Source organism: Olsenella sp. KH1P3, from assembly GCF_900167315.1.
Classification (GTDB): Bacteria; Actinomycetota; Coriobacteriia; order Coriobacteriales; family Atopobiaceae; genus Olsenella_J; species Olsenella_J umbonata_A.
On record NZ_FUWQ01000001.1, the window covers coordinates 112443 to 170113 of the forward strand.

Sequence of the window (57671 nt, forward strand, 5' to 3'; positions counted from 1 at the left end):
GGAGCTCCTGCGTCGCGTGGGTGTCGCCGAGCAGGCCAACAAGGTCCCCGCCCAGCTCTCCGGTGGCCAGCAGCAGCGTGTGGCCATCGCCCGCTCGCTCGCCATGCACCCCAAGGCGATGCTCTTCGACGAGCCGACCTCGGCCCTCGATCCCGAGATGATCAACGAGGTCCTGGATGTCATGGTCGAGCTCGCGCAGGAGGGCATGACCATGGTCGTCGTCACGCACGAGATGAGGTTTGCCCGCAGCGTCGCCAACCGCGTGGTCTTCATGGCGGACGGCACCATCATCGAGCAGGGAGACCCAGACGAGTTCTTCGACAACCCCCAATCCAATCGAGCCAAGGAGTTCCTCAACTCCATCAAGGGGCACTAGCACCTTCCGGCGGAGGTCCGCCGTCTTTGGCGAATCGCGTTCGTCTGACTGGCGCGGACTCGTTGCGCCGGCACAAGGTCGGGGAGAAGGACATAGGTCCTTCTCCCCGTTTCTTATCTACAGAGAGCGCTTCTTCGAGGGATGCGTCGCAAGGAGATGGCGTTTGTTTGTCCCTAGAGCCGAGCGCAGAGCGAAATAGTGCTTTTGTCTTGCCGCGCGACGGGTACAAGAGTGATGTGTACGTTTTCGCGCACATTCCGAAGGGGGGAGCCTTGATCACCCTTGCAGGATTTCTGCAGATGCTCTCAGTGAACCCGTTTCTGACGGTTGTCATCGTCCTCGTCCTGGGGACCATCTTCGTCAACGGAGCCACGGACGCCGCCAATGCCATTGCCGAGTCCGTGGGCACAAGGTCCATTAGTGTTAATGCTGCCATCGCCATGAGCGTTGCCATGAACTTCATCGGTCTCGTGGCCATGACCGCGATCTCGACCGCGGTGGCCGACACCATGAGCGGCATGGTCGACTTTGGAGGCGACTCGCATGCCGCGATGATCGCCCTCGCCGCTGCCACGGTAGGCATCGTCGTCTGGGGCCTGGGCGCCTGGGCCTTCGGCATTCCCACCAGTGAGAGCCACGCCCTGATTGCCGGCCTGACCGGCGCCGCGCTCGCCGTCCATGGTGGGCTTGAGGGCGTGAACATGGGCGAGTGGATGAAGGTCGTCTACGGTCTGGTGCTCTCGACCCTGATGGGCTTTGGCGCCGGCTGGCTTTTTGCCCGGATCATCCAGGTCGCATGCAAGAACGCGAACCGCCTCGCGGCGGACGAGGCGTTCGGCAAGCTCCAGGTGGTAGGCTCGGCCTTCGTCGCGCTCATGCACGGCGCCCAGGATGGCCAGAAGTTCATGTCGACAGCCATGCTTGCAATCGCCCTCTCCGCAGACATGAGCGTCGCCGAAATGGGTGGCTTCCCCCTGTGGATCGAGATTCTGTGCGCGGCCACCATGGCCATCGGAACAGGCGTGGGCGGCAAGCGCATCATCAAGAAGGTCGGAACCGAGATGGTGCAGCTCGAGAAGTACCAGGGGTTCTCGGCCTCCGTCAGCGCGACGATATCGCTTCTTGTCGCGACGCTCACGGGCCTTCCCGTCTCGACGACCCACGCCAAGACCGCGGCCATCATGGGTGCGGGTGCCGCGAAGAACGTGCGCTCGGTCAACTGGGGCGTTGCCAAGGAGATGGTCTATACCTGGCTGTTCACGTTCCCCGGCTGTGGAGTCATCGGCTTCGCGCTGGCGAAGCTCTTCCTTCTCGTCTTCTAGTTTCCCCGACGTCCCGTCTTCCATCGGAGGTCAAGTATGGCACGAATCAAGAAAGAGGACATCTTCTATACCCTGCTCAAAGAGTTTGCCGACCACATCGTCGAGGCTTCGAACGAGTACGAGCGCATCATCCACGACTATCCCGAGACGTTCGCGCGCATCCCCCAGATGAAGGTGTACGAGAGCGAGTGCGACCACAAGGTGAAGCGCATCATGAAGGAGCTCTACGCCTCGTTCATCACGCCCATCGAGCGCGAGGACATATCGGAGCTCACCCTCAAGCTGGACGACATCGTGGACGACATGAACGGCGTCGTGCTGCGCTTAGACCTCTTCAACATCCAGGACATGCGCGACGAGGCGCTCCAGCTTGCGGGGCTCACCACGCGCTGCGTAGAGAAGGTGCATCAGATGGTATACGCGCTGCCCAACTACAAGAAGGACCTAACGGTGATGGAGCTGGCCCATGACATCTCGACAATCGAGGACGAGGGCGATGCCGTCTACGCGACCGCCGTGAGGCGCCTGTTCCGCGACGAGGAGAACGGCCGCACTTCCGTCACCTGGCTGCGCGTGTTCGACCGCATGGAGGGCGTGCTTGACGCCTGCGACAGGGCTGCCGGTGTCGTGCGCTACGTCGTGATGAAGAGCGCTTAGGCGCCCTCGCGAACCGTCGGCCGTCCATCCCATACAATGGCATTGGACGATTTCGCTTGGTGAGGGGGGCGTGGTGGAGAAGGTCGTGGTCTACATGCTCGACGGCCGCCTTCTGGAGGGAAGGGCCGACGAGTGCCGTGACGTCATTCCCTCGCGCCACGCGACGCGCTCCCTTTTTGGCACGCGTTACAGCAGGCTCGAGGCCCTCGCATCTGGCTTGTTGCTTCGCGCCCTTCTGGGCGTGCTTGACGAGGACCGGCTTCGCAGGGGCGCGCATGGCAAGCCCTATCTGGAGGGCGGCCCCGAGTTCAACCTGACCAATGACTGCGGGTGGGCGGCTATGGCTGTCTCGGACGAGCCCGTGGGCGTCGACCTGGAGGAGGTTCCCTCACGCTATCGTGACGGCATCGAGGGGCTGGTGGCTCGCAGGTACTTCGACGCCGAGGAGCTACGGCTGATCGGAGGCGCGTCGACGCGCGAGGGGCTGCGTGCGTGGGCGCGCGCCTGGACGCGGCGGGAGGCCATCCTCAAGGCGGCGGGCACGGGATTCGCGACCGACCCAAGCGCCTCTCCCGAGGTGCTTGAGGGGTGGCATCTGGAGCAGCGCGACTTGGGCGACCGCGTTCTTGCCGTGGCGGCGCCATCCCCGTTCGAGCTGGATGTGATGGAGCCCGACGCGTCGGCACTTCTTGACGGCGTGCTTGCGGGGCGGGGCGAGCCTCGTCCCTAGGAAAGTGTCTTCGCGAGTGCCAGCAGCTCGTCCACGTCGGCCCGCCCCGTCGCCCAGCTGCACACGAAGCGGATGACCTTGCGCCCGTCGTCGAGCGCGTAGAAGGTCTCGCAGCCGGACGCACTCTCGAACGCCTCCTGCTGCTCGGGTGTGACGGTGAAGAACTGCTGGTTGGAGTCGGAGCACCCGTAGGGCTCGAACCCCAGGGCGACGAGTCCGTCTCGCAGTGCGAGGGCGCAGTCGTTGGCGCCTCTCGCCAGCGTCCAGTACGGCGCCTCGCCGGTCTGGGCATCGGGCGTGAAGGCCGCCTCGAACTGAACGCCCAGAAGGCGTCCCTTGGCCATCAGGCCGCCACGCTCCTTCTGGAGGAAGGGGAAGGACTCGCGCAGCTCGTCGTCCATGATCACCATGGCCTCGCCAAAGAGCATGCCGTTCTTGGTTCCCCCCAGGTAGAATGCCTCGACGCGCGAGGCGATGTAGGGAAGCGTGAGGTCGTTTGCGGGACTCGTGAGCGCGGACGCTAGGCGGGCGCCGTCCAGGAACACCTTGAGGCCGTGGCCGTGGGCCCAGTCGACGATGGCGTCGAACCTGTCACGCGTCCAGACGCCGCCGATTTCGGTCGTGTCGGTGATGTACACGACCTTGGGGAGCGTCATGTGGCGCCCGGTTGAAGTCTGGAACCGGAAGACCTTCTCGGCCTCTTCGGGAGAAAGGAAGCCGTCGGTGTCCTGGGTGGGGAGCACGGTGCGGCCCGTCGCCGCGATGGCACCGGTCTCGTGGACGTTGATGTGGCCGTCCTTGGTGCAGATGACGCCCTCCCAGTCGCGCAGCATGCCGGTCACCCCGATCACGTTTGCGCTCGTGCCTCCCAGACAGAACTCGACCATCGCATCGGGCTGCTGGCAGGCCTCGCGAATGAGCTCGCGAGCGTGCTCGCAGTGGGGGTCGCCCTCGGTGTAGCCCACGCACTGCTCCTCGTTGGTGTCAATCAGGGCCTTGAGGATCTGTGGGGCGGCGCCCTCTGAGTAGTCGTTGCGGAACATGCGCATGGTCTCTTCCAATCTGTCGGGTCACACAAATGTACAGCGAAGCATGCGCATCCGGAGTCGGACAATGTAGTTTGAAACCCCAAGGAAGCCAAACGCAGAACTGTCTTGTCAGATGTTAAGACAGAGCGCATACTGTCTCCCAGGAATCGTAGGCGCGGCGCCGTCGCGCCCGAGGAAGGGGAGAGACCCACCTATGGAAATGGCCGAGATCGCCAGACGCATCGCCGAACTAAAGCGCGAAAAGGATGCCGTCGTGCTTGCCCACTACTACGTGCCCGCGGAGACCCAGGCACTTGCGGATTACGTCGGCGACTCGTTCTATCTTGCGCGTCTTGCGAAGACGCTGGAGAGCCGCACCATCGTGCTCTGCGGCGTGTCGTTCATGGCGGAGAGCGTGAAGCTGCTCAACCCGGGTCGCACGGTCCTCATGCCCGAGCCTGCGGCGGATTGCCCTATGGCGCACATGGTGCAGAAGGCTGACGTTGACCGCGTAAGGGAGCGGTACGACGACCTCGCCGTGGTCGCCTACGTCAACACCACGGCCGAGATCAAGCGTTGGGCAGACGTCTGCGTGACTTCCTCCAACGCCATCAAGGTCGTGAGCGAGCTTCCGCAGCACAACATCCTGTTCATTCCCGACATGAACCTCGGTCGCTACGTGGCCGAGCAGGTGCCCCAGAAGAACGTCATCCTGAACCGCGGCTACTGCCCCACGCACAACCGCATCGCGCCGGCAGAGGTCGAGGCCCTCGAGGCCGAGCATCCCGAGGCCGAGGTCCTGGCGCATCCCGAATGCCCGCAGGACGTGCTGTGGGAGGCCGACTACATCGGCTCGACCAAGCAGATCATCGAGCACATCGCGGCGAGCGACAAGAAGGAGTTCATCGTTCTGACGGTCGTGGGGGTGGCGGCCGAGATCGAGCGCCTGACCCAGGGCCAGGGCAAGACCATCCACTTCCCCGCGACGAGGCCCGTTTGCCCCAACATGGCGATGGTCACGGCCCAAAAGCTGCTGGAATGTCTCGAGAGGGGCACGGGCCAGATGGAGCTGCCCGAGGATCCCGACCGCGCCAACGCGCCTCTTGAGCGCATGCTCGAATTGGCGGCGAGGTAGATGGGGAAGCAAGAGGAGTGCCGCGAGGGGCAGCGCGAGCTATCCCAGCTGACCAGCGACGTCGTCATCGTCGGCTGCGGCGTGGCGGGGCTGTATGCGGCAATCAACCTGCCGCGTGCACTCAAGGTCACCCTGATCTGCAAGGAGGACGTCGAGAGCTGCGACTCGATGCTGGCCCAGGGTGGTATCTGCGTCATGCGCGACCATGACGACTACGACTACTGGTTCGACGACACGATGCGTGCCGGTCATGACGAGTGCCGCGTCGAGAGCGTCGACAAGATGATCTGGGAGTCGCGCGGCATCATCAACGACCTCGTTCGTCTGGGCGTTCAGTTCGACTTGAATGCCTCCGGCGACGACTTTGACTACACGCGCGAGGGTGCGCACAGCCGTCCGCGCATCCTGCACAACGCAGACATCACCGGCAAGGAGATCACCACGACCCTGCTCGAGCGTGTGCGGGAGCTCAGAAACGTTACCATCTGCGAGCACACGACCATGGTTGACCTCGTGGAGAAGGACGGGTCCTGCCAGGGCATAGAGGTTGAGCTGCCAGGGGGAGAGCACGAACTTCTCCTTTGCCATGACACGATTCTGGCATGCGGAGGCGTGGGAGGCCTGTACGACCGCTCGACAAACTTCCCCTGCCTGACCGGTGACGGCTGCCGCATCGCCGAGGGGCACGGGGTCGAGCTCGAGCACATGGACTACGTGCAGATTCATCCCACGTCGCTCTACACCAAGAAGCCCGGTCGCGCGTTCCTGATCTCGGAGTCGTGTCGCGGGGAGGGCGCCATCCTGATCGACGCCCAGGGCAAGCGCTTCGTGGACGAGCTTCTGCCGCGTGACGTCGTCTCAAACGCCATCCACAAGAAGATGGCAGAGGAGGGCTCCGACTACGTGCGCCTCTCGTTCGAAAACGTCTCGCGCGGGGAGATTCTCACTCACTTCCACAACATCTGGCAGCATTGCCTGCAGGAGGGCTACGACATCACCAGGGAGCCCATTCCCGTTGTGCCCGCCCAGCACTACCTTATGGGCGGCATCCACGTCGACCAGCACTCCAAGACCACCATGGACCACCTCTACGCCGCGGGCGAGACCAGCTGCAACGGCGTGCACGGCAAGAATCGACTGGCCAGCAACTCGCTGCTCGAGAGCCTTGTCTTCTCGCGCGAGGCGGCCCGCGACATCGTCAGGGGGAGACACGCATGAATTCGGTAACGCTCAAGCTTCAGGCCGAGCCGCTGATTCTTTCGGCGCTCCAGGAGGACATCACGAGTGAGGACGTCTCGACCGCCGCGGTCGTTGGCGAGGAGGCTCGCGGCCACGTTCACCTGATCGCCAAGCAGGACGGCGTCATCTGCGGCCTGGACGTGTTTGCCCGCACCTTCGAGCTGCTTGACTCCGAGGCGAGCTGCGAGTTCGCGGTGGCCGAGGGCGACGACGTCACCTCCGGCCAAGAGCTGGGGGTCGTTCGCGCCCGCGTGCGCGCGCTGCTTTCCGGCGAGCGTGTCGCACTAAACTACCTGCAGCGCATGAGTGGCATCGCGACGATGGCGCGTCGCGTGTCACGCCTGTTCGAGGGCACCAAGACCCGCCTGGTTGACACGCGCAAGACCACGCCCAACATGCGCGTGTTCGAGAAGGAGGCCGTCCGCGTGGGCGGCGCGAGCAACCATCGCTACAACCTGTCCGACGGCGTGATGCTGAAGGACAACCACATCGACGCGGCCGGTGGCATCGCGCCTGCCATAGAGGCGGCTCGCTCCTACGCGTCCTTCGTGCGAAAAGTCGAGGTCGAGGTCGAGACCCTCGACCAGGTGCGCGAGGCCGTGTCCGCTGGCGCCGACATCATCATGCTCGACAACATGGACCTGCCTACGATGCGCGAGGCGATGGGCGTCATCGACGGTGCGGCCGAGGTCGAGGTCTCGGGCAACGTCGACGAGGCCAAGGCGGCCACCCTGGTCGACCTTGGCGTGGACATCGTCTCGTCCGGCGCGCTCACGCACTCCGCCCCGATCCTGGATCTGTCCCTCAAGCACCTTACGGTCGACGAGCCCGGCGCCGCGGCGTGCGGACGCTAGCGAGGAGGGGAGGGCTGCATGACGGGGGAAGAGCGTAGGGAGAAGATCGTGGCCCTTCTCGGCGCCGCGGACGGTGCCCTGTCTGGCGGCGACCTTGCCCAGGAGCTTGGCGTGAGCAGGCAGGTCATCGTTCAGGACATCGCCCTTATTCGTCGCGAGGGCGTCGAGATCGACTCGACGCATCGCGGCTACGTCCTGTCCAGGCGCGACGTGCCGCGCCGCGCGTTCAAGGTCCGCCATCGCGAGGACCAGGTGCAGGAGGAGCTCGACCTGATCGTCGACCTGGGCGGAACCGTCGAGGACGTCGTGGTCAACCATCGCACCTACGGTGTGATCAGCGTTCCGCTCAACGTTTCGAGCCGCCGCGACGTCGCCCGCTACCTGGCCGACATCGCGACGAGCAAGTCGACTCCGCTCTCGCGCATCACGTCGGGCTACCACTTCCACCATGTGACGGCCGCCTCGGAGGAGATTCTGGACGAGGTCGCGGCGGCCCTCAAGGAGCACGGCTTTTTGGTCGAGCGCCTTCCCTACGAGGTCAGCTCGGACCTCAACTAGGGCCGGGGAGCTCGCTCTGATTCGCGCTCGTCGAGAGACGTGTGTGGCGTGCTTGGGTAGCTGATGTTTCGACCGTGTCTCGCGTGGTGGAGCTTTTTTCCGTGAGTAGTACACTCGCGTACAACGCAGTCAGTGCGCTGCGTCAGCGCTGTGCGTTTGTATTGGTTAGACCGTCTAAGGAGTAGTAAATGGAGAAGAAGGATATCGACTGGGGTGCACTTTCCTTCGCCTATCAGCCGACCGACTACAGCTACGTATCCAATTACAAGGATGGCGCCTGGGATGAGGGCACTCTAACCACCGACCACAGCATTAGGCTTTCCGAGTGCGCTGGCATTTTCCACTACTGCCAGGAGGTCTTCGAGGGCCTCAAGGCCTATACCACCGAGGACGGCGACATCGTCTGCTTCCGTCCCGACCAGAACGCCAAGCGCATGGCCGACTCCGCACGTCGCATCGTCATGCCCCCCTTCCCCGAGGAGCAGTTCGTCGAGGCCGTCGAGAAGGTCGTCAAGGCCAATGTCGCGTGGGTCCCGCCCTTCGGTAGCGGCGCCACGCTCTACATCCGCCCGCTCATGATCGCAACTGGCAACGTCATCGGCGTCAAGCCCGCTGACGAGTACCAGTTCCGCATCCTCGTCACGCCGGTCGGCGCGTACTACAAGGGCGGTGTCAAGCCCGTCAAGCTGCGGGTCTCCAAGTACGACCGCGCGGCTCCTCACGGTACTGGCAACATCAAGGCCGGCCTGAACTACGCCATGTCCCTGCTGCCTTCCGTCGAGGCGCACGCCCAGGGCTATGCCGACAACATGTTCCTCGACCCCGAGACCCGCACCTATGTCGAGGAGTCCGGCGGCGCCAACTTCCTGTTCGTCGACAAGGACGGCAACCTGGTCGTCCCGCAGTCTCACACCGACTCCATCCTGCCCTCCATCACGCGTCGCTCGCTCGTCGACGTCGCCGAGAAGTACCTCGGCCTCAAGGTCACGCAGCGTCCCGTCCGCTTCGACGAGATTGACCAGTTCACCGAGTGCGGCATGTGCGGCACCGCTGCCGTCATCAGCCCCGTCGGCGAGGTTGACAGCGACGGCAAGAAGATCGTCTACGGCATGGAGCACGTTGGCCCTGTCATGAAGAAGCTTCGCGAGACCCTGACGGGCATCCAGTCCGGCAAGATCGAGGACAAGTTCGGCTGGGTCCACAAGATCGACGTCGAGTAAGTCAGACGGACAAGGCTGTTACGGGACAGCGTTTCACTTGCACGCTGGGGCGAGCGGTGCGCGGGGGCGCATCGCTCGCCTCTTGTTTTTGAGAAGGGATTGCCAAGGGAGGCTGGTCCTCGCCACGGCTTCCTAGCTGCGCGCCGAGAGGAAGATGCCCGCGACGACGAGGGAGCCTCCCAGATGCTGCGGGACCGTGATGGCCTCGCCCAGGATCAGCGCGGATAGGATGAGTCCGAACACGGGGATGAGGTTCGCGAAGGACGCCGCGGTCGAGGCGGGGAGTCCCTTGAGGCTGTGGTTGTACAGGATGAATCCCGCCACCGTGCAGCCAAGGACCAGGTAAGCAAGCGACAGCAGCGCCTCCGGTGCGGGTGTGGCCGTCGGCAGGCCCTCGGTGAGGAGCACGAGGGGCACGAAGCCCAGGGCGCCGAAGAGCGTCTGCCATGCCGTGATGGAGGTGGTCGAGTACTTGCCCAGAAGCGGTCTCATCATGAGGTTGTACACGGCCCAGCAGAGTCCGCCGCCCAGAAGCGCAAGGTCTCCCAGCACGACGTCGCTGCCGCCCGACGAGCTCTCGCCGTAGGCGAGCACGGCGACGCCCACGAAGGCCAGCGCGATGCCTGCGGCCTTGAGGCCGTCGGGACGCGTCCGGTCCCATGCGCTCTCGAGCGCGAGCGTCATGGCCGGGAAGGCTCCGATGATGAGCGAGCTGGTGGATGCCGGGAGCAGCAGCGCCCCGTAGTTCTCGCCCGCGAAGTAGAGCGTCGTGCCCACGATCCCAGTTGCGGCGCAGATGGCCATGTCGCGGCCGCGGGGCCGGTCATGGTCACGCGTGACGGCGAGCATGGCAAGCATGATGACTGCCGCGAGCGAGAAGCGCATGAGTCCCAGCGTGAACGGTCCTATGGACCCGTAGCTGATCTTGCAGGCGATGATCGACCCGCTCCACAGTAGGCAGGCTACGCTTGTCTCTATGAGGTATCGGTTCGTCTTCATGTGCTTCCGTTCGTTTGCTCCTAGGGCATGGCTGTCAGTCGCAAGTATGAAGCATCACGCGTCCCGCCGCAGCATCGCGTTCGCGCCCAGAAGCCTTACGAGTGTGTGTCCACCCTGTTCGAGTGAGGAAAAGCCGTCTACCATGTTTGGAGTTGCCCAGCGTAAGGAGCTTCCATGCCCATAGTGGATGTCCACGTGCACGTCTATCCCGATAAGATTGCCGAGCGAGCGGTCTCCAGCATCGGTCGATTCTATGGCCTTGAGATGGGGCTGCCGGATGGATCGGTCGCGCGCATGCTCGAGGAGGAGCGCGATGCGGGCGTTACCCACAGCGTCATCCACTCCGTCGCGACCAAGGCCTCGAACGTGGAGTCCATCAACGACTTCATTGCCGCGACCTGTCGCGAGAACGACTCCCTCACGGGTTTCATGACGCTCCACCAGGACTATCCAGACCCGCTGGCCGAGGTCGAGCGCGCCTGTGCGATGGGGCTCAAGGGCATCAAGCTCCACCCGGACACGCAGTGCGTCAACATGGATGACCCGAGGCTCATGCACATCTACGAGATAGCGGAGCAGAAGGACCTTCCCGTCCTCATCCACTGCGGCGACTACCGCTACGACTACTCGCACCCGCATCGCCTGGTAACGGTGCTCCATGCCTTCCCGAGGCTCAGGGTTGACGCGGCGCACTTCGGCGGTTGGTCGGTGTTCGACTACGCCCTCGAGTTCCTGGAGAACGAGAACTGCTTCCTGGACATGTCGAGCTCCCAGCATTGGCTGGGGCCGCGCCGCACCCGCGAGCTCTGCGAGGCGTACGGCCCTGACCGCATCCTGTTCGGGTCCGACTTCCCCATGTGGACTCCGGGCTCGGAGCTCTCGCGCTTCCGCTCGCTCGGCTTCTCCCGGGAAGACCTCGACAAGATGCTCTGGCACAACGCGGAGCGCTTCCTGGGGATGGAGATATCGAACTAAGCGCCAACGTCCTTCTCGCCCGGCACTTAGGGCGGGGAAGGTGGGCGTATACTTCTGCCCCGATGGACCGTGGAAGGCGGCGCGCGCCGTGCGTCGTTTGTGGCCGCGGTCGCGATGCGCGCTGAAGGCGCGAGAAGGAGGCCTCTGATGGCACAGAAGATCCAGGGTACCGAGGACCTGTTCGGCGGCTACATGCGCGCCTGGCAGCATATGCAGGACATCGCGCGCGAGCTGTTCGGCGCGTACGGCTTCGACATGATCGAGACGCCGGCGATCGAGCAGGTGGACACCTTCGTCCACGGCATCGGCGAGTCGACCGACGTCGTCCGCAAGGAGATGTTCCGCGTGTTCTCCGGTGCGCTGATGGATCGCCTCCTCGAGTCGGGCAGCGAAAGCGGCCTCAAGGCGAGGCAGCGCATGGCCATGCGTCCTGAGGGGACCGCGGGTGTCGTGCGCGCGGCCGTCGAGAACAACTTCGTCCCGCAGGGCGGCGCTCCCGTCAAGCTGTGGTACGGAGAGGCCATGTTCCGCGGCGAGCGTCCCCAGAAGGGTCGCCTGCGCCAGTTCCACCAGGTCGGCGTCGAGTGGCTGGGCGCACCCGACCCTGCGGCGGACGCCGAGTGCATCATCATGCTGATGGAGTTCTACAAGCGCATGGGCTTCCCGGCCGACAAGCTGTCCCTCCGCATCAACTCGATGGGCGACGCCGCATGCCGCCCCGCGTATCGCGAGGCCGTCCGCAGCTTCATTCTGGACCACAAGGACCAGATGTGCGAGGACTGCCTGGAGCGCGCCGAGATCAACCCGCTGCGCAGCTTCGACTGCAAGAACGACCACTGTCGCGAGGTCATGGCAGATGCGCCGCTTGCCAAGGACAACCTGTGCGAGGAGTGCGATGCTCACTACAAGAAGGTCAAGCAGTACCTGGACGAGGCTGGCGTGAGCTACATCGAGGATCCCACGCTCGTTCGCGGCCTTGACTACTACACCCGCACCGTCTTCGAGGTCGATTGCATCGGTGCCGGCGTCGGCGCCATCGGTGGCGGTGGCCGCTACGACGGCCTGATGGAGCTCGAGGGCGGCAAGCCCACGCCGGGCATCGGATTCGCGGTGGGCTTCGAGCGCATGGCCCTCGCCCTGCAGTCGCTGGGCGTCGACATCGAGGGCTCCGAGCCCGACTGCGTCTATGTCGCCTGCACCTCTGCCAACGAGCGCGACGCGGCATTCACGGCGACGCTCGCGCTGCGCGGAGCTGGCATCCGAACCGAGGCCGACTACCAGGGACGCTCGCTCAAGAGCCAGTTCAAGCAGGCAGACAAGCACAACGCCCGCCTGTGCGTGGTGCTGGGCTCCGACGAGATCGCGGCCGGAACGGCGACCCTGCGCGACATGGAGTCGCACGAGCAGGTGAGCGTCCCGATGGCCGACCTTGTCTCTGAGGTCAGGGCACGCCTGGCCTAGCGCTTTGCCCTAGCGCAAAAGAGAGGCACACGCACTTCTCGCTCGCCCCTCATTCTGCGACGCCCGGGTTCCGCGCTTCGGCGCGCCTGGTCGCGGGTGAGGGGCGAGCTCTCTTTGGAGGGGGCCTTCGCTGGGGCGCCTTCTTGGTCGCGTCGCGCCCGGAGCGTCTTTAAAAAGGGAGCGGCCCGAAGCGCAAGGGGGTGCTTCGGGCCGCAGTCAGGGGTCTTGTCATGTGGCGCCCTGGCGCTATGCCACCAGTCGCTCGGGGGGCGTCTTGTCTGCCGGCGTGAAGCGGCGGGCGTCGTCTCGCTCGTCGAGTCCCAAGATCCTGGCGGACCGGCCGTCCGCAAAGCTGGGATGACGGTGCTGGTAGATGGAAATGACCAGCGTCCACAGGGGGATGAGCACGCTGAGGTAGGCAAACAGGACGCTCTCGATGGGCATGCCCACGAAGGCGATGATGCCGATGCACGACGTCGACCAGGGCACGACGGAGGGGATGATCGCGGCGCTGTTCTCGAGGTCGAGCGCAAGGGCGCTCCCACCGTGCTCGCACTCGTCACAGAGCTGCGCGGTGAGCATGAGGGCGACCACCTGGTCGCAGGCGATGGTGCAGGTCGCAATGCTGGTAAGAAGAACGCTGATGAACGGCGTCGAGTGGCGTGCGATCTTGTTGACGTAGTCGTGCAGGCCGAGCAGCAGGCCCGTTCCGGAGAACAGCCCCGAGTAGGTCGAGGCGACCCCGACGATGGCGATGATGTCGGCCATCGAGATGATTCCTCCGCCGTTGACCATGCGAGCGATGGCGGCGTTGTCGGACGCGTAGCCCATCACGAGGTAGCCGGGAATGCGCTCCAGGGGAACATGCTGGACGAAGATGCAGATCAGGAGGGCAGAAGCCAGGCTGACCAGCATGGTCTTCTTGACGTCCACGCGAGCGATGGAGAGCACAAGAATCAGCACGATCGGAACGATGACGATGGGTGAGAGGTCAAACGAGCTCGCGAAGCTTTCCTGGAACGAAGGGATCATCCCCGAGCCGGCCGCGACGGGGCCCAGCGCGATGTAGATGATGCACGCGGTGACGAACGGTACGATGCCCGTGCGAACCATGCGCTTGACGTTGTCGAAGAGCTGCGTGCGCGTGAGCGTTGCGACGAGTGCGGCTGCCGACGAGAGCGGGGAGCAGCGGTCTCCCACGAAGGCCCCGGCGATGATGGCACCGCCCACCATGGCGGGGTTGGCCTTCATGGCCGTCGCGATGGTCATGCAGATGACGCCGATGGTCGCGGACGAGGCATAGGAGCTTCCGGTGACCATGGACATGAACGAGCAGAGCAGGAACGAGATGATTACCAGCGTCTTGGGGCTGACGAGCTGCGCGGACCAGCAGGTGATGGCTGGAATCGTCCCCGCGACGCGCCACGATGCGGTGAGGGCACCGATGATGATGAAGAACACCAGCACACCGCCGATGGTCTTGACGCCCGAAAGCGCGAGCTTGAGGAGCTTGGCCGGCTTGTGACCGCGGTAGAGGCCGTATCCGCTGAAGAGGAAGAATCCCACGATGAGCGTTGCGAGCAGCGGCGTGTTCAAAACTATGCCTGCTACGAGCAATGCCGCAAAGACTATGAGCACAAGGGACTCGAGCATTTTTGATTTCCACCCCGTCTTCCGGACTATGCCCCGCGCGTGCGCGAACTGACTATCTGACGTCTGTCGCACAAGTAATCTACGGGTGTTGCTGTACTGCGTCCAACTGTTATATTTGATGCAGCCAACAAGATTCGTTTGTAATTAGTGGATATGCATAGTGGCGCTTCTCATAAGGAATGAAATCGCATGAGGTGCTGGATGCATGCGTAAAATGCTCTGTGCATAAGACCGACCGTTCGGGGGAGCCATGAACTTCACCTCTATGGACTACTTTGTGGCGCTGGCAGAGGAGAAGAGCTTCACGCGCGCCGCCGCGAGACTTGCCGTGACGCAGCAGACGCTTTCGGCTCACATCGCCGGCGTCGAGCGAGAGCTGGGCGTCCGCCTGGTCAACCGTCGCGTGCCTCTGACCTTGACGTATGCAGGGCAGGTCTTTTTGGGCTACGCCCAGCGCTTTCGCTCCCAGGAGCGTGCCATGCGCCAGGAGTTCTTGGACATTGCGGGCGACCAGCGCGGCCTTCTGGGCGTGGGGGTTGCCAGCACGCGCGGCCACATGCTCATGCCCCAGGCCATCTCGAGCTTTGGGGCCTCGCATCCCGGGGTCAACGTCCTTCTCCATGAGGACGAGAACGAGGCCCTGGTGTCGCTGCTGCGCGCGGAGAAGCTCGACATGGTCGTGGCCACCGTCCCCCACGACGCGCATGACCTCGAGGTGCACCGCCTCTATCGCGAGCAGGTGGTCCTGCTCGCCCACCAAGACCTGTTGGCTCGGGCTTTGGGGGAGGACGTCGAGGGCGTTCTCGGGCGCGTGGGGCGTACGGGAGACATGAGGCTCCTCGCCAGGCTTCCCTTCATGATGCTGGGCGAGAACGACGAGCCCGGCGACCTTGCCCGGCGCATGTTTGCCAGCTCGGGCGTCGAGCCGACTGTCCGCGTGTACTCCAAGAACTCCGAGACTCTTGTCGACCTGGCGGCCGAGGGGGTTGGTGCGTGCTTCGTGCCGTTCGAGCTCGCGGTGGATTCGATCAAAAAGCACGGCCGTGACCGGCTGAGGATGATCGGCCTGGGCAAGCGTGCCATGATTGACATCGACGTGGCCTGGCGCCGCTCGGACCACGTCTGGAGCGTCGTGAAGGATTTCAACGACGTGCTGGTCGAGCTGTTCTGTCCGCTCCCGCACACCATTCAGGAGGAGCGCGAGCGGCTGACAGCGCGGGGAGGCGAGAAGTGATGGGGCATCTGCTCGAATACGTTGGCTCGAAGGGAGGCGTGGTCTTCTTCGACGTGGTCGCTTCGGGCCCGGCCGTGCGGGCGCTGCGCTCCGTGGGCCTTTCGAAGCCCGGCGCGGCGCGCGTCCTCGCGCAGGGGCGGCTGCGTCGCTCCGATGAGGTGCTTGCGCCGAATGCCTGCGCAGACGCTGGCGATCGGCTGGCCCTGACGCTTGCGACGGCGCCCGAGGCCTTGTCTGCCTCGCGAGTGGACGGCTTGGGAGGGGGTGGCGGGCGCATACCCCGCATCGTCTACCGCGACCGCTTCGTGTGCGCGGTGGACAAGCCCGCAGGCATCCTGGTGCACGGCGACGGCACGGGCGTGCCGACGCTGAGCGACCTGGTGGCCGCCTGGGCACGCTTCGAGGGAATCACGACCAGGGTGCAGGCATTGCAGAGGCTGGACGTCGAGACCACGGGCGTCACGCTCTTCTCGCTCACCGAGGAGTTCCAGCCAGCCTTCGACGAGCTTGTTGCCGGGCATGACATGGGCAAGCGCTACCTTGCCGTCGTGGCTGCCGGCTTCCCAAAGGGCGAGCGCGTGATTGACTCGCCCATTGGCAGGGACCGACACGATGCCCGCCGCATGCGCGTGAGCGAGGGCGGCAAGCGCGCCGTCACTCGCGTGCGAAAGCTGGGCGAGGAGAACGGACGCTCCCTGGTGCTTGCGTGTCTCGAGACCGGGCGCCGCCATCAGATTCGCGTGCACCTGGCATCGATGGGCTTTCCGATTGCGGGCGACACGCTCTATCGGGGGCCTCGCTCGCGTGATGGGCTCATGCTCCATGCGCTGGAGGAGAGCTTCGTGCATCCCGTGACCGGAGCAGAGGTGCTGGTTCGCAGCGAGTGGCCGCAGCGCTTCGAATCTCGGTTCTCGCGGGCGGAGTTCGGTGCAAAGGTTCATGATGGAGGGGTTCACATCGAACGTTAGCGGGTCCGACCGTCTTGGCGTGGGGGCGCCTTCGTGTTGGGCCATTCGTGCGGCACCTTGCCGTGCCGCGGAGAGGGGTACCTCATGCCCAACACAATGCGAGGCGTCTATACCAATCTCACTGACATTCGGCGCAACGTCTTCAGTGAGGTCGCGAAGATCTGCTATTCGATGGGGCCGGGATCCGGCCGAGACGACTCGAGCTTCGACAAGGAGTTCGACGAGCTCCCCTACAAGATCCTTCCCGGCGACGTGGCCACGTACCGCGAGAGCGTCTTCTTGGAGCGCGCCATCATTGCGGAGCGCATACGCCTGACGATGGGCCTCCCTCTTTCCTCTAACGACCGACCCAGCCGCGTGAGCGAGGGCTTTGCCGAGGCAGAGGAGTCTGACCAGGTCTACTACCAGCCTCCGCTCATCAACGTGATCAAGTTCGCGTGCAACGCCTGTAAGGACAACGTCTACGAGGTGACCAATGCCTGCCAAGGCTGCCTTGCGCATCCGTGTCGCGAGATCTGTCCCAAGAAGGCGATCAGCTTCAAGGACAAGAAGGCCTTCATCGACCAGGATGTCTGCGTGAAGTGCGGGCTGTGCGCCAAGACCTGTCCCTATCACGCCATCCATCACCATGAGCGCCCCTGTGCCGAGGCATGCGGAATGGGCGCCATCCACTCCGACGAGCACGGCCGCGCCGAAATCGACTACAGCAAGTGCGTCAGCTGCGGCCAGTGCCTCATCAACTGCCCGTTCGGCGCAATTGCCGACAAGAGCCAGATCGCACAGGTCATCTGGGCCATCGCGCGCGGCGAGGAGGTCATCGCGGAGGTCGCGCCCGCCTTCGTCGGACAGTTTGGCGCCAAGGTCGATGCGGCCAAGCTGCGCGAGGCCTTCAAGAGCATGGGCTTCAGCGGAGTCGAGGAGGTCGCCCTCGGGGCGGACCTCTGCACCGTCCAGGAGGCGGAGGACTTTCTGGAGGAGGTTCCCGACGAGCTGCCGTTCATGGGCACGTCCTGCTGCCCGGCCTGGTCGCTCATGGCGAAGCTCGAGTTCCCCGAGCATGCCAAGTGCATCAGCATGGCACTCACGCCCATGACGCTGACCGCGCGCCTGATTCGCTCCCAGCATCCCAACGCCAAGATCGTGTTTGTGGGGCCCTGCTCCGCAAAGAAGCTCGAGGCCATGCGCAAGACGGTCCGCTCCGAGGTCGACTTCGTCCTGACGTTCGAGGAGCTTGCGGGCATGATGGCCGCCAAAGGCATCGACTGCGCGGCGCTCTCGGGAGACGACGAGGGCGACTTCGAGGTCGCCTCCGCCGACGCGCGAAACTTCGCCGTCTCGGGTGGCGTCGCCAATGCCGTGGTCAACGCCGTCCACCGCAAGTACCCTGACCGGGAGGTCAAAGTCACCAGCGCCGAGGGGCTCAGGGAGTGCCGCGCGATGATGAAGGATGCGGTCAAGGGCAAGTACCCGGGTTACCTGCTGGAGGGCATGGCCTGCCCGGGAGGCTGCGTCGCCGGTGCGGGCACGCTCGCAGCCATCAACAAGTCGGCCGCCGCGGTGCGGCGCTATGCGAAGGCCTCCCCGCGCGAGAATGCCACCGACAACTCGTACCGCATGCTCCTGCCGATGCTCACGGAGGGCTTCACGAGGCAAGACGAGGACCGCGAGGTCGCGGAGTCCCTGGCCGCGACCACCGGTGAGGATGCGGAGGCCAAGGGGGCTGCGGCAGAGGAGCCGAAGCGCCCGTAGGTCGGGCCATAGACGGGGGGCTAGTAGAGGAGAAGGGCCTCGGCCAGATCGTTGATGTCGTCCACGATGGTGGTGGCACCGCTGGCGGTGAGCTCTCGCCTGCTGCGGAAGCCCCACGAGACGGAGAGGCAGTCGATGCCAGCGTTGCGTGCGGTGTCTATGTCGACCTCCGAGTCGCCGATGTAGACGACGTCCTTGGGCGCAAGCTCCAGCTCGCGCATGACCGCGTTGACGGTGTCGGGGGCGGGCTTGCGACGAACGTCCTGTCGCTCTCCCACGACGGCGTCGAAGATGCCGGGGAAGTACTTCTCCACGAGGGCCTGTACGGCGAAGTCTCCCTTGTTCGAGACGACGGCGCGGCGTATTCCCTCGCCGGAAAGCACGTCGAGCAGCTCGACGATGCCGTCATAGGGCGCGGTGTGGTCGGCGCCGTGAAGGGCATAGTAGTCCTTGAACTCGGCGAGGACGCGGTCTTCGAGCTCGGATGCCGTCCCTTCGGGGCACGAGAGGTGAATCAGCGCCTGCATGCCGTTTCCCAGGAAGGAGCGGATCTCGTCCCGGGAGCGGATGGGCATGCCGTGCAGGGCGAGGGTGTGGTTGACCGACGCGTGAAGGTCCTCAAGCGTGTTGAGGAGCGTCCCGTCCAAATCGAAGATTGCTGCCCTGTAAGCCATGCCCATGCCTCTCTCGTGTATGTGGAGAAAAGCCTAGCACGGGGCGGGTGGCCCGACGGGGAAGCCCACATACCCACCATCGCTTTCGCGCCGCGCAAACGCCTTCTTGCGCCGCGGCGTGTGGATACCGCGCCGAGCCGTCCGCACGGGTCTCAGGCTGCTATTATGTGAGACCGCGCGACTCCGCGGTCTACGGCGGCGCGCAATCATCTGCTAGTCCGCCCGTCACGGCACGGGGCGGAAGACGAGAGGAAAGAAATGCCTTTTAGCATGCACACGCACACCTGTGGCGAGCTCCGCCGCGGGGACATCGGCACCGAGGTCACCCTTACCGGCTGGGTCTGGCGCCGCCGCGACCACGGCAGCCTGATCTTCGTCGACCTCCGCGACCGTGCGGGCTTCACGCAGCTCCAGTTCGATCCCGACGTGTGCGAGGAGGAGGCATTCCGCGCGGCCGAGACCATGCGCACAGAGTGGCCGATCCTCGTAAGGGGCGTCGTGTGCCCGCGCCCTGACGACCAGATCAACGAGTCGATGGTGACCGGCGAGATTGAGGTCCACGTCAAGTCGATGGAGATCCTGAACACCTCCAAGACGCCTGCGTTCCAGATCGAGGACCACGTCGAGGTCTCCGAGGACATCCGTCTTCGCTATCGCTACCTCGACATCCGTCGCCCCAAGATGATGGACAACCTCAAGCTGCGCTCCGACTTCACCTTCGCGCTGCGCCAGGCCCTGCATGACCGCCTGTTCATGGAGGTCGAGACGCCGGCGCTGTTCAAGTCGACCCCCGAGGGCGCCCGCGACTTCATCGTCCCGTCCCGTCTGCAGCCAGGCCGCTTCTACGCGCTGCCCCAGTCGCCGCAGCTCCTCAAGCAGCTCCTGATGGTCGGCGGTGTCGAGCGCTATTACCAGGTCGCCAAGTGCTTCCGCGACGAGGACCTTCGCGCTGACCGCCAGCCCGAGTTCACCCAGGTCGACGTCGAGATGTCCTTTGTCGACCAGGACGACGTCATGGGTGCCCTCGAGGACGTCCTGCATGAGGCCCTGGGCAAGATGGGCGTCGACATGCCCACGCCCCTGCGCCGCATGCAGTACTGGGACGCCATGGACACCTATGGCTCCGACAAGCCCGACACCCGCTACGGCATGGAGCTCCACGACGTGACCTCGATCTTCTCGAAGTCCCAGTTCAAGCTCTTCGCCGGCGCGGCGGCCGACCCCAACATGTACATCAAGGCCATCAACGCCAAGGGCGCCGGCACCTGGGCCCGCTCCAAGATCGACAAGCTCGGCGACGTCGCCAAGACCTTCGGCGCCAAGGGCCTCGCCTACGTCGCGTTCCGCGAGGACGGCAGCGTCACCAGCCCGATCGTCAAGTTCTTCTCGGATGAGGAGATGGAAGGCCTGCGCGCCGAGATGGGCGTGGAGCCTGGCGACCTCGTGCTGTTCGCGGTCGAGTCCCGCCTGAAGTGCGACGAGATCCTGGGCGGCATGCGCAGCCACATGGCAGACGTCCTGGACGTCAAGCGCGAGGGCCACGACTTCCTGTGGGTCGTCAACTTCCCGCTGCTCCACTGGGACGAGGAGACCCAGCGCTACGAGGCCGAGCACCAGCCCTTCACGCTTCCCACCGAGACCGATCCTAAGAAGATCATGGAGCATCCGCTCGAGGTCGGCTCCTACACCTACGACTTCGTCATGGACGGCTTCGAGGCCGGCGGTGGCGGAATGCGCATCCACAACGCCGAGATGCAGATGGCCATCCTCAAGATGCTGGGCTTCTCGGAGGAGAGCGCCAAGGAGCAGTTCGGCTTCGTCATGGAGGCGCTCGAGTTCGGTGCGCCTCCCATGGGCGGCTTCGCCCTGGGCCTCGACCGCGTCTGCATGCTGCTGGCCGGCGCGGACTCCATCCGCGAGGTCATGGCGTTCCCCAAGACCACGTCTGGCTCCGACCTCATGAGCGACGCGCCTTCCGTCGTGTCGCCCGCGCAGCTCAAGGAGGTTGCGCTGAGCACGCTCCAGTAGACGGGCCCGCGCCGCCTGCATTTGAGTTGCGGCAATGGACGACGCCCAACCGAGCCCCTCGAGACGACGAGTCCCGAGGGGCTTTTTCCTGCGCGCCCGCTCCTCCGCGATCGATGCCGCAGGGCGGACGGTCGATTGAGGTTCCGCCAGGTCGCGGATATCATGTGGGCAATGTGGCGACGGCGGGGGGAGGAGCGCGATGGGTTCCGACGGACTTGACGAGCAGAAGGGCGCCGGTCGAACGGTCCCGCGCGTTGTGCTGGTCCTGGGCACCCTTGCCTGCCTTGCGGCTCTCGCTCTGGTCGCGTGGGGATTCGCGCTGGGCCTGCGGCCGAGCCGGGACGTGCAGGCGCCCTCTGGCGAGCAGGTCGCCACGGTCTGCGAGGCCTCGCTCGCTGACGGGCCCGGCGTCGACATCAGCCTGACCATGGTGGGGGACGTGCTGATGCATGAGGGCGTCTACACCACGGGCATCCAGAGCGACGGCAGCTACAACTACGATCATCTCTTCGCCAACGTCGCCCCTCAGCTGGTGGGGCAGGACATCAAGGTGCTCAACCAGGAGACCCCTCTGGGCGGAGACGTTGCTCCACTTTCTGGATACCCCTGCTTCAACGGTCCGCAGGAGGTGGGCGACGCCGAGGCGCGGGTGGGCTTCAACGTCATCCTCAAGGCGTCCAACCACGCCATGGACTCCGGCTATCCGGCCCTCTCTTCCGAGCTGCGCTTCTGGAGCCAGAGGCATCCCGACGTCGCGGTCATCGGGGCGGCTGACCCAGATTCGGGCCAGGCGCCAGATGGCGTGCGCATCTTTCGCAAGGACGGCTTCAGCGTGGCGCTGCTGAACTACACCTACTCGCTCAACGGCATTCCCGACCCAAAGGGATCGGTCTCGATGCTGGAGGAGGGGCACGTGCGCTCCACGATGGCCTACGCTCGCGAGCACGCCGACATGGTCGTCGTCTTTCCGCACTGGGGCACCGAGTATCAGACGGAGCCCACCCAGGAGCAGCGCCGGTGGGAGAAGGTCTTTGCGGACTGCGGTGCGGACGTCATCATCGGCGCGCACCCTCACGTGCTTGAGCCCGTCGAGACGTTCCAGACCGCGCACGGCATGCGGGGGGTCTGCTTCTTCTCGCTCGGAAACTTCGTGAGCACGCAGGAGGACGGCAACCGCCAGGTGGGTGGACTTGCCAGGGTGGTGCTTCACAAGGACGCCGACGGGGCTTGCCGGGTTGCCTCCTATGAGCTTCGGCCACTGGTCACGCACCGGGGCCGTGGGACGAGCATGACGACGTACCTGCTGTCGGACTACACCGACGACCTTGCGGCGAGCGCGGGATCGATCTGCACGCCCGAATGGGTTCGGGACTACGTAGCCTCCGTCTTAGGGGACGGCTACGACCGAGAGGCCTGCGCGCTTCGCGTCGAGCTGTAGGTGACATCGTCTTGCTCGGTCGCCTGAGCGTTCGAAAATGAGCTAGAAAACTGCAGTTCAGGGGTCCATGCTGGTTCAATTGGCGAAACTTGCTAACAGATTGCACGTATCTGTCTAACAGATTGCACGTATCTGTAACACTTCGCGATGTATCCTAAGAAAACCGGGACTTCGGTCCCACACCATCTTTCCTGTCGTTTTGCGGGGGAGATGCGACCGTAAAAAGACGATAGGAGGATGCATGTATTGCAAGAAGTGCGGGGCGCAGATCGCGGACGATTCCCAGTTCTGCCCCAGCTGCGGCACCAAGGTCGACGCGGTTGCCGCCGCAGACGCTCCCGCTGCACCCAGCCCCGTTACTGGTAGCGAGACTGCCCCGGAGACGTCGCAGGCGCCTGCCGACGAGGTGGCCCCCGTTGTGGTTCCCGCTCCCGTTTCGCCCGTAGAGTCCGACGCCGCCCAGCCTGCGACCGAGGTCGCGCAGCCCTTCTCGCCTGCGCCCGAGCAACCGACCGAGGTTCAGCCGACGACCGTCCAGCCGACGACCGTCCAGCCGACGACCGTCCAGCCGACCCCGCAGCCCGCTCCCGGCGCGCCCGTTCCCCCTGTCCCCGGTGCTCCCGTGCCCCCGGCAGGTCAGGTGAACCCCGGCCAGGTGCCCGCTCCCGGTCAGATTCCCCTGAGCAGCGAGCCCAAGAAGGGCAACGGCAAGAAGATCGCCATCATCGTGGGAATCGTCGCCGTGCTGGCCATCCTGCTGTACATGGCGTTCGGCAGGCCCAAGGACACCTACTCGAGCAACGGCACGTCTGACCCCGGCCTCACCAAGATCGAGGACTCCATCGGCGACGACGACAGCAAGAGCGACTCGAAGTCGGACACCAAGACCGACACCAAGACCGACACCAAGACCGACACGAAGACGCCTGCGACCGCTGATCCCATCGTCTCCACCTGGAACATCACGGCCATCATGAACGACGGCGATGTCACCGAGACCCCCGATTCCATGATCGGCGACTCCTATCTGAAGTTCGACGCCGACAACACCGTTTACATGTACATCGGTGACGAGGGGCACCACGGCACCTGGTCCGTCGAGACCAACGACGAGAGTGGCACCACCTACACACTCGACTTCGGCGACGGCTACAAGAAGCTCTATGCCTTCTTCAACGAGGATGACACCACCGACGAGAACCTCTACGTCATGATCGAGGGCGACTCCGACTCTGGTCTGCGCTGCGTCAACGCAAACAGCGAGTCGTAAGCACGAGCTTACATAGCTCTCGCAAGGCAAGGCTGAGGCGGGGCGGGCCACATGGCTCGCCCCGCCTTCTTTTGTGGCGGCCCGCCGTCCCCATGCTGTCCTCGGTGCTTTTCCCGAACTTGAGGAGCTAGGAGGACGACGCCTCCGGAGTCTTCCCAGACGCGCCTCAAGCGGTCGTGCACGTGTTTCTACCTGCGATTAGAAGCTTGGTGGATTGAGGCGGATGCGCACGTACTGGACGATCAGCAGCGCCAGCAGGACGACCATGACCGTCACGTAGGCCCAGACGGCCCCATCGAATCCCATCGTGTTGATCAGCAGCAGCGAGGCGAGCGTCACGTAGCCAAAGCCGATGCCGTAGGCACCCGTGGCCTTCTGCTGCTGGCGCAGGACCGTGATGATCTGATAGAGGAAGTCGATGACCGCCGAGAGGCCTCCGGCGACGATCATCAGGTATTGGGCGTTGCGATACGGCTCAAAGCTGGTGCCGTAGAGAAGACCCGTAAGCGGGATGCCGATGACAGCGGCAACGACGAGGGAGGCTGCCGTGTAGATTGCGGTGCCCAGCACCACGGCGATGACTATGAGGTCGAAGCGCTTGCGGTGGTTGGGGTCCGCCCAGATCTTCGCGAGGCGCACGAGCTGGGGCTTGTACGCGAGGCTCACGACGATCAGGATGCTCTGCGCGGGGAAGTAGATGGCGTTGAAGAAGAGCTGGCTGTCGTAGCCCAGGCTGCCCTCCATCACGAACTTGGGCATCGCCTCGATGAGCGCGAAGAGGAATTGGGCCAGAAACGCGGGGAAGCACTCCCTGAACACCTCGACGATCTCGGTGAGGTCCCAGTTGCGCGAACGGGGCGTCTCGAAGAGAGTAAGGGGAATGGTTACCAGCGCCAGCGAGGCCAGCGAGGCGACTGCCATCGCGACGCTTGCGGTGGGCACGCTGTGGGTGACCAGCAGGGCAAAGGAGAAGATCACGATGACCGCCGCCGAGCGGACGATCTGCGAGACGCCTGCGAGGTAGAGCTTGTCGAACTGCTGGAGCCTGCCCTCGTAGACGTCGGCGAGGGCGTCGACCATGCGGAATGCGAACGTGCCAGCGCAGATGACGAGCATTTCTCCGCCATAGCCGCGCAGCCTGCAGTACAGGTAGCCCACGCCGAGCATGAGCGCGCACGAGGCGAAGCGCTGGATGCAGTAGGACGAGAAGGAGTCCATCTCGTCGATGTCGGACACTTGGAACGTGCGGACGCCGTAGTTGCCGATGAACTGCAGGAGGTTCGCGATGACGAAGGCCATGGAGAACATGCCCGCGCGCTCGGCTCCGACAAGTTGGGTCGCGACGATCGTGAGGATGGGGAAGAGGGCGCCCCAGACGCCGGAGCCCAGCGAGTTGTACAGGTAGTCGCGCTTGGTGTTGTGGGCACTGTACTGCGCGGTCTGGTTTGCGAGTGACCCTGAGTAGACGGCGCCGATCAGTCGGTCCCACCAGTGGTTGACCAGGCGCGTAAGCGCTCCGGTCTGCCCGGGGGACTGCCGTCCTGCCTCCGTCTGCGCGCGCAGGCGAGCCTCGCGCAGGTTGTCGGCGGGACTCGGCGTGTGAAGGGGCGCGTGACGGCGCGCGTTGGCTCCGAGCGCGCCGTTCAGCTGGTCAAGAGGATTTCTCATACTGCTCCTGCAGACTGTTTGACTGTGGTCGGGCTTCCGCCGAGCGGGATGCCGGCGGTCAGGCACTTCTCTGCATTTTAGTGTTCATGACAGCGTCGCTCCGCGTGGTTGCGACGCTGCGTAATAATGCCTTGCTTCTGTTTGCATCCGGTGAAATCTGGGTTTCATCCATGTGCCGAAGAGGTGGTGGCGTTTTTGCACGGGTATGGTAAAAGAGCTAATTCTCTGCGAAAACGATATGCCCTGGGGCATGGCGCGAAGGAGGCATTGTGTCTGAGGTCGAACGACTGACGGACGAGGTTAAGGGCAAGGCCGACGATAAGGCGGGGCTTGCGCGAGAAGAGATCGAGAACGCGATGAAGCGCTCCGCGGCGGAGACGACACTCTCTGAGTTCGACATCCCCGACGGCCTGAAGGAGAACATGACGCTCTTCCTGCGTCTGACCCGCAAGGTCATCGGCGAATACGATGAGGAGCTCTGCGACACCTTCGATGCGCTCCTGGCTGACGCCATCATGGCCAACCTCGACGAGGATGACCAGACCGACGAGGAGGTCGCAGCCTTCTCGGAGGCCGTCAAGATCATTGACGACCTTCCCGTCGAGCGCGCAACACTGCTCATGAGGGGCTTTGCCACGTACTTCCACCTGGCCAACATCTGCGAGGAGAACTACCGCGTAACCTCGCTGCGCCAGCGCGAGGAGGTCGTCCCCACCAATGCGGACTCCGACCCGATCAACGACATCACGGTCGCGTATCGCCAGCTCGTCGACGAGTGCGGCAGGGGCAAGGCGATCGCACTTCTCAACCGGCTCGAGTTCCACCCCGTCTTCACCGCGCACCCCACGGAGGCACGTCGCAAGGCCGTCGAGGGCAAGATCCGCCGCATTTCGGCCCTGCTCGAGCAGCGACCGCTGCTGGCTGGCGTCTCTCTTGCCGAGAACGAGCGCCGCATGCTTCAGGAGATCGATGCGCTGTTCCGCACCTCGCCAATCGCCCATAAGAAGCCGACGCCCGTCGAGGAGGCCGACACCATCCTCGACATCTTCGACAACACCTTGTTCGAGATGGTTCCCGAGGTCTACCGTCGCTTTGACGACTGGGAGCTGGGCGAGAAGGCCGGCACCGTGCCGCCCGTCTGCCCCGCGTTCTTCCACCCCGGAAGCTGGATCGGCTCCGACCGCGACGGCAACCCTAACGTAACCGCCAAGGTCTCGCGCAAGGTGGCCGAGAAGTTCCGCACGCACATGCTCGAGACCCTTGCCGAGGCCACGCACGCCGTCGGCCGCAACATCACGCTCGACACCGAGTCCACGCCTGCCTCTGACCAGCTCCTCAACCTCTGGAGCCACCAGGTCGAGATGAGCGAGGTTATCAGCGCTCACGCCATGGAGATCTCCGCGCAGGAGACCCACCGCGCCGTCATGCTCGTTATTTCCGAGCGTCTGAAGGCGACCGTCAACCGCACCGCGGACCTCATGTACAACTCTGCCGAGGATTACATCGAGGACCTCAAGGTCGTCCAGCGTTCCCTTGCCGCCGCGGGCGCGGTCCGCACCGCCTACGGTCCGGTCCAACGCCTGATCTGGCAGGCCCAGACCTTCGGCTTCCACATGGTCGAGATGGAGTTCCGTCAGCACTCCGTCGTCCACTCCCGCGCACTCGCCGACATTCGCGAGCACGGCCGCTGGGGCGAGAGGGGAGAGCTGCAGCCCATGACCCGTGAGGTGCTCGACACCTTCCGCGCCATCGGATCCATCCAGCGCAAGAACGGCGTAAAGGCCGCCCGTCGCTACATCATCTCGTTCACCAAGAGCGCCCAGAACGTCGCGGACGTCTACGAGCTCGCGCACCTAGCGTTCGCGCACGAGGCGGACGTCCCCGTACTCGACGTCATCCCCCTGTTCGAGCAGGTGGAGGACCTCGAGAACTCCGTGGACACGCTCAACGAGGTCATCAAGCTCCCCCAGGTCCAGCGTCGTCTTGCCGAGACCGGTCGTAGGCTCGAGGTCATGCTCGGCTACTCCGACTCCTCCAAGGACGCCGGCCCCACCTCGGCGACCCTCGTCCTGCACGCTGCCCAGGAGCGCATCGCAAAGTGGGCGGAGGAGAACAACATCGACCTCGTGCTGATGCATGGCCGCGGAGGCGCCGTCGGCCGTGGTGGCGGCCCCGCAAACCGCGCCGTCCTCTCGCAGCCCAAGGGCTCCGTCAACTGCCGCTTCAAGCTGACCGAGCAGGGCGAGGTCATCTTCGCGCGTTACGGCGACCCCACGCTGGCGCGTCGTCACATCGAGTCCGTCGCCGGTGCGACCCTGCTGCAGTCCGCGCCGTCGATCGAGTACGTCAACACCGAGACCATCGACAAGTTCTCTGACATCTCGACCGCGCTCGACAAGTACTCTCGCGAGCGTTACCTCGACCTGCTCAACACCGACGGCTTTGCAGAGTGGTTCAGCTTCGTCACGCCTCTGACCGAGATCGGCCTCATGCCCATCGGCTCGCGTCCCGCCAAGCGTGGCCTGGGTGCCAAGTCGCTTGACGACCTGCGCACCATCCCCTGGATCTTCTCCTGGTCCCAGGCGCGCACCAACCTTGCCGCCTGGTACGGTCTGGGCACCGCCTGCGAGAAGTTCGGCGACCTCGATCGCCTCCAGGAGGCCTACAAGGAGTGGCCGCTCTTTACGACCTTCGTCGACAACATCGAGATGTCTATCTCCAAGACCGACGACCGCATCGCCGAGATGTTCCTCTCGCTGGGCGACCGCGAGGACCTCAACAAGAAGGTTCTCGACGAGATGCGTCTGACGCGCAAGTGGGTGCTTGCCATCACGGGCAACAACTGGCCGCTCGAGCACCGTCGCGTGCTCGGTCCCGTCATTCACATGCGTCTGCCGTTCGTGAACGTCCTGTCCATTGCACAGGCCCGTGCGCTGCAGGCCGTCCGCACTCGCGGTGACAAGCTCACTCCCGAGGAGCGCGAGCGCTTCATCTACCTCATCCTGTGCACCGTGTCCGGCGTTGCCGCCGGCCTCCAGAACACCGGGTGATTTGCGCCCGGCGTCTTTCGGCTTCACGCATTTGCTTATGGCCCGCGTCGCCCTTTGGTGGCGCGGGCCGCTTTTGTGCCTGGGGCGCGAACGGCATCTCGCCTGCCTTTGGATCACTCGTTCGTGCGGAAAAATTAATTAGTGAAAAATGCAGCAATTGGCTTCATTAATAGTTAGCTTTGGTGTACAACTGTATCGAAGTTAGTTCACGTAAACTAACTTATGCTACTTTATCAGGCAAAAGCGTCGTTATCGGGAGGTTCATGATGGAAAGCGTAATGGAGGGCAGCCGTGCTGCCGTCGCGGGTGCGCAGGCTCTCCGTTCCGGCGCGCAGCTTCCGCTCTCAATGGTGGGCGAGGGCGAAACCGTCCAGGTGGCCAAGGTGCGTGGGACGCAGGAGGTCCGCCAGCACATGGCAGAGCTTGGCTTCGTTCCCGGAGCCACGGTCAAGGTCATCTCGCGCGTCAGCGGAGACGTACTCGTTAGCGTCAAAGGTTCCACGCTAGGCCTCAACCGCTCCACGGCCATGAAGGTCGTTACCTGCTAGCTGCCTTGACGCAACACTTGGGTTTTGTAACTGCCGGACTTCGGCATGGTTTTGAAAGGGGATTTATGTCAACGCTTAAGGACGTCAAGGTGGGTGAGAAGTGCGTCGTGTCCAAGCTCACGGGGGAGGGTGCGATCAAGCGCCGCATCATGGACATGGGGCTCACCAAGAACACCGAGGTCCTGGTTCACAAGGTCGCGCCGCTGGGCGACCCCATCGAGGTCACGGTCCGCGGCTACGAGCTTTCGCTTCGCAAGGATGAGGCTCAGTGCATCGAGGTGAGGGACGTCGCCGTAGCCTAGGCGACACGCCTCTCTTTTTTTGAAAAGAGAGTTACCTATACCTAACAAATCGTGGTTTAGCTGCGATTCTGCAATGAAACACAACGTTTCAAGGAAGGTTTTGATGGCAGACAAGACTTACATCGCCCTTGCCGGCAACCCCAACTGCGGCAAGACGACGCTGTTCAACGAGCTTACCGGCTCCAATGGTTACGTCGGCAACTGGCCTGGCGTTACCGTCGAGAAGAAGCAGGCTGACTGGAAGAAAGACAAGGGCATCGCCCTCGTCGATCTTCCCGGCATCTATTCCCTCTCCCCGTATTCCCCCGAGGAGGTCGTCTCGCGTGACTTCCTCGTCGACGACCGTCCCGACGCCGTCGTCGACCTGATCGACGTCACGAACCTCGAGCGCAACCTCTATCTCACCACTCAGGTTCTCGAGGCCGGCCGCCCCGTCGTCGTCGGTCTTAACATGTGCGACCTTCTCAAGGAGCGCGGCGACACCATCGACAGCAAGAAGCTCTCGAAGATGCTCGGTGCACCCGTGGTCGAGGTCTCCGCGCTTCGAAACAGCAACCTCGACAAGCTCATGGACGAGGCTCTGAGCGCTGCCAGGAAGGGCGTCTCGACCAAGGGCGCCCCGTGCTTCTCCGCAGAGGTCGAGGATGCGCTCTCCCAGATCAAGGCGATCGTCGGTTCCGTCGCGTCCGCCGAGCTCTCCCGCTGGTATTCCATCAAGGTGTTCGAGCGCGACGCCGAGGCCATCAAGTCGCTTGGCCTCAGCAGCAAGCAACTTGCGGAGGCCGAGAAGGTAATCGCTAAGGTCGAGGTCGACCGAGACGACGACTCCGAGTCCATCATCACCTCCGACCGCTACGACTGGATCGCCACGGTCATGGACGCCTGCGTCGTCAAGGCGCCCAAGAAGCTTACCGTGTCCCAGAAGATCGACCGTGTCGTTACCAACCGTTGGCTGGGCCTCCCCATCTTCGTTGCGGTCATGATCCTCGTCTACTACATCGCCATCTCCACCGTCGGCACCGCAGGCACCGATTGGGTCAACGACAACCTCTTCTCGGACGGCTTCTTCATCAACGGCGCCTCCCAGCAGCAGTTTGATGCCGACACCGAGGCCTGGGGTGAGAACTACTACGGTGACCAGATCGATGCGTATCTTGAGGCCGCAGACGAGAAGGGCGTGGACACCGAGGGCGTCGCCGAGGCCATCGAGGCCGGCGAGACCGACTCTGACGTCGTCACTACCTTCGAAGACAACGCCAGGGCAGCTGGTGTCGTCGCGACCGATGTCGCATGCCACGACGAGGACGGCAACTTCCTCGACGCGGACGGCGAGGCAATCACGGAGGAGGATGCCGACGGCAACCCCATCCTTGCTGACGGCCAGGAGCTCCAGACCATTGACTCCGTAGACGCAGACGCGTTTGCGACGGCTGTGGACAACCCTGCCCCCGACGGACACGACTACGACGGCTTCGTGGACTCCATCCCCAATGCCGCGACGAATGCCCTGACCGCCGCGGGTGCTTCTCCCATGGTCATCTCGCTCGTCGTTGACGGCATCATCGGCGGCGTCGGTTCCGTCCTGGGCTTCATCCCCCAGATGTTTGTCCTGTTCGTGATGCTCTGCTTCCTCGAGGACTGCGGCTACATGAGCCGTGTCGCCTTCGTCATGGACCGCGTGTTCCGTCCCTTCGGACTCTCCGGCAAGTCCTTCATCCCGATGATCGTCTCCTCGGGCTGCGGCGTCCCGGGCGTCCTTGCGACCAAGACCATCGAGAACGAGCGCGACCGTCGCATGACCGCCATGCTCACCACCATGATTCCCTGCGGCGCCAAGCTTCCCATCATCGCGCTTGTCATGGGCGTTCTCGCTGGTGGCTCTGACATGTGGTGGGTCGCCCCGATGTTCTACTTCATGGGCGTTGCCGCCATCATCGTCTCGGCCGTCATGCTCAAGAAGACCAAGCCCTTCCAGGGCGAGCCCGTTCCGTTCGTCATGGAGCTTCCTGACTACCACTTCCCGGCAATTCGCTCCTGGGCCCTGCACGTGTGGGAGCGCGTCTGGTCCTACATCAGGAAGGCCGGCACCATCATCTTCGCCGCTGCGGTCGGCATCTGGTTCCTCTCCAACTTCGGCGTATCCGGCTGGGAGGGCGGCTCCAACACCTTCGGCTACCTGCCCGCCATGGACGGTGCCCCCGACGCCGTGATGGACTTCTCGCTGCTCGCTGGCATTGGTGGCGTCCTGAGCTTCATCTTCGCGCCCCTCGGCTTTGGCAACTGGCAGGCCGTTGCCTCCACCATCTCCGCCCTTATCGCCAAGGAGAACCTCGTCTCCACCTTCGGCGTTCTCTATGGCCTTGGCGATGCGACCGAGAATTCGGTCAACATGTGGAACGGCTTTGCCGGCATGTTCACCGTCGGTGGCGTGGTCCACATCGGTTCCATGTGCGCGTTCGTTGCCTTCAACATGCTCTGCGCCCCCTGCTTCGCCGCAATGGGCACGATTCGCCGCCAGATGGACAGCGGCAAGTGGACTGCCTTCGCCATCGCCTTCGAGTGCGTGTTCGGCTGGGTCATCGGCCTCATGATTAACCAGTTCTACGAGCTGATCGTCTTCGGCAACTTCGGCTTCTGGACCATCGTGGCATTCGTCATCCTGGCGGCCATGCTCTTCCAGGTGTTCCGTCCCATGCCCAAGTGGGAGAAGGCTGACAGCAAGATTCTGAGCTCGCTTGCCCATCAGGCCTAGCAATTCTGGGGGGTACCCGGTCTCTGCGGCCGGGCACCTTCCGCCTTGCCGTTCTATCGACTATCGAGAGGAGCGCTCATGCCTGAGCTTGAGTCCATAGGCATCGCCGTGGCGGTTGCGAGCTCCTGCGTAGCCCTACGTGACATCCTGCGTCACGGGAAAGTGACGAGGTAGCTTCACCTGCCCAATCCGCGAACCATCCTCTCCGTGGGCCCCGCTTGCGCGGGGCCCCTTGTTTTGCGGAGAAGGCGCACTGTTCTCAAGATAAAGTAAGATACGGCTAACTAATGGGTATTGATAGGGTGGAGGCACCTTTTCTGGGATCCTCCGCCTACCACTGCATCGACCCGTCGCGCTTGCGACGGCAGGGAAATACTGGGGGGGATGACATGGGAGACACCATCACAACGACGGCCGTGGGTCTGGCCATTCCCTTTGCGGGGACGACGCTTGGCGCGGCCATGGTCTTCTTCATGAGAAGACAGCTGGGGAGGACGGTCAACAAGGCCCTGACGGGTTTTGCCGCTGGCGTGATGGTCGCGGCCTCGATCTGGAGTCTGATAGCGCCTGCGCTCGAGGAGTCCGTCGGCATGGGGCACATGGCATGGCTGCCCGCCTTTGCGGGCTTTTGGCTCGGCGTTCTCTTCCTGCTCCTACTCGATAGCCTCATGCCTCACCTGCACCTGGGGGAGACCGACACCGAGCCCGAGGGAATGCGATCCAGGCTCGAGAGGACGACCCTGATGGTTCTGGCCGTCACCATACACAACATTCCCGAGGGAATGGCCGTTGGGGTGGTGTATGCGGGCCTCATGTCCGGCAACACGAGCCTGACCGTTGCCGGTGCGATGGCTCTGTCCATCGGCATTGCCATCCAGAACTTTCCGGAGGGGGCTATCATCTCGATGCCGCTGAGGGCAGAGGGGGCGTCGAGGTCCAAGGCGTTTCTTGGCGGCTTTCTGTCGGGTGTCGTCGAGCCCGTCGGGGCCGTCGTCACTATCTCTGCGGCGAGCCAGCTCGTGCCGTTGATGCCCTATCTCTTGAGCTTCGCCGCGGGCGCCATGATGTATGTGGTGGTCGAGGAGCTCATTCCCGAGATGAGCGAGGGACGCCACAGCAACGTGGGCGTCATCGCGTTCTCGCTCGGCTTCACCGTCATGATGGCGCTCGACGTCGGGCTGGGCTAGGGACTTGCCGCCTGGTCGATTGGCTGCTGGTCGGGAGATGGGCCTAGCGCTGTCCGTTTCGCCACTGGCGCGGGGAGACCCCGACCTTCTCCTTGAACATCTTTGTGAAGCTTGAGGTGTGCTGGTAGCCCACCATGCGGGCGATCTCCGCGACGGGCCTGTTCGATCGCTCGAGCATTGACTCCGCCTGCCTGAGCCTTTGAACGGCCAGGTATTCGTGGATGCCCAGTCCCGTTTCCCTCTTGAAGCGCGAGCAGAGCGCAGCGCGGCTCAGGTAGAACCTCGAGGCGAGGTCGTCGATGCTGGGCGGGTCCGCAAGCGACTCCAGCAGGATAGTGCTCACGCGGTCGGAGACCTTCTCGTCACTTTCCGGGTCGTCACGGTGCTTGTCTTCGAGGAAGGTCACGAGGTCGTAGATCATCTCGAGCGCCTTTGCGCGGTACTGGAGCCTCCCGACGTCGCTCAAGGTGCCCGAGGGTGTGATGGACCTTATCGTAGAGCGCAGCTCGAGCGCCGCGTTGAGGTTTAGACCACTCGCGAAGGAGGAGTCGAGCAGCCTGACGCGCTCCTTGTCGAGACCTATCTTCTCGAAGGAGCCATCAAGGAGGTAGAGGCTGCAGCTGCAGTGGAGCGAACCCGCCTCAAGCTGGTACTCGTAAGTCGAGGGCTCGATGTGCAGCCCCATGATGTTCTCGTCCAACAGGTGTCGCATGGGGAAGATCGAGTTGGGCTGCGTCTTCGAGTAGCCCTTGCCTGCGAGCTCGGCATCTCCGCGTCCCATGCTCGCAAGAACCGAATAGGGCGTCCCCGGCGACTCGACGAGCTCCATGGGGCGATTGCACTGTATACGAAGCTGGGAGAGCATTGCGGTCTCGCCCAGCTGGGTCGCCCAAAACCACCCGCGACCAAGCTCGTTGTCAATGTAGGCCGCAACGCCGGTCTTCGCCGAAAGGGGACGGGCGCCAAACTGCTCGAGCTGGGGGTAGACAAGACTGCTGAACTTTTCCGAAAGCCCCGAGAAGGCACCTGCTAACTCTGGGTCCACAAATACCACTTTGCCTTTCGTATTGCCTTTTAGCCATTTGTTTGGATTGAGTTCGATTAATCTAACTGTTCTACAAATAAAGTTAACCTTACCTAACAGTAATGGCAACTATGACTGGGAGTTGAGGTATGACTGAAACAAAGAAAGAGAGAAATGCGTTTGCGCGCATTCTCGACTTCGCCGGCAAGAGGAGGGCGCTCACGTTCCTGGGCTGCTTTCTGACCGGTCTCGCCATGCTGCTGTCGATGGTGCCCTACGTCACCATCTGGCTCGTGGTTCGAGACCTTATTGCCGTCGCGCCGGAGTGGGAACGGGCAACCGGCGTCGTCACGTATGGCTGGCTGGCGTTCTGGTTCTCGGTGGCGGGGATCGTCGTCTACTTCGTCGGCCTGATGTGCACGCACCTCGCGGCGTTCCGCATTCAGACCAACGTGCGCAAGGAGTGCGTCAAGCGCCTGATGAATGCCCCGCTGGGCTTCTTCGACACGCACGCAACGGGTCTGCTGCGTCGTCGCATCGACAAGACGAGCGGGGAGATCGAGCAGCTCTTTGCCCACAACATGGCAGACCTTTCGGGTAGCGTGGTGATGCTCGTCTCGACCGTCGTCCTGCTGTTCGTGTTTGACTGGCGCATGGGCGCCTCCTGCATCGTGGTCGTCTTCGCGTCGTTCGCCTGCCTGACGACCATGATGGGGCCCTCGAAGAAGAGTCTGCTCGAGAGCTACCAGAGCGCTCTGGACGACATCAGCAAGGCGACGACCGAGTACGTGCGTGGCATCCCCGTCGTGAAGGTGTTCCAGCAGACGGTCTACTCGATCGCGGCGCTCAAGAAGTCGATCGACAACTACAGCATGTATGCGAACCGCTACCAGTCTGACGTGTGCGAGGTGCCCCAAAGCATCAACCTGAGCTTCATCGAGGCGGCGTTCGTGTTCCTGCTGCCCGTCACCGCTCTTCTTGCCCCGTCCGCCCTTGCGTCGGGCAACTTCGCCCAGTTCGTGAGCGACTTTGCGTTCTACGCGATCTTCTCGGCCATCATCTCGACCGCGCTCTCTCGCGTCATGTTTGCCGCGGGTGGCATGATGCAGGCTGACGACGCGCTGAGGCGCATCGAGGAGGTCGTGCAGGCCCCGCAGATCGTCAGGTCTGCCAACCCCAAGGTCCCCGAGGGCAACCGCGTCGAGTTCCGCGGCGTGAGCTTCACCTACGAGGGCGCAGCCAAGCCCGCCCTCGACGACGTCTCCTTCGTGGCCGAGGCCGGCTCCACCATCGCGCTGGTCGGTCCCTCCGGCGGCGGCAAGTCCACGGCGGCAAGCCTCATCCCGCGCTTCTGGGACGTCGACAAGGGCTCCGTCCTCGTCGGCGGCGTGGATGTGCGCGACGTCGACCCGCACGTGCTGATGGACAGGGTCGCCTTCGTCTTCCAGGACAACCGCCTGTTCAAGACCTCGATTCTGGAGAACGTGCGCGCCGCGCGCCCCAACGCCTCGTGCGAGGAGGTCCTCGCCGCGCTCTCTGCGGCGCAGTGCGACGACATCCTGGCGAAGCTTCCAAACGGCATGGACACCGTGATCGGCACTAAGGGAACGTATCTTTCGGGGGGAGAGCGTCAGCGCGTCTCCCTGGCCCGCGCGATCCTCAAGGACGCGCCCATTGTGGTCCTCGACGAGGCCACGGCCTTTGCCGACCCCGAGAACGAGGCCCTCATCCAGGCGGCCCTCAAGCGCCTCACAAAGGGTCGCACGGTAATCATGATTGCCCATCGACTGACCACCGTTGTCAACGCCGACAAAATCGTGGTGCTCGACCACGGCAGGGTTGCCGAGTCGGGCACGCATGGCGAGCTCGTGGCAGGCAATGGCCTCTACGCTCATATGTGGGCTGACTACCAGACGGCCGTTGCGTGGAAGATCACCAGGGAGGTGGCCTAGTGTTTGGCGAGAAGTTCAAGAGGAAGTTCGCCCTTACCGACCAGGGCGTGAGAAACGCAAGGCTCGGCGCGTACTGGACCGTCGCCGCCAACCTCACGTCCTTTGCTGGCATCGGCTTCCTGTTCCTGTTTGTGAAGCAGCTGATGGACGCCATGACGACCGGGGCGGAACTGCCCGGCGTGCTGCCGTACGTCCTGGGGCTGCTCGCTTACTTCGCCCTTTCGTTTCTGGTGCACCGCATGCAGTACCAGAATACGTACGGAACGGTCTACGAGGAGGTGGGCACGCTCAGGAAGGGATTGGCCGAGCGCATGCGCAAGTTGCCGCTCCCGTTCTTTATGGGGCGTGACCTTGCGGACCTCTCCGAGACCATCATGAGCGACGTCAAGACGCTCGAGCACGTATGGTCCCACGTCTTGGGCTACCTGTACGGCTCGTACATCTTCACGGCCGTCGTCGCCGTGGTCCTGCTGACGTACGACTGGCGCCTGGCGATTGCGGCACTCTGGAGCGTGCCCGTCGCGTTCGCGCTGCTCTTTGGCTCGCGCAAGATGACGGTCAAGAGCCAGGCGGAGGCCAAGGCTGCAGCCCTTGGGGTCTCCGAAGACGTTCAGGAGACGCTCGACAACGTGAGGGAGATTCGCGCCATCAACCAGGAGGAGCGCTACCTTTCCGGTTTGTTTGCCGCCATGGACAAGGCGGAGGCTAGCCAGACGATGGTCGAGCTGGGCAACGGCATCGTCATCAACGCGGCGTCGGTCATCATGCGTCTGGGCATCGCGACCACGATCATGGTTGGCGCGAACCTCATCGTCGCCGGACAGATCGACTTCATGGTCTTCTTCGCGTTCCTGCTCTGCGTCTCGCGCATCTACTCACCCTTCGACCAGTCCCTGGCGCTCATCGCCGAGGTGTTCTTCTCCGAGGTCTCGGCCAAGCGCCTCCAGGCGATCTACGACGAGCCCACGGCCGGTGGGGCCGAGTCCTTCTCGCCCAAGGGCCACGACATCGTCTTCGACAACGTCGGGTTCTCGTACGATGGCGCCCCCGTCCTCAGGGGCGCGAGCTTCGTTGCGCGCGAGGGCGAGGTCACGGCCCTCGTGGGGCCGTCTGGCTCTGGCAAGACCACATGCTCCCGCCTGGCGGCTCGCCTGTGGGACGCCGATTCGGGCAGCGTGCGCGTCGGAGGCGTTGACGTCTCGACCGTCGACCCCGAGGTGCTCCTGGGCGACTACGCAATGGTGTTCCAGGACGTCATCCTGTTCGACGACACGGTCATGGGCAACATCCGCCTGGGTCGCAGGGACGCCACGGACGAGGAGGTCCTCGCGGCGGCAAAGGCGGCCAACTGCGACGAGTTCGTGCGAGACCTGCCCCAGGGCTACGACACGATGATCGGCGAGAACGGCAGCAGACTCTCGGGCGGCGAGCGCCAGCGCATCTCCATCGCGCGCGCTCTGCTCAAGGACGCTCCGATCCTGCTTATGGACGAGGCCACGGCCTCGCTGGACGTCGAGAGCGAGACGCAGGTCCAGGAGGCCCTGTCTCGCCTGCTGGTAGGCAAGACCGTGCTGGTCATCGCGCACCGCATGAGGACCATCGAGAACGCCGACAAGGTCGTCGTCCTCGAGGACGGCCGCGTCGCCGAGGAAGGCAGGCCGTCCGACCTGCTGCAGCAAGGCAGCGGCCTCTTCCGTCACATGACGGAGCTGCAGACGCTCTCTGCTGGGTGGAGCATCTAGGCGGGAACGCGCCACGTGCTCGTTAGCCTCAAATCGGTTCTTCTTTCGGGCGGGCTGCCTGCGGGCGGCCCGCCCTTTCCGCCTTGAAACGGGCTGAGGAAAACGCTCGAGAAAACAATGGCATCGTTTGGCGAAAAACTGTTAGACAAGGTGTACTATCTCAACAGTTAACCAAATCTAACTAATGTAGGAAAGTTGGTGGCGCATGACCGCAAATCCTTATCTTGAGATCTCGGGCTTGACCAAGAGCTACGGGAGCGGAGACATTCGGACTCAGGTCCTCAAGGGAATCGACGCGAGCATCTCGAAGGGGGAAGTCTGCGTGTTGTTTGGCCCCTCGGGTTCGGGAAAGTCGACCTTCCTCAACCTGGTGGGCGGCCTCGAGACCGTCGACGGCGGCTCCATCGTCGTCAACGGCCAGGACATAACCACGCTCTCGGGTCGTGATTTGGTCGAGTATCGCCGTCGCGAGCTCGGTTTCATCTTCCAGTTCTACAACCTCGTTCCCGACCTGACGATTCGCGAGAACATCGAGGTGTGCAGACACTTGGCGAAGGACCCGCTGCCCGTTGACGACCTCCTCAACTCTCTGGGCCTCTGGGAGCAGCGAAAGAAGTTCCCCAACCAGGTCTCCGGAGGCCAGCAGCAGCGTTGCTCCATCGGTCGTGCCCTGGTCAAGAACCCCGGCCTGCTCCTGTGCGACGAGCCTACGGGCGCGCTCGACTACAAGACCTCCAAGGAGATCCTCGCCCTCATGGAGCGGGTCAACAAGCGCTACGGCTGCACCATGGTCATCGTTACCCACAACGACGCCATCAAGCACATGTCCAACCACATCCTGCGGCTCCGCGATGGCGTCCTGGTCGAGGACGAAATGAACGACAGCGTCATCCCCGCGTTCGAGATCGAATGGTAGGTGCCGCCATGTCACCACTCTACAAGCGCCTGCCTCGCGAACTGAGGCACAACATCGGCAAGTACCTCGGCCTGTTCGTTCTGCTGACCATGGCCATCTCTGTGGTCTCGGGCTCCCTGGTCGCGGCGCGGTCCATCCAGGCGAACGTCGCCGATGCCCGCTCGCATGCAAGCGTCGAGAACTTCTCGTTTACGACGCAGTTCGAGGCCCCGGACGACGCCCTTGACGCCGTCCGCGAGGTGGGGGACGGCTGCAGCGTCTACAAGGACTATTGGTCCGACGTGAGCATTGAGGGCTCGGGCGTCGAGGCGGACAGCTCCGCGCGACTGTTCGTCAACCGCGACGAGGTCAACAAGGCGATCTACTTCGAGGGCTCGGCACCCCAGAAGGACGACCAGATAGCGCTCGACAAGTGCTTCGCCAACTCGCACGGCATCTCGGTCGGAGACAAGATCACGGTTGCTGGTCAGGAGCTTAGCGTCACCGGAATCATGGTGCTCTCTGACTACGAGGCCCTCATGGTCAAGAACAGCGACCTCGCCTACAATACGCACACGTTCACGGTCGCGCAGGTGACCCAGGGGGCGTTCGACCGGCTTGCGCCCAGTGTCAACTATCGCTACAGCGTCATCCTGAACGACCGGGACATGAGCCTGGTTGACAGGACCAGCTACGAGAAGGACGTGGCGAAGGCGCTCTCCGAGCACGGTGCGACCGTCGAGGACCTTGTCGATTGGGATAGCAACAAGGCTGCCACCTACGCCGATGATGACATCCAGGGAGATCAGGGTGCCTATGTGACCATGTCCTTCCTTCTCGTCCTCATTTCCGCTTTCGTGTTCGTCGTCCTTACTGACGCTGCGATTGAGCAGGAGAGCACCGTGATAGGCACGCTCCTTGCTTCGGGTTACCGCAAGGGCGAGATCATGCGGCACTACCTTGCCGCCCCGCTGGTCGTCGGCATCCTCGGTGCCGTGGTGGGCAATGTTCTCGGTTACACCGTCGTGATGAGAAAGGTGGCGTTCCTGTACTGCCGCTCCTACAGCGTGCCGCCGTTTCAGGTGGTCTTCCAGCCGTGGGTCTTCGTTTGGACGACGGTGCTCCCCCTTGTCCTTCTGGTGCTCATCACCTTGTTGGGGGCGCTGCGCAAGCTGAATCACACGCCCCTGGCGTTCCTCCGTCAGGAGATTGCGTCCAAGTCGTTCAGGTCTTCGATCGTGCTTCCTGAGCGCTGGGGATTTACGACCCGTTTCCGCACACGCGTCATCTTGCGTAACGCCTCGCACTTTGCCATCTTGTTCGTCGGCATAGCCCTCTCGAGCCTGCTGCTCATGTTCGGGCTGTGCTTCATGCCCATGATTGACCACTACGTCGACCAGATGCAGCAGATCTCTCCTGCAGAGCACACGTACACGCTCAAGGCCCCGCTCGAGATAGACGTCACGGGCGAAGAGGCCGCATCGGCCGAGTCCGCTGACCGCCTGATGGACTGCAAGGACCCGCAGAGCGAGCTTGCGCCCCAGGAGCTGCGCGACCTTCTTGTCAGCGCGAGCGCCATCACAAACGACCCGCGCGTCGTGGCGGGGCATCCCCTTAACACCAAGGTCAACTCGCACGAGACCATAGACGACGCCGAAAAGTTCTGTGCGACGAGCCTCACGGTGCCGCGCCTTGAGTCGGACGAGAGCGAGGAGGTTACGGTCTACGGCGTAGAGCCGCACTCCAAGTACTGGAAGGTCGACGTCTCTGGCGGAAAGATTGCCGTTGGAGCCGGCTTGGCCCAGAAGTGCGGTATCGAGGCCGGAAGGCAGTGCACGTTTACTGACAAGTTCACCGGCGACACCTACCTGCTTGCGCCCGACGACGTCGTCGGGAACGAAGCGGACATGAACGTCTACATGAGCAGGTCGACTTACGCCGAGGTGTTCGGCACCGACCCGGATTGGTTCTGCGGGTACGTTTCGGACAAGCCACTCGACCTTAACGAGCGCTACGTCGTGAGCGAGGTTACGCCGGAGCAGGTGTCTGCCGTTGCGAGCCAGACGAGCGACTCGCTGGGTGATTCCCTCTCGATGATGCTGTGGGCGGCGATCCCCATCACCATCACCTTGATCTATCTGCTTACCAAGACGGTAATCGACCGCTCGGCACGCTACATCTCCTACATGAAGGCGTTCGGATACCGCTACGGGGAGATAGCGAGCCTCTACGTGCGCCCCATTACGGTCACCGTTGCGGCCTCGGCGATGCTCTCTATCCCCGTTGTTCTGCTCACGGTCGGCCGAATCATGAAGGTGACCATGTCCCAGTATGCTGGAAACCTCGCCATCTGGGCCCCTCCGAGCCTTCTGCTTGAGGTCGTGGGTATCGTCATGCTGACCTACCTGGTCGTCGCGGCGATCCACGTCATCAAGATTAAGAGGGTCTCGCTGGTCGAGGCCATGAAGGTCAAGGAGTAGCACCTGGCCCCCGACGCTCGCGTCGGGGGCCTTTCTCTCCCGCAGGGGGAGAAAGTTCTAAAACTCGCTTGCATAAAGTTAGATATGGTGTACTCTGTTACTTGAAGTTAGTCGTGGCTAACAAAGTCTGCTCCTCGTGACGCAGGCAGGCCATCGATTGCTTGCCCCAACCTGAGTTTCGTGGACCCTCTCCCTGCGAAATGACAGGTCTCGAGGCGCTGCCAGCTCCCCCTCTCACTAGCTGGCGGCGCCTTTTTCATACGTGGGAGCGGAGTCCGAAAGGGAGGATGCGTGAGCGGAAACGATGCCTTGGAGGTGCGTCGCACGTTCGGCGTGCTTGAGGGTTGCGACGAGGCCGAAAGCGAGCTCTGCCGCGAGTTTGCCGAAACCCTGGTCCGCCGCGCCTCGGCGGTCATCTGTGGGGCAAAGCCCGTCGCCCTCTACTCGTGGTGCGTCCGCGACGCGCGCGAGATGTGGCCGGAAAGCGTCCTCGAGGCAAAGCTCGGCGAGCTGTTCGAGGTCTATCGCGCTGCCCTCAGGGACCACGGCCTCGAGATCGAGCCCCTGCACTTCTCGCGCTCCCGCGTGATGACGATGGCGTATCGCCCGCGGCTGGTCGAAGACGTCCTCTCCGATCCGCGAAACCGCGCGTTTCTTGCGCGTTCGGGCTACTGCGTCGATGGTGCGGAGGGGCTCGTGCGCTCTATGAGGCTGCGCCTGCTTGCCTTCTATCAGACAAGGGAGAAGGACGCGTGCACGTGCTCGAAGGCGGCTGCCCACGGCTTTCCCGCGAGCTCGGAGCAGGGCTTTCCGCATGAGATGGGGCTTCTGTTCGGATATCCCCTGGAGGACGTGAGGGGGTTCATCAGCGGGGGCAAGGCCACCTGCAGGGGCGCCTGGATTTCGTACGGCGACGTCGCGAAGTCGCGCAGGCGATTCGAGGCGCTCTCCCGCATCGAGCGTGAGTGCAGGGGCAGGTACCGTGCGGGTGCGACGCTGGGCGCGCTTCTGGAGAGCGCGTAGTCGCGCCTCGGGCGTCGCATGGAGGTGCCGATGGTACCCTCGGTCCGGACCGGGGGATCAATAGTGAATGAGGAGGTAATTATGAGCAAGGTAGCGGTTGTGTACTGGTCTCAATCGGGCAACACGGAGGCGATGGCCAACGCCCTCGCGGAGGCGGCGGGCACCCAGGCGGTAGAGGTCTCGTCCTTCTCGGCGGACATGGTGGATGACTACGACGCCTTCGCGTTCGGCTGCCCTGCCATGGGCGCTGAGGAGCTCGATTCGGACTTCGAGGAGGTCTGGGAGGCCTGCGTGGGTGCCTTTGGTGACAAGCCCGTCGCGCTGTTCGGCTCCTATGACTGGGGCACGGGCGAGTGGATGGAGACGTGGAAGGCCGCGGCCGAGGATGCGGGCGTCAACGTCGTCGGCGACATCATCGCCAACCTCGACCCCGACGACGAGGCCCTCGAGGCGCTCAGGGCAATGGGCGCCAAGCTCGCCGAGTAGGCCCTTCTCCCCACGTTGGTCGCGTCATCGCCGGCCGGCGCCCTTCGTGCCGAGGCTTTGGTATCGCGACGCACTGTCGGCAAAGAGCCCCCGGGCGCACTGGCGCGCCCGGGGGCTCTGGCTTGGTCGAGGCTGACCCTCCCTACTTGGCCTTGCCCTGATTGGCGACTGCGTCGATCTTTCTCTTGATGGTGTCGGGGTCTCCGATGTAGTGCTTGTCGAGGATGTTCCAGTCCTTGTCGAAGGTGTAGCTCAGGGGCACGCCCGTGGGGATGTTGACCTTCAAGATCTCGTCGGGGGAGAGGCCCTCGATCTTCATCACCAGCGCACGGAGGCTGTTGCCGTGCGCCGCGATCAGCACGCGACGGCCGCGCTCGAGCTGCGGGGCGATGGTGTGCTGGAAGTAGGGCCAGGCGCGGTCGATGGTGTCGGCCAGGCACTCGGCCAGGGGAAGGTTGTCGGGGTTGACGTCGCGGAACTGCTCCTGCACGTGCGGGTCGCGCTCGTCGCCGGGCTCGAGCGCGGGAGGCCTCACGTCAAAGGAGCGCCTCCAGATGAGCACCTGGTCCTCGCCGTGCTCTGCGGCAGCGTCCGCCTTGTTCAGCCCCTGGAGCGCGCCGTAGTGTCGCTCGTTCAGGCACCACGACTTGTGGACCGGAAGCCATGCGCGATCCATCTGGTCAAGAATGATGTCGAGCGTGTGGATGGCGCGCTTGAGCATCGAGGTGTAGCACACGTCGAAGTCGTATCCCTGCTCTTTGAGCGCCCTTCCGCCGGCGGTGGCCTCGGCGCGGCCCGTGTCCGTGAGGTCGACGTCGGTCCAGCCGGTGAAGAGGTTCTTCAGGTTCCACTCTGATTCGCCGTGTCGGACGAGTACGAGCTTCATGGTCTTGTCTGCCATTGAATCTCCTTTCCATGGTGTCTCTCAATAGGGAATATAGCCATTTCAGAAGAAATAGTTAACCACGGTTTACAAAAAGTAAGAAAAGGATTACTTTAATAAGCGTCGAGCGCGAAGCGGGCGTTTTTGCATGGTTGACGATTCGCGGGCGCGTTCGAATGCGTTTACTCCTGCCCTCGCAGAGCGGACCCTCTCCCCGCTTACACGTGGGCCCTCGACCCCATCGGTGCCCCTTCCTCACCGATGGGGTCTTCTTCTGTTCCTACGAGGGGTGCTCGGCCCTTTGATGTGTTCTTGTGTTGGGGAGAAGCGCCTGTCTCCGTTGCGGGGAGGCGCTCTCGTTCCGGCAGGTTATAGTAAGCCATAGCTAACTACGTCCCCGTTAAGAGGACGGGGCCCTTCGATAGGAGTTGTCATGAGTCCTGTGGACGTCGTCATCATTCTGGCGGTTGCTGCCATCGTCGCGCTGTGCGTCCGACGCCTGCTCAAGGGAGAGGCGGGAGGCTGTTCCGACTGTGCCTCCGGCGCGTCCTGCACGGCCAGAAAGACCGGAAGGGGCAGCTGCAAGGCTGCCGCTGACATGGTGGCACGCGCCGACGCGGCGCTGTCGGGTCGCCCGGACTCGCACGACGGCAAGTAGCCGACGTTTCCGTGAGGTGTTCGCGCGCCCCAAGCTGCTGTACTAAAATCTATGCGTTTGTTCGAGCCCGGCCGAAACCACTCCTTGGATGTTGGTTTTTGCTGGATTTGCTTGGTCTTCTCGCTCGGCTGCCGTCCGCCTTTTACTTTGTGCTTTTGGGCTTTGGGTAACAGGCGCGAAACGTCCGTGTGAGATTGTCGTATAACGATACGTTGGCGCAGGTTCGGAGGTGTCCGCGCTTGCAAGGCGGTGGAGGTAGTTTGCACATGAGCGATAGGAACATCGATTTTGTTCTTAGGACGGTAGAGAAGCGCGGAATCCGCTTTATTCGTCTGTGGTTTACCGACGTTCTGGGTGAGCTCAAGTCCTTCTCTATTTCTTCCGAGGACCTCGAGGAGGCCTTCGAGGAGGGCATTGGATTCGACGGTTCTTCGGTCGAGGGATTCGTTCCCCAGGAAGAGTCGGACATGCTGGCCTTCCCCGACCCCACCACGTTCCAGATTCTCCCGTGGCGTCCCGCCGAGAAGGGCGTTGCCCGCATCTTCTGCGACATAAAGACCCCCTCGCGCGAGCCGTTTGAGGGTGATCCCCGTTCCTGCCTCGAGCGCGTCTTCCGCATGGCCGAGGGCAAGGGCTACGTCATGAACGTCGGCCCCAAGATGGAGTACTTCTACTTTGGCGACAACATCAACCCCGTCCCGCTGGACAGGGCCGGCTACTTCGACCTCACCTCGAGCGACGCGGCCACAGACCTTCGTCGCGAGACCACGCTCATGCTCGAGAAGATGTCCATTCCCGTCGAGTACTCCTACCACTCCAACGCGCCCTCTCAGAACGCAATCGAGCTGCGCTTCACCGAGGCGAAGAGCTGCGCCGACAACATCATGACGGCGCGCCTTGTCATTCGCCAGAAGGCATTCGAGAACGGCATGTTCGCTTCGTTCATGCCCAAGCCGCTGACCGACGTCTCGGGCTCTGGCATGTTCCTGTACCAGTCGCTGTTCGACCGCGAAGGCACGAACCTCTTCTGGGCCCCGAAGACCCAGCACCCCGCTCACCTCTCTGAGCTCGCGCAGCACTACGTCGCCGGCATTCTCAAGTACGCTCCTGAGACCATGCTCGTCACCAACCCTACGGTCAACTCCTACAAGCGCCTGGTCGACAACGGCGAGGTCCCCATCTACACCACCTGGGGCCGCAAGAACCGCTCTGCGCTCGTCCGCATCCCCACGCACAAGCCGGGCAAGCACCAGTCCACACGCATCGAGCTCCGCAACCCGGACCCGACTGCCAACCCCTACCTCACGCTTGCGCTCTCCCTTGCCGCCGGCGTCCGCGGCATCGAGGAGGGGCTCGTCCTTCCGCCCGAGGTCGAGCAGGATCCCAACATGCTCTCCGCGGCCGAGCGCGAGAAGCTCGGCATGATGCGCCTTCCCCGCACGCTGGGCGAGTCCATCGAGGCCTTCGAGGCGAGCGACTTCGCGCGCGAGGTCCTCGGTGACCACATCTGTGACTACCTCATCGCCGAGAAGCGCAGGGAGTGGGACGAGTACTGCTCCGTCGTCACCGATTGGGAGTGCCGCAAGTACTACGTAGGCATGTAGTTCCACTGCTTCGAAAGCGTCATTACATGCACAAAGTCTGCTGCCCGCCTTGGAGCGTTCCAAGGCGGGCAGTTTTTTCACAAAACGAATTTCTGCATGTAAGAAAGGTACGGCATAACTTTTTTGAGTGTTAGCATGCGCGTTCGAAGGCTGTTACACGCGTGTTGCTCATTGCATATATCCCCATATGACACTGGAATAGATTCACTCACATCTTACGGATGATTAGTATCAAATAGGTTACGAAAATAATCCAATATGAGGATGATGAATCGCTTATGCACGAAATATTACTAAAGTGGGGTGCCGTTATTAATAGTAAAGTACACAGATGTTTTCGTTGCTCGAACGCACGACCGCTGAGGAGTGAGTTTATGAACGCAAAGTCGATTGGACGGGCCGCGAGGGCCGCGTTTGCGGTGAGCCTTGCACTCGTCATGACCCTGGTTGTCGCGGGGTGCGCCCAGCCGGGCGGCGACACCAGTGGGACGCCTTCGTCTGACGAGAGCTACAGCACCGTCACGCCGGGCAAGTTGACCGTGGTGTCCGACCTGGCCAACCCGCCGTTCGACTACATGGACGGCGACATGCCCACTGGCTTCGAGGTCGACCTCATGAATGCCCTTGCGAGCAAGATGGGCCTCGAGGTCGAGTATCTCTCGCCGCTCAAGTTCGACTCCATCGTCCCCACGATCCAGCAGGGTGGAAAGGCCGACGTCGGTGCCTCTAACTTCACCATTACCGAGGAGCGCCTACAGTCCATCGACTTCACGGACGCCTACATCGACTCCAACCAGGGACTCGTGACCTCTGCCGACATCTCGCAAGCGGTCTCGTCTGACGTGTCCTCGCTCAACACCCCCTCAACTCAGGTTGCGGTCCAGGCGGGCACGACGGGGGAGTCCTGGGTCAAGGAGAACCTTCCGAGCGCCACGGTGGTCTCCCTGGACGACCCCATTCAGGCGCTCACGGGCGTGCAGACCGGTCTTTACAAGGCCGCGGTTGCCGATCTTCCCGTCATGCAGTACGAGGTGAAGAGCGCTTACACCGGCCTCTCCGTCGCCATGGAGATTCCCACGGGCGAGCAGTACGGCCTTGTCGTGAGCAAGGACAACCCCGGACTGACCAAGGCGCTCAACAAGGCCCTTCAGGAGTGCCGCGAGGACGGCACGCTCTCCCAGCTCGAGACCAAGTGGTTCGGCGAGGACTACGAGTCTGAGGGCTCCGATGCCGCCGCGACCGCGACCCAGGCTACGACGGCCTCCGGCAACGCCGGCAGCATCGACGTCAACAAGGCGACTGCGCGTCCCAACGAGTCCGGTGGAGACGGCGTCATTGGTGGCATGAACACCAGGCTCACCTGGGAGGGAACCGTCAACGTAGACGACGGCGTCTCCTCCGTCACGCTCTCGCTGCCCGAGGGCTCCACCTTTGACGGCTCCACCACCCGCGTGACTGTCCTCGACGGCCTGAACCGTATAAACGTTGACAGCGAGACGTCTACTGACGGCTCGAGCGTCACCATCAAGTTCAAGACCCCCGTGCCCTCCGGCTCGCTGCTGCGCCTCGAGATCACCGACATGCAGTTCCCCGCAGAGGGCGGCGACTTCGTCGTGTCGGGTAGCTACGTCACGGGTGCCGGCACACAGGGCGCCCTCGACGACTCTCCCTCGATCTCGATCATCGCGAACACCCCCGTTCAGGCAATCGTCAACTACCTCGATGGCCAGACCTGGGTCGAGGCGTGGAACTCCGTTCCGTTCCTCAACATGTTCTTCAAGCCCCAGCTCCTGGTGACCTCGTTCGTGTCGCTGTTCAACGGCTGGCTGCTCTGCCTGCTGCTGGTCGTCATTGCCTACCCGTTCGCCATCGCGCTCGGTCTTCTGTTCGCGATCATGAAGATCTCCAACTTCAGGATCGCCCGCGTCATCGCCGCCATCTACATCAACGTCCTGCGCGGAACGCCTCTGTTCCTGCAGATCTACATCATGTTCTTCGGTCTGCCGATGATGGGCATCAACATCGACAACAACGTCCTGGGCGTCATTGTCATCGCGATCAACTCGTCCGCCTACCAGGCCGAGATCTTCCGTGCGGGCATCCAGTCCATCCCGAACGGGCAGTACGAGGCCGCGGCGTCTCTGGGCATGAACCGTGCGCAGACCATGTTCACGGTCATCCTTCCCCAGATGGTCCGTCGCGTCATCCCGACCGTCACAAGCGACTTCATTACCTCGTACAAGGACACCTCGCTGCTGTCCTCCGTCGGCGTCATGGAGCTCATGATGTTCTCCAAGAACCTCACGACGGTCTCTGGCAACATCACCCCGTACATGGCGGCGGCCATCTACTACCTCATCGTGACCATCCCCCTGATCAAGGCCGTCGGCGTCGTCGAGGGTCGCATGGCTGCGGCCGAGAACGGCGGTGGCCCGCGTCCCAAGGCCGGTGCGAAGTCTGCGGGCGCAAGCTCCAAGGCCCAGACTCCCGAGCCCGCGTCCATGGGCTATCACGCGGAGGAGAAGGACACGGCAAGCGTGCTAGGTGCCCTCTCGGCTCCGTTCCGCGCCCATTCCAGCAAGGAGGCATAAGCCATGCGTTCCAAGAAGAATCACGCCCCGGCGTTTGACGTCCCGCCTGCCATGGATGCCGCCGAGGCCGCAAAGATCGCCTACGACCAGGACGTCAGTCGCTCGAAGCACCACTTCGTGCCGGGCGAGCACCCCGTCGTGCGCATCGAGCACCTCAACAAGACCTTTACCGACACCCCCGTCCTCAGGGACGTCAACCTGAACGTGTGGAACGGCGAGATCGTCGTCGTCCTGGGTCCCTCGGGCTCGGGAAAGTCCACGATGCTGCGCTGCATCAACCTGCTCGAGACGCCCACGGCCGGCCACATCCTCATCGACGACGAGGAGATCACCGGCGCGAGCAAGACCAACGTCAACGAGCTGCGCAAGAACCTGGGCATGGTGTTCCAGGGCTTCAACCTTTTCCCACACATGACTGCGCTCGAGAACGTCATGGTCGGCCAGGTGAAGGTGCTCAAGAAGTCCAAGGAGGAGGCTCGCGTCGAGGCCATGAAGCAGCTTGAGGCCGTCGGCATGGCCGACCGAGCGGACTTCAAGCCGCCCCAGCTCTCCGGTGGCCAGCAGCAGCGCGTCGCCATCGCGCGTGCCGTCGCGATGCACCCCAAGGTCCTGCTCTTCGACGAGCCGACCTCCGCGCTCGACCCCGAGCTCGTGCGCGATGTCCTTGCCGTCATGCGTGATCTTGCCCTCAACGGCGACATGACGATGATCGTCGTCACGCACGAGATGGGCTTTGCGCGCGACGTCGCCGACCGCGTCGTGTTCATGGAAGGCGGCGTCGTTGTTGAACAGGGCCTGCCCGACGAGGTCTTCGACCACCCGCAGCAGGAGAGAACAAAGGAGTTCTTGGGTAGCATTCGTTAACAGATATGTCCACTCTTGCCTTTGAACCTGAATTGTTGCAATAAAGCGCTAATCTAAATTCAAAAAAGACGGCAAAACATTAACGCCTGATTTGCGACCGTGCAAAACGTTTCGGGCATGTTACAGAAATCGTTATGCTAGTCTTACCGAGAAGCGTTCTAGGGCGTTTCTCGATTTCTCATAGAGTGGCAATTCGACTCAGGGGGTCATCGGATGCATCACAAGAACATCCTGCTTCTGGCACGGACGTCTCGCTTTATTGAGCGCATGCGCGAACTCAAGCATGCCCTCGACGTGTCGATTCTACCGACCACTCCCGAGACGTTCTCTCAGGCGATTGACTCCGGCCACGAGTTCGACCTTGTGATCATCGATTCCGGCGGCCTGGACCAGGAGGCGCTGAACGCCGTCGACGCCTACGTGAGCGAGAACGGCTTCATCCCTACCCTCGTCATCCAGGACGAGAGCAAGCTCAACAACCTTCACCTTCCGGCGCAGGGGAGGAGCGACTTCATCCTCTCGACGGCAGGCGAGCTCGAGTTCGAGGTTCGCTGCGCGCTGCTGCTGTGGCCGGGCGAGGAGAGCGCCCCCTCCGACATCGTTTCCGTCGACAACATGACGATTAACCTTGCGACCTATCAGGTCTACATCGATGACGTTCCCGTCGACCTTACGCTTATGGAGTACTCGCTCCTCTCGTTCCTTGCGACGCACCCCTCGCGCGCGTACTCGCGCGAGACCCTGCTCCATCGCGTGTGGGGCTTCGAGTACTGTGGCGGCACGCGTACCGTCGACGTCCACATCCGTCGAGTCCGCTCGAAGGTGGGCCCACAGGTCGCCTCTCATATCGTGACAGTCCGCGGCGTCGGCTACCTGTTCAAGCTCTAGGCGCAGGCTCTTCTCGGCGGCATTCCCGTCGGTAAGGAATAGTCTTTTTCAGGAAACTAAAAGCCTTGTTCTACTAGCGTGTTTGGCGCTCAGGAGGGCAAGGTTTTTTATATGTGTGGGTACAGTGAATGCAGAAAGAACTGTTGGATCGGGCGACGCCCGAAGTCGGAAGGATAGCTCATGAGCATTAGCGATAACGGTCGTCCTCCGGTACCCGGACAGGGGTCAGGTCAAGTTCCCCCGCAGCCGGTGCCTCCAGCGCAGGGGGCGTCGCAGTGGCAGGCGCAGCCGACCCAGCAGCCGAGTCCTTCCCAGCCACCCGTGCAGCCGAGAATGGTGCCGAGTGCTCCGGGCGCAGCGGGTGCCCCAAAGAAGGGCTCCCGCAGGCTCCGCATGGTTCTCTTGGGCCTGGGCGGTGGCATCGTGGGGGCGCTTGCCGTCGTGTTCGCTCTCATGGGCCTCGGCATCATCGGCGGCACGCAGGTCATCGAGACGACCAACAGCTCGGCCGGTCAGACCATCAACATCACTGCAAGCGGTGAGGACGCGACCGTCGCCCAGGCAGCTGCCGCCAAGGCGCTTCCCTCGGTCGTTGTCGTGAACGTGTCGTCCTCGTCCGCCACGGGGCTTGGCTCGGGCGTCATCTACGACACCGACGGCAACATCATCACGAACAACCATGTAATTGATGGCGCGACGAGCGTCTCGGTCACCTATGACGGAAAGAGCTACGACGCGAGCGTCGTGGGCACGGACGCCTCGAGCGACCTGGCCGTCATCCACGTCGACTGGGGCGACACGCAGGTGACGCCGATGGAGATCGCCGATTCCGACAAGCTGGTCGTGGGCGACTGGGTCATGACGGTTGGTAGCCCATTCGGCCTTGACCAGTCCGTCTCGGCGGGCATCGTCAGCTCGCTTGCCCGCAACCAGATGATGAAGTCCGCCTCGGGCAACACGCTCTACACCAACCTCATCCAGACCGATGCGGCCATCAACCCCGGCAACTCTGGTGGCGCCCTGGTCAACAGCGAGGGCAAGCTGGTCGGCATCTGCACGCTCTTCTCGTCTGACACCGAGTCCTTTGCAGGCATCGGCTTCGCCATCCCCAGCAACTACGCGAAGGACGTCGCCGACAAGATCATTGCGGGCGAGACCGTTACCCACGCCTACATCGGCCTCTCGATGTCGACCGTGACCGCCCAGAACGCCAAGGCGAACGATCTTTCGGTGACCTCCGGCGCATACGTCGCCAAGGTGACCGACGGCGGACCTGCCGCGGCCGCCGGCATCCAAGTTGGTGACGTCATCACCAAGGTGAACGGCGAGGACATCCAGTCTGCCGACGGCATGATTCTGAACGTGCGCTCGCACAAGATCGGCGAGACCGTGACCGTGACCCTCATGCGCGGAGACGAGGAGAAGACCGTCACCGTCACGCTTGGTTCCGATGAGAACCTGCAGAAGGAACAGTCGGATTCGAACTCCCAGCAGAGGCAGAAGAGGGGCTCCGACGGCTCTTCTGACGACGACGTGATGCGTGAGATCTACGACTACCTGAACAACAACCGCGGCGGCTCCTACGAGTCCGATGGGGCGAGCGTGGACAACGCCGCATAGGCGCCTGGCGACGGCGACTCGCGCCTGGCGCGGAGCGGGCCGGCTCTCGATAGGGGGGCCGGCCCCTTTGTGTTTGACGGATACCCTATGGGGGTATATTATTGCCATTGATGACATGCCTTTGGGGGTATACGCCACCTCGGTGGCACCTCCGTGAGACGGTTTGGGAAAGAGGGGTCTGACGTGGAGACTGACGCGAAGGAAGAGGCGTGCCGCTGCCACCAGAAGCACACGCCACGCGACGAGAAGCTCAAGCGTGACCTGGGCAGCCGCATCAACCGTGCGGTGGGGCAGCTCAACGGCATCAGGCAGATGATCGAGGACGACCGCTATTGCGGCGACGTCCTCACGCAGCTCGCGGCGGTCCAGTCGGCCGTGAAGGCAATCAGCCGCGAGGTCATGAAGGACCACCTTGAGACCTGCGTGGTGGAGCGCGTCCAGGCGGGTGACGTCGAGGCGGTAGACGAGGTCATGGCACTCTTCAAGAAGTTCATGTAGGAGGAAGCGTGACACGGCAAAACACACGAGAGGCGTTCGACGTCACGGGCATGACCTGCGCCGCCTGCTCGGCGAGGGTCGAGCGCGCCGCGGGCGGCGTCGAGGGCGTCGAGTCGGCGAGCGTCAATCTTCTGAAGAACACGATGGAGCTGGAGTACGACGGCGACCCGGCGACCATCGCGCGCGTCGTCTCGGCCGTCGAGCGGGCCGGCTACGCTGCGACGCCCAGGGCTGCACGGCCAGCGGGCGCCGCGGGCCCCGCCGAGGGGGCAGGGTCCTTCTTGGCCGCGCGACCCGACGACCCTAGGGTTAACGCGGACAAGGCGATCCAGGCAAAGCGCATCCAGTTGCGCTGGTCGCTCGTGTTCGGCATCCCCCTGTTCTACTTCGCCATGGGTCCCATGCTCGGCTGGCCGGTGCCTGCTGTACTGTCTGGCCACAAGGGCATGATGGCCTTCGCCATAACGCAGCTGCTCCTGGCGACGGCCGTGCTGTTCGTGAACAGGAGCTACTTCACGACGGGCTTCAGGACGCTCGCGCACTTCTCGCCAAACATGGACTCGCTCATCGCGATCGGCTCGGCGTCAAGCTACGCCTACAGCCTCATTGGGGTGTACCGGATGGCCTTGGCGCTGGGTTCGCTCGACCTCGACGCTGCGCACCAGGCCATGATGCACGGGCTGTACTTCGACTCCGCGGGGACCATCCTCGTGCTCATCACGCTGGGAAAGTTCTTCGAGGCCCGCGCCAAGGGGAAGACGACGAGCGCCATCAGCGCGCTGATGGACCTTGCGCCCCGAGAGGCCACGGTCCTGCGCGACGGCATCGAGTCCAGGGTCCCCACCGCTCGGCTGCGCGTGGGCGACGTGGTGGTCGTTCGAGCTGGCGAGTCCGTCCCAGCCGACGGCGTCGTGCTCGAGGGGACGGCCTCCGTCGACGAGTCGGCGCTCACAGGCGAGCCGCTTCCTGTGGAGAAGTGCGCGGACTCCCTGGTGACGGGGGCCACCGTCAGCACGACGGGCTGGTTCACGATGAGGGTCACTGCGGTGGGCGAGGACACCGCACTGGCGGGCATCATCCGTCTGGTTGACAAGGCCACGAGCACCAAGGCGCCCATCGAGCGCGTTGCCGACCGCATTGCAGGCGTGTTCGTTCCCGCGGTGCTCGTCGCGGCGGCCGTGACGCTGCTGGCGTGGCTCGCTCTGGCCCCGGGTGACTTCTCGGCCGCCTTCAACCATGCGGTGAGCGTACTGGTCATCAGCTGCCCCTGCGCGCTCGGCCTGGCGACGCCCACCGCCGTCATGGTGGGAACGGAGCGTGCCGCGGCAAACGGCATCATGGTGAAGAGCGCGGAGGCCCTCGAGGGGGCGTGCGCCCTGGACGTGGTCGTGCTGGACAAGACGGGCACGATCACCGAGGGGGCTCCCTCGGTGACGGACGTCGCGCTGGCCGATGGCGTAGGGGAAGACGAGATGGTGGGCCTCGCCGCCGCCCTCGAGCGGAAGAGCGAGCACCCGCTGGCAACGGCCGTCGTGTCGTACGCAAGGGGCAGAAACATCGCGTTCGAGGCCGACGTCTTGGAGTTCAGGCAGGTCGTCGGGGGCGGCCTGCGCGGTAGCGTCGCTGGCTACGACGTGCTCGTAGGAAACGAGCGCCTGATGGGCGAGGCTGACGTGGACGTGAGCGCACAGGCCGGTGCGGCAGCGGCCATGGCCCAAAGGGCGGCGACCCCGCTCTTCGTGGCGGCGGATGGGGCGTGCCTGGGAGTCCTGGGCGTCGCAGACGAGGTAAAGGCCGGCTCGGCCTCTGCCGTCGCCCAGCTCAGGAGCCTGGGACTGCATACCGTCATGCTGACGGGAGACCAGCCCAAGAGCGCCGCCGCCATCGCTTCCGAGGTCGGCGTCGACGAGGTCGTGGCTGGCGTGCTCCCCGACCAAAAGGAGAATAAGGTCAGGCAACTACAGGACGAGGGACTCCATGTCGCCATGGTCGGCGACGGCATCAACGACGCCCCCGCCCTCGCGCGCGCCGACATCGGCATCGCCATCGGCGCCGGGACGGACGTTGCCATCGGCTCGGCCGACATCGTGCTCATGCGCTCGGACCCCATGGATGTGGTCACGTCCGTAGAGCTGAGTCGCGCAACCATGCGCAACATCAAGCAGAACCTGTTCTGGGCGCTGTTCTACAACGCCATCTGCATCCCCGTCGCGATGGGCGTCCTCACGCCCCTGGGTGTCACGCTCAATCCCATGGTGGGAGCGGCGGCCATGGGATTCAGTTCGGTGTTCGTCGTGAGCAACGCGCTGCGCCTGTTCCGCTGGAGGCCCTCGGGCACGGGCTTGGCCGAACCGTCCGCCAAAGTGTCGCGCTCGGTCGCCGCGAGCGTGAAAGAATCAGACGAGCGTGTCCCCACAGGCGAGGGACACGGTGAGGAGGAACAACCAATGAAGAGCAAGACCATGGCCGTCGAGGGCATGATGTGCCAGAACTGCGTTCGCCACGTGCGCGAGGCGCTCGAGGGCGTCACGGGCGTCAAGAACGTGGACATCGATCTCGAGGCCGGCACGGCCACGTTCGAGGCAGGCCTTCTGGTGAAGGATGCCGACCTCACGAAGGCGGTCGAGGATGCGGGCTATAGGGTGATCTCGCTCGCGTAGCGTTGCGGCGAACAGAGACCTATCCTGCGAGCACGTCCCAGTCGACAGGGCGTGCTCCGTTGTTCTGGAGCACCTCGTTGGCGCGTGAGAAGGGCCTGCTGCCCAGGAACGATCGAAGGTCCTTGGTGCTGCGGCTGGCCGAAAGCGGCGAGGGGTGCGTCGAGGCGATGACGTGCACGTTGGGCAGGGTCGAGGCCGGGACGTGCTCCGTGTAGCTGAGGGCCTGCTTGCCCCAACACAGCACCACCAGCTGGTTGCCCAGCGTCATGACGCTCTGCAGTATCTGGCTGGTCACGTCGAGCCATCCGAGCTTCGCGTGGCCGTTCGCCTGCCCGCGCGGCACCGTCAGCACGGTGTTGAGCAGAAGCACGCCCTGCCTGGCCCAGGGGGTCAGGTCGCCGGTCGTGGCGTCTGCACCCAGGTCGCTCTTGAGCTCCTTGAAGATGTTGCGCAGCGAGGGTGGGTACTTGGTGCCCTCGCGCACGCTGAACGACATGCCCATGGCCTGGCCCGGCTCGTGGTAGGGGTCCTGCCCCAGCACGATCACGCGCACGTCGGAGGGGGCACATGCCTTGAGTGCGCTGAAGATGTCCTCGCGCGCGGGATAGAATGACTCGTCAACGGCGAGCGCGTCGCTTGCGCCGATGCGCTCGATGAGGTCCAGGGTCTCTTGGGGAAGAAGATCGACCCATTCGGCCAGATGGCCGTCGGCGGACGTGTTCGTCAGTTTGAGCAGAGGCTCCATGGCGGCTCCGTTTCGTAGTGCGGCCGAGGCCGCTCGGGTTTCTCGGCTCCATTGTGCAACAATAGCCGGCAAAAGCTCAATTCGAGGGAGGGCGTATGGCCAACGGCATGCCTCTGCGCTTCGTATTTGCGTCCGATTCGTTCAAGGGGACCTTGAGCTCGGCCGACACCGCCCGGCTGCTCGAGGTCGCAGCGCGTCGGGCCCATCCCGGCTGCTCGTGCGTCTTCGTTCCGATGGCCGATGGGGGAGAGGGGACTGTCGACGCGCTGGTCTCGGCATGCGGCGGAACCTATCGCGACCTCGTCGTGAGCGATCCCGTGGGCCGCAGCGTGACGGCGCGCTACGGGCTCCTGGGAGAGGGTCGGGCCGTGATAGAGATGGCGGCTGCCTCAGGGCTGCCTCTGGTGGACAAGGGCGAGCGCGATCCGCGCCGTACTTCGACGTTCGGTACCGGGCAGCTGCTGCTGGACGCCCTCGACGCGGGCTGTGCGGACGTCACGCTGGCCATCGGCGGCTCGGCAACCAATGATGGCGGCATGGGGTGCCTTCGCGCCCTGGGCGTCCGCTTTCTGGATGCGGAGGGGATCGAGCTTCGGGGTGTGGGCGCGGACCTCGCTCGCGTCACCGAAATCGATGCGAGCGGCCTCGACAGGCGCGTGGGCCGCATTCGCCTGCGCGTGATGTGCGACGTCGACAATCCCCTGTGCGGGCCATGTGGCGCCACACGGGTGTTCGCGCCCCAGAAGGGCGCGTCTCCACAGGTCGTCGAGGAGCTCGAGTGGGGCATGCGCAACTACGCCCGACGCCTCGAGGCCTGCTCTGACCGCGCGGTCGACGTGCCCGGCGCGGGCGCTGCCGGTGGTCTGGGCGCGGCCTGCCTGGCGCTTCTGAGCGCGCGGCTGGTGTTGGGAGTTGACGCGGTGCTCGAGCTCGTGGGCCTCGATCGGCTGCTCGAAGGCGCCTCGCTCTGCGTTACCGGCGAGGGTCGCTACGACGGGCAGACGGCGCGAGGCAAGGTCGTCAGCGGCGTGGCTGCGGCTTGCGCGCGGGCGCACGTGCCCTGCGTCGCGCTGGTCGGCTCGCGCGACCCCCAGGCGGAGCTCGTGCCCGGGCTTTCGGGCATCGAGGTGAGCGCGCCCGAGGGGATGCCGCTTCCCGAGGCGCTCGCCCGGTCCCGCGAGCTCTATGCGGCCGCGGCCAGGCGCCTGTTCGAGCTCTGGCCGTAGACGCGGCCAGCGCCCTGGGACGGGCGTTGCTTGCGTGCAGCTTGGCTCGGCCTGCGCCATCCGTGAGATAATGGCAGCCGTCAAAACGAGCCGCGCGGGCGGGGGCAGGCCTCGAGCCCGCGCGGCATGAGCGAGAGGTTCTCCATGGCAGACGATATGCCCCAGATGTCCCTGTTCGGCGATTCCGGATCGAGCGATTCTGCAGGGGAGAAGGACGCGTCCTCTTCCTCGCACGCCGCGCCCGAGCGCATGACGCCTGCGGTCCGCGCGGCGGAGCTCAACCGCATCCTGTCGCATGCCGCGTACGCCTACTACGCGCTCGACGACCCCGAGATGACCGACGCGGAGTTCGATCGCACGCTGCAGGAGCTTCTTGCCATCGAGTCCGTGCACCCCGAGCTGGCCACGCCCGAGAGCTACACCCAGCGCGTCGGCGGCTACGTGAGCGACCAGTTCGAGCCGGTCCGTCACGCCCAGCGCATGTACTCCATCGACGACGCCATGAACCTGGACGAGCTGGACGAGTGGCTGGCGCGCACGGACGAGGCCCTGGGCTCTACTACCGAGCATCCCGTCGCCTACACCTGCGAGCTGAAGATCGACGGCCTGGGCATCGCGCTCACCTACCGCGACGGGCAGCTCCTGCGCGCGGCCACGCGCGGCGACGGCACCACGGGAGAAAACGTCACGGCCAACGCGCTGACCATCAAGGACATTCCGCGCGCGCTTCTCCCCAAGGGGCTCGAGCGCGTGGCGA

46 protein-coding genes (2 of these 46 cut by a window edge) are annotated in these 57671 nt (G+C 63.7%); 38 read left to right on the forward strand and 8 right to left on the reverse strand.

The genetic code is table 11. From position 1 onward, the window contains the following. From B5D13_RS00570 to B5D13_RS00585, 4 genes are all read left to right on the forward strand, one after another. A protein-coding gene (locus B5D13_RS00570; protein WP_078686352.1) for an amino acid ABC transporter ATP-binding protein crosses the window boundary here: on the forward strand, positions 1 to 376 show its final stretch. The gene continues 383 nt to the left of window position 1, outside the view; only the last 376 of its 759 coding nucleotides appear in the window; its start codon lies beyond the left edge, outside the window; it ends in the stop codon at positions 374 to 376. Between the two features lie 272 nt (positions 377 to 648). Further along, a complete protein-coding gene (locus tag B5D13_RS00575; RefSeq protein WP_078686353.1) occupies positions 649 to 1698 on the forward strand; it encodes an inorganic phosphate transporter in 1050 nt (349 codons plus the stop codon). Positions 1699 to 1734: 36 nt separating this feature from the next. Continuing rightward, positions 1735 to 2355, forward strand: coding sequence for a DUF47 domain-containing protein (locus B5D13_RS00580; RefSeq protein WP_078686354.1), 621 nt, complete (start codon positions 1735 to 1737; stop codon positions 2353 to 2355). Positions 2356 to 2428: 73 nt separating this feature from the next. Beyond that, complete coding sequence (locus B5D13_RS00585; RefSeq protein ID WP_078686355.1) at positions 2429 to 3085, forward strand: 4'-phosphopantetheinyl transferase family protein; 657 nt, start codon at positions 2429 to 2431, stop codon at positions 3083 to 3085. On the opposite strand, the gene B5D13_RS00590 is transcribed toward B5D13_RS00585, so the two are convergent. Continuing rightward, positions 3082 to 4134 (reverse strand): threonine aldolase family protein, encoded by a 1053-nt coding sequence (locus B5D13_RS00590; RefSeq protein WP_078686356.1) that lies wholly within the window; start codon positions 4132 to 4134, stop codon positions 3082 to 3084. The genes B5D13_RS00585 and B5D13_RS00590 overlap by 4 nt on opposite strands. Positions 4135 to 4327: 193 nt before the next feature. On the opposite strand from B5D13_RS00590, the gene nadA reads away from it, so the two are divergent. The 5 genes from nadA to B5D13_RS00615 all read left to right on the forward strand — a co-directional run bounded on the left by nadA (position 4328) and on the right by B5D13_RS00615 (position 9119). Further along, complete coding sequence (nadA, locus tag B5D13_RS00595; protein ID WP_180363864.1) at positions 4328 to 5248, forward strand: quinolinate synthase NadA; 921 nt, start codon at positions 4328 to 4330, stop codon at positions 5246 to 5248. Beyond that, entirely contained in the window at positions 5249 to 6466 is a 1218-nt protein-coding gene (locus B5D13_RS00600; RefSeq protein WP_078686358.1) for an L-aspartate oxidase, read from the forward strand. It begins immediately after the preceding gene. Beyond that, positions 6463 to 7341, forward strand: coding sequence for a carboxylating nicotinate-nucleotide diphosphorylase (gene nadC, locus B5D13_RS00605; RefSeq protein ID WP_078686359.1), 879 nt, complete (start codon positions 6463 to 6465; stop codon positions 7339 to 7341). The genes B5D13_RS00600 and nadC overlap by 4 nt, the downstream gene beginning before the upstream one ends. An 18-nt stretch (positions 7342 to 7359) precedes the next feature. Then, positions 7360 to 7899: a transcription repressor NadR gene (locus B5D13_RS00610; RefSeq protein ID WP_078686360.1), complete on the forward strand. Its 540-nt coding sequence runs from the start codon at positions 7360 to 7362 to the stop codon at positions 7897 to 7899. Positions 7900 to 8087: 188 nt separating this feature from the next. After that, a complete protein-coding gene (locus B5D13_RS00615) occupies positions 8088 to 9119 on the forward strand; it encodes a branched-chain amino acid aminotransferase (protein WP_078686361.1) in 1032 nt (343 codons plus the stop codon). Positions 9120 to 9251: 132 nt separating this feature from the next. On the opposite strand, the gene B5D13_RS00620 is transcribed toward B5D13_RS00615, so the two are convergent. Further along, on the reverse strand, positions 9252 to 10118 hold the full coding sequence (locus B5D13_RS00620) for a DMT family transporter (RefSeq protein WP_078686362.1): 867 nt from the start codon (positions 10116 to 10118) through the stop codon (positions 9252 to 9254). Between the two features lie 174 nt (positions 10119 to 10292). Here B5D13_RS00620 and B5D13_RS00625 point away from each other — a divergent pair, with 174 nt between their 5' ends. Beyond that, positions 10293 to 11093: an amidohydrolase family protein gene (locus B5D13_RS00625; RefSeq protein ID WP_078686363.1), complete on the forward strand. Its 801-nt coding sequence runs from the start codon at positions 10293 to 10295 to the stop codon at positions 11091 to 11093. Between the two features lie 147 nt (positions 11094 to 11240). Then, the gene (gene hisS / locus B5D13_RS00630; protein ID WP_078686364.1) at positions 11241 to 12554 is read left to right on the forward strand and encodes a histidine--tRNA ligase; all 1314 of its coding nucleotides are present in this window, start codon (positions 11241 to 11243) and stop codon (positions 12552 to 12554) included. Between the two features lie 246 nt (positions 12555 to 12800). Here hisS and B5D13_RS00635 read toward each other — a convergent pair whose 3' ends face one another. After that, positions 12801 to 14207: a Na+/H+ antiporter NhaC family protein gene (locus tag B5D13_RS00635; protein WP_078686365.1), complete on the reverse strand. Its 1407-nt coding sequence runs from the start codon at positions 14205 to 14207 to the stop codon at positions 12801 to 12803. 250 nt (positions 14208 to 14457) lie between these two features. Here B5D13_RS00635 and B5D13_RS00640 point away from each other — a divergent pair, with 250 nt between their 5' ends. The 3 genes from B5D13_RS00640 to B5D13_RS00650 all read left to right on the forward strand — a co-directional run bounded on the left by B5D13_RS00640 (position 14458) and on the right by B5D13_RS00650 (position 18158). Further along, positions 14458 to 15441 (forward strand): LysR family transcriptional regulator, encoded by a 984-nt coding sequence (locus B5D13_RS00640; RefSeq protein ID WP_078686366.1) that lies wholly within the window; start codon positions 14458 to 14460, stop codon positions 15439 to 15441. Then, the gene (locus B5D13_RS00645; protein ID WP_078686367.1) at positions 15441 to 16409 is read left to right on the forward strand and encodes an RluA family pseudouridine synthase; all 969 of its coding nucleotides are present in this window, start codon (positions 15441 to 15443) and stop codon (positions 16407 to 16409) included. Before B5D13_RS00640 ends, B5D13_RS00645 begins: the two co-directional genes overlap by 1 nt. Positions 16410 to 16493: 84 nt before the next feature. After that, positions 16494 to 18158 (forward strand): 4Fe-4S dicluster domain-containing protein, encoded by a 1665-nt coding sequence (locus tag B5D13_RS00650; protein ID WP_078686368.1) that lies wholly within the window; start codon positions 16494 to 16496, stop codon positions 18156 to 18158. 20 nt (positions 18159 to 18178) lie between these two features. Here the strand turns inward: B5D13_RS00650 and B5D13_RS00655 are convergent, their stop codons facing one another. Beyond that, positions 18179 to 18832 (reverse strand): HAD family hydrolase, encoded by a 654-nt coding sequence (locus B5D13_RS00655; protein ID WP_078686719.1) that lies wholly within the window; start codon positions 18830 to 18832, stop codon positions 18179 to 18181. 258 nt (positions 18833 to 19090) lie between these two features. Between B5D13_RS00655 and aspS the strand changes: the two genes are divergently transcribed. The 3 genes from aspS (at position 19091) to B5D13_RS00670 (ending at position 23568) form a co-directional block, all read left to right on the forward strand. After that, the gene (gene aspS, locus B5D13_RS00660; protein WP_234970612.1) at positions 19091 to 20860 is read left to right on the forward strand and encodes an aspartate--tRNA ligase; all 1770 of its coding nucleotides are present in this window, start codon (positions 19091 to 19093) and stop codon (positions 20858 to 20860) included. Between the two features lie 199 nt (positions 20861 to 21059). Further along, positions 21060 to 22298, forward strand: coding sequence for a CapA family protein (locus tag B5D13_RS00665; protein ID WP_078686370.1), 1239 nt, complete (start codon positions 21060 to 21062; stop codon positions 22296 to 22298). A 241-nt stretch (positions 22299 to 22539) separates the two neighbouring features. Then, positions 22540 to 23568 (forward strand): zinc-ribbon domain-containing protein, encoded by a 1029-nt coding sequence (locus tag B5D13_RS00670; protein WP_078686371.1) that lies wholly within the window; start codon positions 22540 to 22542, stop codon positions 23566 to 23568. 198 nt (positions 23569 to 23766) lie between these two features. Here the strand turns inward: B5D13_RS00670 and B5D13_RS00675 are convergent, their stop codons facing one another. Further along, a complete protein-coding gene (locus tag B5D13_RS00675; RefSeq protein ID WP_143327717.1) occupies positions 23767 to 25236 on the reverse strand; it encodes a lipopolysaccharide biosynthesis protein in 1470 nt (489 codons plus the stop codon). A 356-nt stretch (positions 25237 to 25592) separates the two neighbouring features. Here B5D13_RS00675 and B5D13_RS00680 point away from each other — a divergent pair, with 356 nt between their 5' ends. The 5 genes from B5D13_RS00680 to B5D13_RS00700 all read left to right on the forward strand — a co-directional run bounded on the left by B5D13_RS00680 (position 25593) and on the right by B5D13_RS00700 (position 33075). Then, on the forward strand, positions 25593 to 28286 hold the full coding sequence (locus tag B5D13_RS00680) for a phosphoenolpyruvate carboxylase (protein WP_090991419.1): 2694 nt from the start codon (positions 25593 to 25595) through the stop codon (positions 28284 to 28286). Between the two features lie 263 nt (positions 28287 to 28549). Then, positions 28550 to 28834 (forward strand): FeoA family protein, encoded by a 285-nt coding sequence (locus B5D13_RS00685; RefSeq protein ID WP_306806899.1) that lies wholly within the window; start codon positions 28550 to 28552, stop codon positions 28832 to 28834. A 65-nt stretch (positions 28835 to 28899) separates the two neighbouring features. Further along, positions 28900 to 29136: a FeoA family protein gene (locus B5D13_RS00690; RefSeq protein WP_078686374.1), complete on the forward strand. Its 237-nt coding sequence runs from the start codon at positions 28900 to 28902 to the stop codon at positions 29134 to 29136. Positions 29137 to 29239: 103 nt separating this feature from the next. Next, positions 29240 to 31888 (forward strand): ferrous iron transporter B, encoded by a 2649-nt coding sequence (locus B5D13_RS00695; RefSeq protein ID WP_078686375.1) that lies wholly within the window; start codon positions 29240 to 29242, stop codon positions 31886 to 31888. A gap of 389 nt (positions 31889 to 32277) precedes the next feature. Further along, a complete protein-coding gene (locus tag B5D13_RS00700) occupies positions 32278 to 33075 on the forward strand; it encodes a ZIP family metal transporter (RefSeq protein ID WP_078686376.1) in 798 nt (265 codons plus the stop codon). A gap of 43 nt (positions 33076 to 33118) precedes the next feature. Here the strand turns inward: B5D13_RS00700 and B5D13_RS00705 are convergent, their stop codons facing one another. Beyond that, on the reverse strand, positions 33119 to 34120 hold the full coding sequence (locus B5D13_RS00705; protein ID WP_078686377.1) for a helix-turn-helix transcriptional regulator: 1002 nt from the start codon (positions 34118 to 34120) through the stop codon (positions 33119 to 33121). Between the two features lie 128 nt (positions 34121 to 34248). Here B5D13_RS00705 and B5D13_RS00710 point away from each other — a divergent pair, with 128 nt between their 5' ends. From B5D13_RS00710 to B5D13_RS00735, 6 genes are all read left to right on the forward strand, one after another. Continuing rightward, complete coding sequence (locus B5D13_RS00710; protein ID WP_078686378.1) at positions 34249 to 36051, forward strand: ABC transporter ATP-binding protein; 1803 nt, start codon at positions 34249 to 34251, stop codon at positions 36049 to 36051. Next, complete coding sequence (locus B5D13_RS00715; RefSeq protein WP_078686379.1) at positions 36051 to 37793, forward strand: ABC transporter ATP-binding protein; 1743 nt, start codon at positions 36051 to 36053, stop codon at positions 37791 to 37793. The genes B5D13_RS00710 and B5D13_RS00715 overlap by 1 nt, the downstream gene beginning before the upstream one ends. Before the next feature lie 205 nt (positions 37794 to 37998). Continuing rightward, a complete protein-coding gene (locus tag B5D13_RS00720; protein ID WP_078686380.1) occupies positions 37999 to 38709 on the forward strand; it encodes an ABC transporter ATP-binding protein in 711 nt (236 codons plus the stop codon). 8 nt (positions 38710 to 38717) lie between these two features. Continuing rightward, complete coding sequence (locus B5D13_RS00725; protein WP_078686721.1) at positions 38718 to 41168, forward strand: ABC transporter permease; 2451 nt, start codon at positions 38718 to 38720, stop codon at positions 41166 to 41168. Between the two features lie 291 nt (positions 41169 to 41459). Further along, on the forward strand, positions 41460 to 42191 hold the full coding sequence (locus B5D13_RS00730) for a DUF3793 family protein (protein WP_159443953.1): 732 nt from the start codon (positions 41460 to 41462) through the stop codon (positions 42189 to 42191). An 81-nt stretch (positions 42192 to 42272) separates the two neighbouring features. Further along, the gene (locus tag B5D13_RS00735; protein WP_078686382.1) at positions 42273 to 42677 is read left to right on the forward strand and encodes a flavodoxin domain-containing protein; all 405 of its coding nucleotides are present in this window, start codon (positions 42273 to 42275) and stop codon (positions 42675 to 42677) included. Positions 42678 to 42819: 142 nt separating this feature from the next. Here the strand turns inward: B5D13_RS00735 and gpmA are convergent, their stop codons facing one another. After that, positions 42820 to 43578: a 2,3-diphosphoglycerate-dependent phosphoglycerate mutase gene (gpmA, locus tag B5D13_RS00740; protein WP_078686383.1), complete on the reverse strand. Its 759-nt coding sequence runs from the start codon at positions 43576 to 43578 to the stop codon at positions 42820 to 42822. Positions 43579 to 43993: 415 nt separating this feature from the next. On the opposite strand from gpmA, the gene B5D13_RS00745 reads away from it, so the two are divergent. The 8 genes from B5D13_RS00745 to B5D13_RS00780 all read left to right on the forward strand — a co-directional run bounded on the left by B5D13_RS00745 (position 43994) and on the right by B5D13_RS00780 (position 54943). Continuing rightward, positions 43994 to 44218: a hypothetical protein gene (locus B5D13_RS00745; protein WP_078686384.1), complete on the forward strand. Its 225-nt coding sequence runs from the start codon at positions 43994 to 43996 to the stop codon at positions 44216 to 44218. Between the two features lie 266 nt (positions 44219 to 44484). Then, positions 44485 to 45822: a glutamine synthetase family protein gene (locus tag B5D13_RS00750; protein ID WP_078686385.1), complete on the forward strand. Its 1338-nt coding sequence runs from the start codon at positions 44485 to 44487 to the stop codon at positions 45820 to 45822. Positions 45823 to 46196: 374 nt separating this feature from the next. Then, entirely contained in the window at positions 46197 to 48413 is a 2217-nt protein-coding gene (locus tag B5D13_RS00755) for an ABC transporter permease subunit (protein WP_078686386.1), read from the forward strand. Between the two features lie 3 nt (positions 48414 to 48416). Continuing rightward, complete coding sequence (locus B5D13_RS00760; protein ID WP_078686387.1) at positions 48417 to 49277, forward strand: amino acid ABC transporter ATP-binding protein; 861 nt, start codon at positions 48417 to 48419, stop codon at positions 49275 to 49277. 213 nt (positions 49278 to 49490) lie between these two features. Next, positions 49491 to 50165 (forward strand): winged helix-turn-helix domain-containing protein, encoded by a 675-nt coding sequence (locus tag B5D13_RS00765; RefSeq protein ID WP_078686388.1) that lies wholly within the window; start codon positions 49491 to 49493, stop codon positions 50163 to 50165. Between the two features lie 393 nt (positions 50166 to 50558). Beyond that, the gene (locus B5D13_RS00770; protein WP_234970613.1) at positions 50559 to 51785 is read left to right on the forward strand and encodes a S1C family serine protease; all 1227 of its coding nucleotides are present in this window, start codon (positions 50559 to 50561) and stop codon (positions 51783 to 51785) included. A gap of 183 nt (positions 51786 to 51968) precedes the next feature. Then, a complete protein-coding gene (locus B5D13_RS00775) occupies positions 51969 to 52283 on the forward strand; it encodes a metal-sensing transcriptional repressor (protein ID WP_078686390.1) in 315 nt (104 codons plus the stop codon). Positions 52284 to 52291: 8 nt separating this feature from the next. Beyond that, positions 52292 to 54943: a heavy metal translocating P-type ATPase gene (locus B5D13_RS00780; RefSeq protein ID WP_255375250.1), complete on the forward strand. Its 2652-nt coding sequence runs from the start codon at positions 52292 to 52294 to the stop codon at positions 54941 to 54943. A gap of 19 nt (positions 54944 to 54962) precedes the next feature. Here B5D13_RS00780 and B5D13_RS00785 read toward each other — a convergent pair whose 3' ends face one another. Beyond that, the gene (locus B5D13_RS00785; protein ID WP_078686391.1) at positions 54963 to 55688 is read right to left on the reverse strand and encodes a uracil-DNA glycosylase; all 726 of its coding nucleotides are present in this window, start codon (positions 55686 to 55688) and stop codon (positions 54963 to 54965) included. Between the two features lie 95 nt (positions 55689 to 55783). Between B5D13_RS00785 and B5D13_RS00790 the strand changes: the two genes are divergently transcribed. Together B5D13_RS00790 and ligA are read left to right on the forward strand one after the other, a co-directional pair. Then, entirely contained in the window at positions 55784 to 56914 is a 1131-nt protein-coding gene (locus B5D13_RS00790) for a glycerate kinase family protein (protein ID WP_234970614.1), read from the forward strand. Between the two features lie 249 nt (positions 56915 to 57163). Next, positions 57164 to 57671 carry the beginning of an NAD-dependent DNA ligase LigA gene (ligA, locus tag B5D13_RS00795; RefSeq protein WP_369821280.1) on the forward strand. 1610 nt of this gene lie beyond the right edge of the window, so the window shows 508 of its 2118 coding nt (coding positions 1-508); the start codon lies at positions 57164 to 57166; the stop codon falls past the right edge of the window.

Bases quoted from the DNA above. Each gene is read 5' to 3' on its own strand.
- B5D13_RS00645 (WP_078686367.1), top strand. From the start codon at position 15,441: ATGGGGCATCTGCTCGAATACGTTGGCTCGAAGGGAGGCGTGGTCTTC.
- B5D13_RS00655 (WP_078686719.1), bottom strand. From the start codon at position 18,832: ATGGCTTACAGGGCAGCAATCTTCGATTTGGACGGGACGCTCCTCAAC.
- hisS (WP_078686364.1), top strand. From the start codon at position 11,241: ATGGCACAGAAGATCCAGGGTACCGAGGACCTGTTCGGCGGCTACATG.
- B5D13_RS00625 (WP_078686363.1), top strand. From the start codon at position 10,293: ATGCCCATAGTGGATGTCCACGTGCACGTCTATCCCGATAAGATTGCC.
- B5D13_RS00650 (WP_078686368.1), top strand. From the start codon at position 16,494: ATGCCCAACACAATGCGAGGCGTCTATACCAATCTCACTGACATTCGG.
- B5D13_RS00615 (WP_078686361.1), top strand. From the start codon at position 8,088: ATGGAGAAGAAGGATATCGACTGGGGTGCACTTTCCTTCGCCTATCAG.
- B5D13_RS00590 (WP_078686356.1), bottom strand. From the start codon at position 4,134: ATGCGCATGTTCCGCAACGACTACTCAGAGGGCGCCGCCCCACAGATC.
- B5D13_RS00725 (WP_078686721.1), top strand. From the start codon at position 38,718: ATGTCACCACTCTACAAGCGCCTGCCTCGCGAACTGAGGCACAACATC.
- B5D13_RS00700 (WP_078686376.1), top strand. From the start codon at position 32,278: ATGGGAGACACCATCACAACGACGGCCGTGGGTCTGGCCATTCCCTTT.
- B5D13_RS00690 (WP_078686374.1), top strand. From the start codon at position 28,900: ATGTCAACGCTTAAGGACGTCAAGGTGGGTGAGAAGTGCGTCGTGTCC.
- B5D13_RS00745 (WP_078686384.1), top strand. From the start codon at position 43,994: ATGAGTCCTGTGGACGTCGTCATCATTCTGGCGGTTGCTGCCATCGTC.
- nadA (WP_180363864.1), top strand. From the start codon at position 4,328: ATGGAAATGGCCGAGATCGCCAGACGCATCGCCGAACTAAAGCGCGAA.
- B5D13_RS00770 (WP_234970613.1), top strand. From the start codon at position 50,559: ATGGTTCTCTTGGGCCTGGGCGGTGGCATCGTGGGGGCGCTTGCCGTC.
- B5D13_RS00620 (WP_078686362.1), bottom strand. From the start codon at position 10,118: ATGAAGACGAACCGATACCTCATAGAGACAAGCGTAGCCTGCCTACTG.
- B5D13_RS00790 (WP_234970614.1), top strand. From the start codon at position 55,784: ATGGCCAACGGCATGCCTCTGCGCTTCGTATTTGCGTCCGATTCGTTC.
- B5D13_RS00610 (WP_078686360.1), top strand. From the start codon at position 7,360: ATGACGGGGGAAGAGCGTAGGGAGAAGATCGTGGCCCTTCTCGGCGCC.
- B5D13_RS00735 (WP_078686382.1), top strand. From the start codon at position 42,273: ATGAGCAAGGTAGCGGTTGTGTACTGGTCTCAATCGGGCAACACGGAG.
- B5D13_RS00785 (WP_078686391.1), bottom strand. From the start codon at position 55,688: ATGGAGCCTCTGCTCAAACTGACGAACACGTCCGCCGACGGCCATCTG.
- B5D13_RS00680 (WP_090991419.1), top strand. From the start codon at position 25,593: ATGAAGCGCTCCGCGGCGGAGACGACACTCTCTGAGTTCGACATCCCC.
- B5D13_RS00755 (WP_078686386.1), top strand. From the start codon at position 46,197: ATGAACGCAAAGTCGATTGGACGGGCCGCGAGGGCCGCGTTTGCGGTG.
- B5D13_RS00635 (WP_078686365.1), bottom strand. From the start codon at position 14,207: ATGCTCGAGTCCCTTGTGCTCATAGTCTTTGCGGCATTGCTCGTAGCA.
- B5D13_RS00695 (WP_078686375.1), top strand. From the start codon at position 29,240: ATGGCAGACAAGACTTACATCGCCCTTGCCGGCAACCCCAACTGCGGC.
- B5D13_RS00675 (WP_143327717.1), bottom strand. From the start codon at position 25,236: ATGAGAAATCCTCTTGACCAGCTGAACGGCGCGCTCGGAGCCAACGCG.
- B5D13_RS00580 (WP_078686354.1), top strand. From the start codon at position 1,735: ATGGCACGAATCAAGAAAGAGGACATCTTCTATACCCTGCTCAAAGAG.
- B5D13_RS00750 (WP_078686385.1), top strand. From the start codon at position 44,485: ATGAGCGATAGGAACATCGATTTTGTTCTTAGGACGGTAGAGAAGCGC.
- B5D13_RS00760 (WP_078686387.1), top strand. From the start codon at position 48,417: ATGCGTTCCAAGAAGAATCACGCCCCGGCGTTTGACGTCCCGCCTGCC.
- gpmA (WP_078686383.1), bottom strand. From the start codon at position 43,578: ATGGCAGACAAGACCATGAAGCTCGTACTCGTCCGACACGGCGAATCA.
- aspS (WP_234970612.1), top strand. From the start codon at position 19,091: ATGCCTTTTAGCATGCACACGCACACCTGTGGCGAGCTCCGCCGCGGG.
- B5D13_RS00710 (WP_078686378.1), top strand. From the start codon at position 34,249: ATGACTGAAACAAAGAAAGAGAGAAATGCGTTTGCGCGCATTCTCGAC.
- B5D13_RS00600 (WP_078686358.1), top strand. From the start codon at position 5,249: ATGGGGAAGCAAGAGGAGTGCCGCGAGGGGCAGCGCGAGCTATCCCAG.
- B5D13_RS00720 (WP_078686380.1), top strand. From the start codon at position 37,999: ATGACCGCAAATCCTTATCTTGAGATCTCGGGCTTGACCAAGAGCTAC.
- B5D13_RS00665 (WP_078686370.1), top strand. From the start codon at position 21,060: ATGGGTTCCGACGGACTTGACGAGCAGAAGGGCGCCGGTCGAACGGTC.
- B5D13_RS00685 (WP_306806899.1), top strand. From the start codon at position 28,550: ATGATGGAAAGCGTAATGGAGGGCAGCCGTGCTGCCGTCGCGGGTGCG.
- nadC (WP_078686359.1), top strand. From the start codon at position 6,463: ATGAATTCGGTAACGCTCAAGCTTCAGGCCGAGCCGCTGATTCTTTCG.
- B5D13_RS00670 (WP_078686371.1), top strand. From the start codon at position 22,540: ATGTATTGCAAGAAGTGCGGGGCGCAGATCGCGGACGATTCCCAGTTC.
- B5D13_RS00765 (WP_078686388.1), top strand. From the start codon at position 49,491: ATGCATCACAAGAACATCCTGCTTCTGGCACGGACGTCTCGCTTTATT.
- B5D13_RS00640 (WP_078686366.1), top strand. From the start codon at position 14,458: ATGAACTTCACCTCTATGGACTACTTTGTGGCGCTGGCAGAGGAGAAG.